At 56.0% G+C, this 57,671-nt stretch carries 41 protein-coding genes and 1 pseudogene (2 of these 42 cut by a window edge); 13 read left to right on the top strand and 29 right to left on the bottom strand.

What is annotated here, in order from left to right:
- On the bottom strand, positions 1-251 hold the beginning of the coding sequence (locus ROO76_16640; GenBank protein ID MDT8069791.1) for a hypothetical protein. 955 nt of this gene lie to the left of the window's left edge; the window shows 251 of its 1,206 coding nt (coding positions 1-251); its start codon is at positions 249-251; the stop codon falls past the left edge of the window.
- Positions 252-318: 67 nt separating this feature from the next.
- A complete protein-coding gene (locus ROO76_16635) occupies positions 319-1,989 on the bottom strand; it encodes a ribonuclease J (GenBank protein MDT8069790.1) in 1,671 nt (556 codons plus the stop codon).
- Positions 1,990-2,108: 119 nt separating this feature from the next.
- On the opposite strand from ROO76_16635, the gene ROO76_16630 reads away from it, so the two are divergent.
- Positions 2,109-2,771, top strand: coding sequence for a putative Ig domain-containing protein (locus tag ROO76_16630; protein MDT8069789.1), 663 nt, complete (start codon positions 2,109-2,111; stop codon positions 2,769-2,771).
- A 9-nt stretch (positions 2,772-2,780) separates the two neighbouring features.
- Here ROO76_16630 and ROO76_16625 read toward each other — a convergent pair whose 3' ends face one another.
- From ROO76_16625 to ROO76_16615, 3 genes are all read right to left on the bottom strand, one after another.
- Complete coding sequence (locus ROO76_16625; protein MDT8069788.1) at positions 2,781-3,194, bottom strand: secondary thiamine-phosphate synthase enzyme YjbQ; 414 nt, start codon at positions 3,192-3,194, stop codon at positions 2,781-2,783.
- A 90-nt stretch (positions 3,195-3,284) separates the two neighbouring features.
- Complete coding sequence (locus ROO76_16620) at positions 3,285-4,541, bottom strand: ABC transporter permease (protein ID MDT8069787.1); 1,257 nt, start codon at positions 4,539-4,541, stop codon at positions 3,285-3,287.
- A gap of 13 nt (positions 4,542-4,554) precedes the next feature.
- A complete protein-coding gene (locus ROO76_16615) occupies positions 4,555-5,814 on the bottom strand; it encodes an ABC transporter permease (protein ID MDT8069786.1) in 1,260 nt (419 codons plus the stop codon).
- A 100-nt stretch (positions 5,815-5,914) separates the two neighbouring features.
- Here ROO76_16615 and ROO76_16610 point away from each other — a divergent pair, with 100 nt between their 5' ends.
- A complete protein-coding gene (locus tag ROO76_16610) occupies positions 5,915-6,592 on the top strand; it encodes an EcsC family protein (protein ID MDT8069785.1) in 678 nt (225 codons plus the stop codon).
- On the opposite strand, the gene ROO76_16605 is transcribed toward ROO76_16610, so the two are convergent.
- Entirely contained in the window at positions 6,589-7,962 is a 1,374-nt protein-coding gene (locus ROO76_16605; protein ID MDT8069784.1) for a cation:dicarboxylase symporter family transporter, read from the bottom strand. The genes ROO76_16610 and ROO76_16605 overlap by 4 nt on opposite strands.
- Before the next feature lie 49 nt (positions 7,963-8,011).
- Positions 8,012-8,848: a 2,3,4,5-tetrahydropyridine-2,6-dicarboxylate N-succinyltransferase gene (locus ROO76_16600; protein ID MDT8069783.1), complete on the bottom strand. Its 837-nt coding sequence runs from the start codon at positions 8,846-8,848 to the stop codon at positions 8,012-8,014.
- A gap of 138 nt (positions 8,849-8,986) precedes the next feature.
- On the opposite strand from ROO76_16600, the gene ROO76_16595 reads away from it, so the two are divergent.
- The gene (locus ROO76_16595) at positions 8,987-9,781 is read left to right on the top strand and encodes a PIG-L family deacetylase (protein MDT8069782.1); all 795 of its coding nucleotides are present in this window, start codon (positions 8,987-8,989) and stop codon (positions 9,779-9,781) included.
- Positions 9,781-10,860, top strand: coding sequence for a glycosyltransferase (locus tag ROO76_16590; GenBank protein MDT8069781.1), 1,080 nt, complete (start codon positions 9,781-9,783; stop codon positions 10,858-10,860). Before ROO76_16595 ends, ROO76_16590 begins: the two co-directional genes overlap by 1 nt.
- Here ROO76_16590 and ROO76_16585 read toward each other — a convergent pair.
- The 3 genes from ROO76_16585 to ROO76_16575 all read right to left on the bottom strand — a co-directional run bounded on the left by ROO76_16585 (position 10,833) and on the right by ROO76_16575 (position 14,627).
- A complete protein-coding gene (locus tag ROO76_16585) occupies positions 10,833-11,453 on the bottom strand; it encodes a hypothetical protein (protein ID MDT8069780.1) in 621 nt (206 codons plus the stop codon). The genes ROO76_16590 and ROO76_16585 overlap by 28 nt on opposite strands.
- A 222-nt stretch (positions 11,454-11,675) precedes the next feature.
- Positions 11,676-12,215 (bottom strand): hypothetical protein, encoded by a 540-nt coding sequence (locus ROO76_16580; protein ID MDT8069779.1) that lies wholly within the window; start codon positions 12,213-12,215, stop codon positions 11,676-11,678.
- Positions 12,216-12,404: 189 nt separating this feature from the next.
- A complete protein-coding gene (locus ROO76_16575) occupies positions 12,405-14,627 on the bottom strand; it encodes a S9 family peptidase (protein MDT8069778.1) in 2,223 nt (740 codons plus the stop codon).
- A 234-nt stretch (positions 14,628-14,861) separates the two neighbouring features.
- Here ROO76_16575 and ROO76_16570 point away from each other — a divergent pair, with 234 nt between their 5' ends.
- Positions 14,862-15,737, top strand: a complete 876-nt coding sequence (locus tag ROO76_16570; GenBank protein MDT8069777.1) for a hypothetical protein — start codon at positions 14,862-14,864, stop codon at positions 15,735-15,737.
- A 65-nt stretch (positions 15,738-15,802) separates the two neighbouring features.
- On the opposite strand, the gene ROO76_16565 is transcribed toward ROO76_16570, so the two are convergent.
- Positions 15,803-16,603 carry a CAP domain-containing protein gene (locus ROO76_16565; protein ID MDT8069776.1) on the bottom strand — a complete coding sequence of 267 codons (801 nt, stop codon included), beginning with the start codon at positions 16,601-16,603 and terminating at the stop codon, positions 15,803-15,805.
- Positions 16,604-16,799: 196 nt separating this feature from the next.
- Here ROO76_16565 and rmuC point away from each other — a divergent pair, with 196 nt between their 5' ends.
- The gene (gene rmuC, locus ROO76_16560) at positions 16,800-18,149 is read left to right on the top strand and encodes a DNA recombination protein RmuC (GenBank protein ID MDT8069775.1); all 1,350 of its coding nucleotides are present in this window, start codon (positions 16,800-16,802) and stop codon (positions 18,147-18,149) included.
- Between the two features lie 290 nt (positions 18,150-18,439).
- Here rmuC and dcp read toward each other — a convergent pair whose 3' ends face one another.
- Positions 18,440-20,530 carry a peptidyl-dipeptidase Dcp gene (gene dcp, locus ROO76_16555; protein MDT8069774.1) on the bottom strand — a complete coding sequence of 697 codons (2,091 nt, stop codon included), beginning with the start codon at positions 20,528-20,530 and terminating at the stop codon, positions 18,440-18,442.
- A gap of 135 nt (positions 20,531-20,665) precedes the next feature.
- Positions 20,666-22,489: a sodium:solute symporter family protein gene (locus tag ROO76_16550; GenBank protein ID MDT8069773.1), complete on the bottom strand. Its 1,824-nt coding sequence runs from the start codon at positions 22,487-22,489 to the stop codon at positions 20,666-20,668.
- Positions 22,490-22,676: 187 nt separating this feature from the next.
- Between ROO76_16550 and ROO76_16545 the strand changes: the two genes are divergently transcribed.
- Positions 22,677-23,882, top strand: coding sequence for a uroporphyrinogen decarboxylase family protein (locus ROO76_16545; GenBank protein MDT8069772.1), 1,206 nt, complete (start codon positions 22,677-22,679; stop codon positions 23,880-23,882).
- 220 nt (positions 23,883-24,102) lie between these two features.
- Here the strand turns inward: ROO76_16545 and ROO76_16540 are convergent, their stop codons facing one another.
- The 6 genes and pseudogenes from ROO76_16540 to ROO76_16515 form a co-directional block, all read right to left on the bottom strand.
- The gene (locus ROO76_16540; GenBank protein MDT8069771.1) at positions 24,103-25,542 is read right to left on the bottom strand and encodes a trimethylamine methyltransferase family protein; all 1,440 of its coding nucleotides are present in this window, start codon (positions 25,540-25,542) and stop codon (positions 24,103-24,105) included.
- Entirely contained in the window at positions 25,539-26,192 is a 654-nt protein-coding gene (locus ROO76_16535) for a corrinoid protein (protein MDT8069770.1), read from the bottom strand. Before ROO76_16535 ends, ROO76_16540 begins: the two co-directional genes overlap by 4 nt.
- 778 nt (positions 26,193-26,970) lie before the next feature.
- A complete protein-coding gene (locus ROO76_16530) occupies positions 26,971-27,816 on the bottom strand; it encodes a methyltransferase domain-containing protein (GenBank protein MDT8069769.1) in 846 nt (281 codons plus the stop codon).
- 213 nt (positions 27,817-28,029) lie between these two features.
- Positions 28,030-29,634 carry a hypothetical protein gene (locus tag ROO76_16525; GenBank protein MDT8069768.1) on the bottom strand — a complete coding sequence of 535 codons (1,605 nt, stop codon included), beginning with the start codon at positions 29,632-29,634 and terminating at the stop codon, positions 28,030-28,032.
- A 30-nt stretch (positions 29,635-29,664) separates the two neighbouring features.
- A complete protein-coding gene (locus ROO76_16520; GenBank protein ID MDT8069767.1) occupies positions 29,665-31,158 on the bottom strand; it encodes an oligosaccharide flippase family protein in 1,494 nt (497 codons plus the stop codon).
- 474 nt (positions 31,159-31,632) lie between these two features.
- Positions 31,633-31,734 (bottom strand): annotated as a pseudogene (locus tag ROO76_16515) (N(G),N(G)-dimethylarginine dimethylaminohydrolase).
- A gap of 285 nt (positions 31,735-32,019) precedes the next feature.
- Between ROO76_16515 and ROO76_16510 the strand changes: the two are divergent.
- Complete coding sequence (locus tag ROO76_16510) at positions 32,020-32,640, top strand: PEP-CTERM sorting domain-containing protein (protein ID MDT8069766.1); 621 nt, start codon at positions 32,020-32,022, stop codon at positions 32,638-32,640.
- 44 nt (positions 32,641-32,684) lie between these two features.
- On the opposite strand, the gene ROO76_16505 is transcribed toward ROO76_16510, so the two are convergent.
- The 3 genes from ROO76_16505 to ROO76_16495 form a co-directional block, all read right to left on the bottom strand.
- Positions 32,685-33,410 (bottom strand): 4'-phosphopantetheinyl transferase superfamily protein, encoded by a 726-nt coding sequence (locus ROO76_16505; GenBank protein MDT8069765.1) that lies wholly within the window; start codon positions 33,408-33,410, stop codon positions 32,685-32,687.
- A complete protein-coding gene (locus tag ROO76_16500) occupies positions 33,407-40,576 on the bottom strand; it encodes an amino acid adenylation domain-containing protein (GenBank protein ID MDT8069764.1) in 7,170 nt (2,389 codons plus the stop codon). Before ROO76_16500 ends, ROO76_16505 begins: the two co-directional genes overlap by 4 nt.
- 178 nt (positions 40,577-40,754) lie before the next feature.
- Entirely contained in the window at positions 40,755-41,405 is a 651-nt protein-coding gene (locus ROO76_16495; GenBank protein ID MDT8069763.1) for a response regulator transcription factor, read from the bottom strand.
- A gap of 635 nt (positions 41,406-42,040) precedes the next feature.
- On the opposite strand from ROO76_16495, the gene ROO76_16490 reads away from it, so the two are divergent.
- The 4 genes from ROO76_16490 (at position 42,041) to ROO76_16475 (ending at position 49,076) form a co-directional block, all read left to right on the top strand.
- A complete protein-coding gene (locus ROO76_16490) occupies positions 42,041-45,241 on the top strand; it encodes a putative Ig domain-containing protein (GenBank protein ID MDT8069762.1) in 3,201 nt (1,066 codons plus the stop codon).
- Between the two features lie 536 nt (positions 45,242-45,777).
- A complete protein-coding gene (locus tag ROO76_16485) occupies positions 45,778-47,244 on the top strand; it encodes a hypothetical protein (protein MDT8069761.1) in 1,467 nt (488 codons plus the stop codon).
- A gap of 24 nt (positions 47,245-47,268) precedes the next feature.
- A complete protein-coding gene (locus ROO76_16480) occupies positions 47,269-48,447 on the top strand; it encodes a glycosyltransferase family 4 protein (GenBank protein MDT8069760.1) in 1,179 nt (392 codons plus the stop codon).
- Entirely contained in the window at positions 48,438-49,076 is a 639-nt protein-coding gene (locus ROO76_16475) for an FkbM family methyltransferase (protein ID MDT8069759.1), read from the top strand. Before ROO76_16480 ends, ROO76_16475 begins: the two co-directional genes overlap by 10 nt.
- Before the next feature lie 21 nt (positions 49,077-49,097).
- On the opposite strand, the gene ROO76_16470 is transcribed toward ROO76_16475, so the two are convergent.
- Positions 49,098-50,492 (bottom strand): glycosyltransferase family 4 protein, encoded by a 1,395-nt coding sequence (locus tag ROO76_16470; GenBank protein MDT8069758.1) that lies wholly within the window; start codon positions 50,490-50,492, stop codon positions 49,098-49,100.
- Positions 50,493-50,959: 467 nt separating this feature from the next.
- Between ROO76_16470 and ROO76_16465 the strand changes: the two genes are divergently transcribed.
- Positions 50,960-52,015, top strand: coding sequence for a FemAB family PEP-CTERM system-associated protein (locus tag ROO76_16465; GenBank protein ID MDT8069757.1), 1,056 nt, complete (start codon positions 50,960-50,962; stop codon positions 52,013-52,015).
- Here the strand turns inward: ROO76_16465 and ROO76_16460 are convergent.
- The 6 genes in view from ROO76_16460 to ROO76_16435 are tightly spaced (at most 7 nt apart) and all read right to left on the bottom strand, a layout consistent with a single transcriptional unit that may run on beyond the window.
- A complete protein-coding gene (locus ROO76_16460; GenBank protein MDT8069756.1) occupies positions 52,005-53,252 on the bottom strand; it encodes a glycosyltransferase family 4 protein in 1,248 nt (415 codons plus the stop codon). The two genes, ROO76_16465 and ROO76_16460, sit on opposite strands and share 11 nt — an antisense overlap.
- Positions 53,249-54,379 carry a glycosyltransferase family 4 protein gene (locus ROO76_16455; protein ID MDT8069755.1) on the bottom strand — a complete coding sequence of 377 codons (1,131 nt, stop codon included), beginning with the start codon at positions 54,377-54,379 and terminating at the stop codon, positions 53,249-53,251. Before ROO76_16455 ends, ROO76_16460 begins: the two co-directional genes overlap by 4 nt.
- Before the next feature lie 7 nt (positions 54,380-54,386).
- Entirely contained in the window at positions 54,387-55,544 is a 1,158-nt protein-coding gene (locus ROO76_16450; GenBank protein MDT8069754.1) for a glycosyltransferase, read from the bottom strand.
- On the bottom strand, positions 55,541-56,653 hold the full coding sequence (locus tag ROO76_16445; protein MDT8069753.1) for a glycosyltransferase: 1,113 nt from the start codon (positions 56,651-56,653) through the stop codon (positions 55,541-55,543). The genes ROO76_16450 and ROO76_16445 overlap by 4 nt, the downstream gene beginning before the upstream one ends.
- Positions 56,650-57,399 carry a hypothetical protein gene (locus ROO76_16440; protein ID MDT8069752.1) on the bottom strand — a complete coding sequence of 250 codons (750 nt, stop codon included), beginning with the start codon at positions 57,397-57,399 and terminating at the stop codon, positions 56,650-56,652. The genes ROO76_16445 and ROO76_16440 overlap by 4 nt, the downstream gene beginning before the upstream one ends.
- Positions 57,389-57,671: the end of an ATP-grasp domain-containing protein gene (locus ROO76_16435; GenBank protein ID MDT8069751.1), read on the bottom strand. The gene runs 842 nt beyond the window's last position; only the last 283 of its 1,125 coding nucleotides appear in the window; the start codon falls outside the window, past its right edge; it ends in the stop codon at positions 57,389-57,391. Before ROO76_16435 ends, ROO76_16440 begins: the two co-directional genes overlap by 11 nt.

Genomic DNA, 57,671 nt, shown 5'->3' with positions numbered 1-57,671 from the left:
GGATTCGGAATACCCTCTGGGATGTACAAGCGCCCGCGTACCGGGCCGGCGGGGGTCTGAACGCTCGTATCACGAATAGTAATTGGGTTCGTATCGTGGCGAGTCAGCCAGTCGTGCCGATTAGGATCGCTAACTCGAAGCAGGACGGATGCGGCATCAAGATAAGGATTGAGCCAAAGATGGCCGCCGCTCAGCAAAAGCAGGATGACCAAAGCCGCGAGCAGAAGCCGGCGCTTTCGGCCTGAGGACATGCAAGGTTTGTACAGGAACGCGCAGAACGGGTAAAGCGAAAACAGTGCTTGCGCGCGTCGGTCGGGATTAGACTTCGAGGATCACCGGCATAATCAGCGGTCGCCGCTGCGTGTTCTTGGCGATGTAGCGCTTGAGTTCCACCCGGATCTTCTCCTTGATCACGCCATAGTCGGCCTTCTCTTCTTTCGTCGAGAGTTCGAGCGTACGCATAACGGTCTCGCGGGCTTCGGAGACGAAACCGTTGTCGGCGGGCGCGCCCGCGAACCCGCGCATCACGATTTCCGGAACCGCCTCGACTTGCCCCGTCAATTTGTTAATGGCGATGATGGGCAGCACGAAGCCGTCTTCGCTGAGGTGACGCCGATCCTTGATGATGAGATCCTCGACGATATCGGCCGTCGAACCCGAGTCGATGCAAACGCGCCCGACGGGCACCGTACCGACCTTGCGCGCCCCGAGTTCGTCAAATTCCAGCACCTCGCCGCTTTCAATCATCATCACGTTCCCGACTGCCCCGCGCATTGAAGCGGCCAGTTCGGCATGCAACTTGAGCTGACGGTACTCGCCATGGATCGGGATGAAGTACCGCGGACGCACCAGATTGATCAGCAGCTTAAGTTCTTCCTGGCTGGCGTGTCCGCTGACGTGTACCGGAGGCTTGCTGCCGTCCTCATAGATGACGTGCGCGTCGCGACGGAACAGGTGATCGATGACCCTGTAAATGGCCTTTTCATTCCCTGGAATAATTCGAGACGAGAGCACAACCGTGTCGCCTGCCTCGATCTTCGCGTGCTTATGGTTATCGACGGCAGCCCGCGAGAGCGCCGACATCGGCTCACCCTGCGTGCCACTTATAAGCACACACACTTGTCCGGGCGCATAATCCCTGATCTGGCCGGGATTAATAAACAGGTGCTTTGGAAGGTCGAGATAGCCGAGATCTTGCGCGATCTCGGTGGACTCGACCATGGAGCGCCCGATGATCGCCACCTTGCGGTTGAAGTCGTGCGCGAGTTCAATCGCAAGCTTGATGCGATGGATCGATGACGAGAAGCACGAAATGAAAACGCGCCGCTGCGCGTGTTGGAAGATATCGGCGAATCGCGGATGCACTGCGCGCTCGCTCGGTGTATAACCCGGGCGCTCGACGTTCGTCGAATCCTGGAACAGCGCGAGCACGCCATTCTTGCCGTATTCGGCAAAAGCGTGCAGGTCGAAGAGCTTGTTGTCGGTTGGCGTCGGGTCGACCTTGAAATCTCCCGTGTGAATCAGCACTCCCAAGGGCGTATGAATCGCCAGAGAAACGCAATCCACGAGGCTGTGCGTGACGCGAATGGGATGAATCGTGAACGGGCCGATTTTGATGGCGTCACCAGGACGAATCTCATTCAGTTCCGCATCGTCCAGCAGCCCGTGCTCATCGAGTTTTCCCTCAACCAACGCCAGCGTAAACTCCGTACCGTAAACGGGAATGTTGAGTTCGCCGAGCAACCAGGCGATGCCGCCGATATGATCCTCGTGCCCGTGGGTAAGAATGAGCGCGCGAACCTTGTCGCGGTTCTGAATGAGATAAGTGATATCTGGAACAACGATGTCGACGCCGAGCAATTCACTTTCGGGAAACATCAACCCGACGTCGATGACAATAATGTCATCTCCCCAGCGAACGGCCATGCAGTTCATTCCGAACTCGCCCAGGCCGCCCAACGCCACTACTTGCAGTTTTCCTACTGGCATTTCTCTTGATGCTAGCACAGCGTAAGATGCGGAATCGGAATACCGGGAGGTCGGGCGAGCAGAACCACGAGCCTTCTGGCGCACATCTCACTACACCATTGCGTTCGGACGAAGGTGCTATGAAACTGAAGACAACATGGATCGTCACGACAGCCTTCCTGATGTCGAGCCTCGCAACCGCCCAAACCGCTCGCCTGACGATCAAGACCGAAACCCTGCCCGTGGGTCTCGCTGGAACGGCATATAAGACTCGGCTGGTCGCCGATGGTGGCCGCCAGCCTTACTTATGGAGTGTCCCCGAAGCCAACCTCCCGCCAGGACTTCGGCTGGACGAGAAATCCGGCACCTTATTCGGCGTGCCCACCGCTGCAGGCGAATTCCATCTCACCCTCGTGCTGGCGGACTCGAGCGTTCCGCGCAACCAGGTCGAGCGCAAATACACGCTGGCGATCAGGGCGGCCCTTACGATTCGGTGGATCGAACCACCGCGAGTTGCAGGAGACGCCATTCGCGGCCGCATGGAGGTCACGAACGGAACTGGGCAGTCGCTCGACCAGACCGTCATCGTGCTCGCGGTCAACAGCTACGGGAAGGCGTTTGCCCTGGGATATCAGCACTTCACTCTTGCTCCCCAAACCGAGAGCCCACCTATCCCATTCGAATCGACCCTGCCGTACGGGACCTACGTTGTAAACGCAGATGCGGTAGGCGAGGTGAAAGCCAGCGGCGCGATCTACAGGACGCGGATGGAAACGGGAGCGCTGGCGGTCCGGCGCCCTTAGAGTTAGCTCCTACTCACCCATTACTTTCACCAGGACGCGCTTGCTGCGTTGCCCGTCGAACTCGGCGTAGAACACGCGCTGCCATGTTCCCAGGTCCAACTTCCCCTTCGTGACGGGCAGAATCACCTGATGATGCACGAGAATCGCTTTCAGATGCGAGTCGCCGTTGTCTTCGCCCGTCTGGTGATGGTGATAGTCGCGTTTGAATGGCGCAAGCTTTTCCAGCCACTGATCGATGTCTTCGATCAGACCGTCTTCCAAATCGTTTACATAAACACCGGCGGTGATATGCATGGCCGAAACCAGCACAATGCCGTCCTTGATGCCGCTACGGCTGAGAATCGACTCGACTTGCGGGGTGATGTGAACGTACTCGCGGTGATTCGGGGTCTTGAAGGTCAGGTACTCGGTATGCGATTTCATGACGAATCCTATTCTCGCCGATACCGAGGCAGGCGGAAACGGCAATCGCGGATTTCGCGGATTCACGCGGAGAGAAACGCGCGAAAGAACCTATTCGAATCGCAGCGCTTCGATCGGTTCCAGTCGCGAAGCCTTCAGCGCCGGCCAGAAACCGCTCGTAATACCGACCAGGCCGAGGATCGCGAAAGAAATCACCATCACCTGGACCGAGGCGTGCAGGAAGATGTCGCCCTCGTGGTTCGCCGTGTGATAGAAGGCGCTGTAAAGCGGCATCGGCGGAATCACCACTGTCAGCAGCCACGAAAAGACCATCCCAAGAACACCGCCGACAAAACTGATCCCAAGCGCTTCGAGCAGGAACTGAACCAGTATTTGGCGCTGCCGCGCACCCAATGCCTTGCGCAGGCCAATTTCGCGCGTGCGTTCCGTCACGCTCACGAGCATGATGTTCATCACCCCGACACCACCGACGCCGAGCGTCAACGACCCGATAATCCCAAGCAGAGCTTCCAGACCGATGGTGAACGCGCGAAGCATCTGGCCGCTGTCGACCGTGTCCCAGTCAGGCGTGGCCTTGGTGTCAGCGGGATTGAAGTGATGTCTACGGGCAATCACCGTACGCGCCGCCTGCAAGGCCTGGAGGTGCAGTTCCGCGCTGATTGGCTGAATGACGATCATATCCGGATACTTCGCTTGCTTGAGTTCGTTGTACAGCAGATACGGGATGAATGCTTCTTCATTGTCCGGACCTTCATACATCGAGTCCTGGATTTTGATTCCCATGACGCCGATGATCTCGAACGAGCGGCCTTGAATAAGGACGTTCTGGCCAACTGCAGGCGCTCCCTGGAACAACCGCTTCGCCGCAGCATTGCCGAGGATTACGACCGGGCGGCGCTCCGTATATTCGGCTGGTTCGATCATGCGCCCTTCGGCAACCTTGATATTGCGCATGGCCGGATACGGAGCTTCGATGCCGCGCGTCCGGATGGAAACAACCCGCGTACCCACCTTGAAACCGAAATTGCCCGTCGATTCGGCGCTCACCGCACGAATGATCGGGACCTCCTGCCGGATCGCCTCCACGTCTTCGTACTCATAGCGAACCTTGCGTCCCGCGCGCTGACCACCGGCCTGCATGCTGGTTTGCCCGGGCCAGAGCACGATAACGTTGTTTCCCATGTTGCCGACCGCCCGGGTAATCCCACCACCGAGCCCCTCACCGAAAGCCAGCAGGAGCACAACCGAAACGACGCCCCAGGCGATTCCCAGCATCGTGAGCACCGAGCGCATGCGATTTCTCAGCAGCGCGATCCAGCTTTGCTCGATCAGTTGTCTCCAATACATGCTCCACCTCCGCTCACTCGTACCGCAGACACTCGGTCGGCTCCATGTCCGCGGCCCGCTGCGCCGGATACATACCCGCATTCACCGTGATGAGCGACAGCGTGACCAACGAGCCGACAATCGCGATAGGCGAGATGATCGGCTTCGGAACGAAATCCGGCAGAGGCGCGCTCTTCAGGAGCACGCACAATCCGACGCCAACCGCGTATCCCAGCACTCCACTGATCACGGTCAGCGCCGCCGACTCGCTGAAGAACTGGTTGAGGATGTCGCGCCGGGTCGCGCCCAGCGCCTTCAGAACGCCAATCTCCCGCGTACGCTCGGTAACAGCGACGAGCATGATATTCATTACGCCAATGCCGCCGAGCGCAAGTGTTGTGACTGCGACTATCCCGAAGAAGATGGTGATGGTGTCGAAGATTCGCGCCAGAACCTTGGCGAACTCCATGGTGTCCCAGATGAAGAGCGCGTCTTTGTCCGCCGGATCGAAATGATGCATGCGCCCGAGAACGCGGCGCACCTGCATTACCGCCTCGTCGTGCTCGTCGGGATCGGCCACCTCCATCACGATGTCCGAGAGCGTGCCTCTGTTGATGATCTGTCCCTTCTCAGGCGGCGGCGGAAAATCCCGCGCCATCGCCGAGTAAGGAACGTAGATCATGTCGTTGTCAGGCCCGCTATAGTTCGAGTTCTGCTTCTTCTCCGCCAGGACGCCAATCACGACGTAGGGATATCCCGCCATCGCGACCGTGGCCCCGATGGCGTTTTGCCCCGGAAACAGTTGTCTCGCGGCATTCCACCCGAGGATCGTCACGCGCCGCATCTCCTGCTCATCTTCCTCGGTCATGTAACGACCGTCCGCCAGAATAAGCGAACGAAAGTCCTGGTACGACGGCCACACACCGGAGACCTGCCGCGCCGAGGAATTAAACTGGCTCACCTGTGGTACCGTACGCTGCAATTCGGGGCTGATAGCCTTAATCCGGTAACACTCTTTGCGAATAAGGCGTGCGTCGTCGATCGTAATCTCGATCTCGCGCCCGGCGGCGAGACCTCCGGCCTGCGAACTCGTGCGCCCGGCCCAGATGATGACCAGGTCCTTGCCCAGCGTCTCCATCCGCTTCTTCTGATCCTGCTTGAATCCAAGCCCCAACCCCACCAGCAAAATGACGGAGGCGATGCCCCAGATAATTCCGAACATCGTGAGAAAGCTGCGCATCTTGTGCGCCCGCAGCGTCGCAAACGTTCGTTTTAGGATTTCGGATAAGTTCATGGAGCCCGGCTTTTGGGTGCTCTCGGCTGCCGCAGCAACCCTGTTTTGAAGTACGAGCAAACCGGAGTTGAAGTTCCGGTGTACCATCGAAGAAGAGATCATGAGTGAGCCGACGCAGAAACACGGACTAACCCGGCGCGCCGTAGAGGCCATCGCCAAGCGCGCTCTCAAGCACGCCTTCAAAACCATCGCCGTCAACCCGCAGGAATATCTATTCAAGCTACGCGCGGCTCATGACCTTCCTGTCCAGAGCTACCAGGGAATGTTCACCCTTCCGGTCGACGTGCTCGATGATCTCGCGCGCCAGACCATTCGTGCAGGAATGAAGATGGCCGCCGCCGAGGGCGCGGGGTTCGGATTGGGGGGGATTTTTACGCTGCTTCCCGATCTCAGCATCCTCTCGGCAATTACGATGCGGACGATCCAGAAGCTCAGCCTTGTCTATGGTTTCGAATTCAATACCGACGAAGAGCAGGCGGAGTTGTGGGTCGCAGCAGCGTCAGCCGCCGGGGTCGATATCAGCCGCGAGTTGCTGGAAAAACAAGTGGTGAACCGTTTCATCCCGCAGGTCGCTCAGAAGATCGCCACGCAGGCATCCGCCGATGTCGCGGAAAAATGGGCTGGACGTCTTATCCCTCTGGCGAGTTCGGCAATCGGCGCTGGTCTGAACTACTATTTCGTCCGGGGCTGGGGACGCCGCGCCATGGCCCACTTCCGCAGCCGTCACCTGGAGACACGGGCAAAGATGGCCGAACGTGTCCAGCAGACAGCAGGCTAGTTCGCCGCGTTGAGCGCAGCTGGCGACGGCTGTTCCTTTCCGAAATCCCCTTCCCACCGCGCCACCACCACCGTCGCAAGGCAATTCCCGAGAACATTGGTGGCCGTTCGAGCCATGTCCATCAGTTGATCGATGCCGAGCAGAATGAAGATCGGCTCGGTAGGTAAACCGAACGAGCCTGCCGTTCCGAGAAGGATCACGATAGCTGCACGAGAAACCCCGGCCACACCCTTGCTCGTGAGCATCAGCGTCAGCATGAGCAGCAATTGCCGACCGAGGCTGAGGTGCACACCGGCCGCCTGCGCAACAAAAATCGAGGCTAGCGAGAGATACAAGGTACTGCCGTCAAGATTGAAGCTGTAGCCTGTGGGCATTACAAAAGCGACTGTCTGCCGAGGCACGCCCATCGCTTCCATAGCTTCCATCGCCCGCGGAAGCGCTGCCTCGGAACTGGAAGTGCCGAACGCAATCGAAAACGGCTCGGCCACAGCGGAAACAAATCGGCGCAACGGCACTTTCACCAGTACAGCGATAGGAAGAAGAACACCGAAGATGAATACCAGCAGCGCGGCATAGAGCGTCGCCAGCAACTTCGCGAGATTTCCGAGAATCCCCAGCCCGGTCGTTCCGACCGTGTAAGCGATCGCCGCACCCACTCCGAACGGTGCAAACCACATGACGATGTTCGTGAATTTAAACATCACCTCGGTCAGGCTCTCCGTAAACGCCAGCATCGGTCGGCGCCGGTCCTCGCGCACCATCGCCAGCGCAATACCAAAAATGATGCTGAAAACGACGACCTGCAGGATCTGCCCTTCGGCGATTGACTTGGCGATGTTCTCCGGGAAGATGTGCAGGATGATGTCCGACCCGGCGACTTTCTGCGCGGTAAGCGTTTCTCCCGTCGGAGCCGGAATATGCGCTCCTACACCGGCCTTGCTGATGTTGATAGCGGCCAGCCCAATGAACAGCGCGATCGTGGTGACAGCTTCAAAATAAAGGATCGCCTTGATGCCCATGCGTCCGACCTTCTTCAGGTCGGAATGCGCGGCAATCCCGCTGACCAATGTCGCGAACAGCAGCGGCGCGATGATCGTCTTGATCAGGCGCAGGAAAATCGATGCGACTACCCGCAGGCTGACAGCGACGTGCGGCCAGTCGTAACCGATAGCCGCGCCAACCGCCATCGCCACCAGGATCCAGGCCGTGAGCTTCCGCTTGTAGAATCCGTAGACGACGAACAATCCCAGGGCGATCCAACGAACGCTGAACAGCAAATGCGCTGGCAGTGCCACAAACCGGCTAACGACGGCGAGCACGGCCCAGAGGGCGAAAGCAGCGAGAGTGAGGTAGAGAGACCTGGTTTTCATCGGCTGCGCGGCAATGACGAATGATGAATTTCGAAATGACGAATGAAGTTCACCGCAGAATATCCTCCAACTCCACTCCTTTATCTGTCTTCTCGTCGCGATACTTCACGATCACCGGAGTATAGAGCGATAGCCCCCACTCCTTGGCCATGCCCTTCGTTACGGCGCGGGAGCCAGGCACCACGACTGCGTTCTCTGGGACCGTGAGCGGCTGGTCAACGGTCGCGCGATAAACTTCGTCTTTCATGATGTCGAACAGCGGCGTCGATCTGGTCAGGATCGTCCCTGCACCGAGCACCGCCCGTCGCCGAACCAGCGTGCCTTCGTAAATCCCGCAATTTCCACCAATCATCACGTCGTCCTCAATGATGACCGGTGAGGCGTTGATCGGCTCCAGCACTCCGCCGATCTGCGCCGCCGCACTCAAATGCACGCGCTTGCCAACCTGCGCACACGACCCAACCAGCGCATGCGAATCGATCAAGCTGCCTTCATCTACGTATGCCCCAACGTTGATGTACATTGGCGGCATGCAGATAACGCCCGGTGCAACATATGCTCCCGCTCGGACGCTCGAACCTCCCGGAACAACCCTCACGCGATCCGCCGGCGAGAAACGCCGGGTCGGGTACGTTCCCTTGTCCACGAACGACAGCGCCGGTCCATCGTCCATCGACTCCAGTTCACCCAGCCGAAACCCGAGCAGGATTCCCTCTTTCACCCAGACGTTCGTCACCCAGCGGTCGCCGTCTTTCTGCGCCGAGCGGATTTCGCCGCGCGTGAGGGCATCGCGGAACTGGTGAAAGGTCTGGATTGCCGAGCGCTCGTTCTTTGCCTCGGCGCCGAGGGCGTACAGGCGCTCAATCTCCTGGCGAAGCGGATGCATGGGTGAGGGCAGTATAACGTCCAGCGCGCCTTCGCGCGACTTTGCGGAGCGACCATCCGGCAGTCGAAACTTTCGATCACAGATGTCACAAACATCCCTCGTTCTGAGCGCATCTTACTTCGGATGATGGCGGTTGACTTGGAAACCCTGTTGGGCCGGACGCTGGTGCTGGTCGCTCATCCCGACGACGAGTGCATCACCTGCGGCGGCCTGCTGCAGCGCATGCGCGACCCCGTCGTGGTTTACGCCACCGACGGCGCGCCCCAGGACCCTTACTTCTGGCAGAAGTATGGCAGCCGCGAAGCTTACTCGCGGATGCGCCAGGAGGAGTGTCGCCACGCGCTGGCGCAGGTCGGCGTGCGCGAGATCGTCTTCCTCGCCAACCTGGAGCCACGACTCGTTGACCAGGAGTTGTTCCAGAACCTTGCCGCAGCCTACGAACTGCTCGCGCACGAAGCGAGACAGCTGCAGCCGCAGGCGATACTGACCATGGCATACGAAGGCGGTCATCCGGATCACGACAGTTGCAGCCTGCTCGCCCACGAACTGGGGAAGCACCTGGCAATTCCGGTCTGGGAAGCGCCTCTCTATCGCCGTAATCGAACCCAGTTGTCTGTGCAGGAATTCCTGGAGCCGAACGGATCCGAGGCCGCACATTCGCCGAATCCGGAGGAGATCGAGCGCAAACGGGCGATGTGCGCCTCGTATCCGTCGCAGGGAGACTTCCTGCAGGTCTTCCGCATCGAGCCAGAGATCTTCCGCCCGCAGAAGCAGTACGACTACTGGCGTCCACCGCACGAAGGCAAGCTGAACTACGAGTTGTGGCAGTGGTCGATGACAGGAACGCAGGTATCGGCGAAGTTCGAGGAGTTCCAGAACGCGTTAAAGGCGAATGCTACCGCGGACGGACGCGGAGATTCGCGGATCGCTTAATGATTCAGCCGAGTGCTTCGATGAACATTCTTTTCGTTTCCTATCCCATGTTGCCGGTGAGCGACGCCAGTTGCGGCGGCGCTGAACAGATGCTGTGGACTCTGGAGCGCGAGATGGCGCGTCGCGGATATCGCACCGCGGTTGCCGCCTGCGAAGGTTCGCAGGTTTCCGGCGACTTGATCGCGACGGGAGAGGCGCCGACTGCTGTCGATGAATTTGACGCGCGAGCTAAACAGCATTCGCAGTCTGTGATTCGCGCCATCGAAGAGCAGGAATTCGATGTCGTGCACGACGAAAGCGGCTTCTTCTGGCAACACGCTGGAACGCTCGATCTGCCGGTGCTCGCGACTCTGCATCTGCCGCGAACCTTCTATGACCAGAAGTTGTTTCAATCTCTTCCGGAGAACGTCTCTTTTAATTGCGTCTCCCGTTCTCAGGCTCGAACATTCGACGACTTCCCGCAGATGTTCGGTGTCGTTCCCAACGGGATCGCCCTGGAGCGCTTTCGTTTTGAGCCGAACAAGAGCGATTACGTTTTCTGGCTTGGGAGAATTTGTCCGGAGAAAGCTCCGCATCTCGCAATCGATGCTGCGGAACGCGCCGGTGTTCGGCTCGTCATGGCTGGGCAGGTGTATCCGTTCTCCTGGCATCAGGAGTACTTCGAACGCGAGGTGCGGCCGCGACTGGAACGCGCCCAGGGCCGCATACGATGGATCGAGAAGCCCAGTTTCGCGGAGAAAATGGAGTTGCTCGCGGAGGCCCGTGCGTTGCTCCTGCCAACGCTCGCTCCGGAAACCAGTTCGCTCGTCGTCATGGAGGCGATGGCATGCGGGACTCCGGTGATCGCCTTCCCCAATGGCGCGCTGCTGGAGATTGTGCGCAACAACGTCAGCGGATATCTCGTCACAGACGTTTCTCAGATGGCCCATGCGATCGGCGACCTCGATCGCTTATGGCCGGAAGACGCGCGAGCGGTTGCTGAGGAGAACTTCTCGGCGCGAACAATGGCAAATGGATACGAAGCTCTCTACGAGCGGATCATGTTGGAATTTCACGAGCAACGTCGGCTAGCGGCATAGTTGGTCCCTCCTTCTTCGACAGCGGGGGGGTTGCGGGAACTAGCAAAGACCGCCTTCTCTTCCTCGACGATCCACACGTGGTCCGGTTCGACCGGGTCGTAGATTATCGAAACGCTGTCTCCCTTCTGCAGCAATTGGCTGAAGCCGGGGAAGTTCGACTCTACTGTCGCGACCACGGAGTGCGCAGGGCTCAGCCCCGGGAGCATGTCGCTATTCGACTTATACTGGATAGGACGATAGGACAGGATCACTCGATGCTTGTAGGTGTAGTCGGAAGAGGTCTCGATTTGTTTGACGACTGCGGCGGCAAGCGGCGCGGTTTCGACGAACTTCCTTTCGCGCAGTCCCCAGGCGTGGACGACCACCGCGATTAGGGCACCGGTGACGACGATCGGTCCAATGACTTGCCACACCGTTCCCACGGCTTCGTTGTGAAAGTGGTAAAACGCTATCACCACGCCCGCGATCAGCAGGCACGGAAGAAAAACAGCAGCAAGAGCGAGAAACTCGCGTCGGTACACGCTTCGCGCAAGGCGGGCTCGCATGGCGAGTGTGACCTGGTCGGGACGAATCCTATCGCCAAATCCGGGCATACGACGGCCTCCTTAAAAAGATGCCGCTATGAATAGAGATAAATAAGCCCGGAACGGATATGAGTGTGAGGTTTATGCCATGTCTGGCAAGTGGAACTCAGTGACGAATGACACGAACGAAAGTGACGAAGGCGACCGGACATGGTCGCTCAAATTCTCTTTCCCACCGAGCCCTCGTACAGTGCCCGCATCTGCCGCATTCAGCAGATGTGGGTCTTCTCTCTACTTCGCCCCAACCGGATGCTCGTGTTCCACTTCAACCACCTCGACATGCTCTGGATTCGACGGCTCATAAATGACGGACACGAGATCTCCGGTGTGTAACTGCTCGTTGAACGCCGGCGCATCAGTGTGCAACTCGGCGGTTACTTCTCCTTCGTGCGATGGTGTGCCGGGCGCCGACGCAGGGTCGAACTTCAGTTTCAGGTAGTGCTTGTGGTCAGCGGTAACGTCGATCTCCTCAACCTCGGCCGGTGCTGCGGGCGCATTTTTCAGAAAGCGGTTCTCCCAATGGAACCACATGCGGATCCCGATCATGACCAAGACTCCCACCATGACCGCGAATACGATGGGGCGCCATTCGCTCCCCCAAGGCTCCTGGTGCCAGCGATAAACGAGCGATAGCAGGAGCGATACGGCAACGACACCCAGAAACGCGGCAGTGTGAAGCAGTATCTCCGATAAACGGCAGTCGCCGATGAGCTGTTCGCGAAGCTCGGGAGTAATTTCTTCGGGGCGGATTCGGGTGCCGAAGTCATGCATAACGGCCTCCTGAAGGTTCTGTTATCCCACCCTTCATGACCCGAATGCAGTGATATCTGGACGATGGCCGGGTGATTTGTGAACGCCAAAAAGCGACCTCGGATTCGCGCGGATAATCGCGTATCTCATTGACACTAAAGCTCCTGAGTTCTTCGTTATCCGCGGAAATCCGCGGCTGCAGTTTTCCCCTTACTTCTTGGTCCACTGATCCACCCAGTCACCGACCGTCTTCCACCAGAGCTGGGAGTTTTGCGGCTTTAGCACCCAGTGACCCTCATCCGGGAAGTAGAGCATTTTCGACGGGACGCCGAGGCGCTGGAGCGTGGTGAAGAGTTGGAAGCCTTCGCTGACGTCAAGGCGGTAGTCGAGCTGGCTGTGGACGACCAGCGTCGGCGTCTTGAAATTAGCGGCAAAGAGGTGTGGCGACCACTTGCGATAGAGTTCGCGGTTCGTCCACGGCGTGCCCTTGAACTCCCACTCGTTGAACCATAACTCTTCGGTGGTGCCCCAAGCGGACTCGGAGTTGAACATGCCGTCGTGCGAGACGATGCACTTGAAGCGCGTGGTGTGTCCGAGGATCCAGTTGGCCATGTAGCCGCCGTAGCTGGCGCCCAGGGCGCACTCGCGATTCTTGTCGATGAACGGATACGTCTTCTCGGCGTAGTCGAGGCCGAGCATCAGGTCCTGGTAGGCGCGTCCGCCCCAATCGCCATTGATGTCGTCGATGAACTTCTGCCCGTAGCCGGTCGAGCCGCGCGGATTGATCATCACGATGACGTAGCCGTCGGCGGCGAACAGGTTCGGGTTCCAGCGGAAGGACCAGTCGTCTCCCCATGCGCCTTGCGGGCCACCGTGGATGAGGAACTTCACGGGATACTTCTTCGAGGCGTCGAAGTTCGGCGGCTTTACGATAAAGCCTTGGACTTTGGCTTTCTCGGAACCGGTGAACCAGAAGGACTCTACGGGCTGCATGGAGATCCCTGACAGAACTGCATCGTTCAGGTGCGTCAGCTGTTGAGCTTGCGGGATCTCCGGACAGGGAGCCTTACCGGTGGGGCAATCCCAAGCGGAAGCTGCACTCTCCCACCTTTTCAAATCGAGGACGAAAAGCTCTGTCGGAAACGCAACCGAGTTGCGAGCGAAAACAACAATGCCCTTGTTCGGATCTGTTGTGCTCGCAAGGGGCGCGTTTGATTGAATCCCCGAAACTGCCATAGGAGAGTCGTTGGTGCCGTGCGGAACTAATGCCTGCGGAACAAGTGTCTCCCCCGAAGCCAGCTTCCGATTTAGCGGAGCTGTAATCGAAACGACATAAATCGGAGCCTCGCCCTCGTTCCCAGCTGTTACCAGCAGTGCTTTCGAATCTGCGGCCCACCCCATCGAATCGACCCAGCGATCCCAATTCTCGGTCAGGTTCGTGATCTTCCCGGTCGCCCGATCGATCAGTCTCAACCGGAACCGGTCGCTCTCGTATCCCGCCCGGAACTGCGAGCGGATGGCGAGCCATTTGCCATCGGGCGAGTACATCGGGGTCGAGTCGGAGCCCTTGTTTTCGGCGGTCAGGTTTTTGGGCTTAGCGTTGGGGTCGGTCAGCGAGAGGGTGAAGACGTCGCTGTTGGTTGAGGTGGCTTCGACCTCATCGAGGTTGCTGGTGTAGGCGATCTCCTTGCCGTCGGGCGAGAACTGGTACTGGTCCTGCCCGCCGAGTGAGAACGGTGGCACGTCGTGGTCGCCAGGAGTGAGGTCGCGTCCGGCGCAGGCGGTATTGCCGCCTTCGGCGTCGCAGTCGGCTTCAACGAGAAACAAGTGCGAGCGCTTGCCGTTGCTGTAGGCGGTCCAGTGACGGTAGAGCAGGTGGGTGAATATCTTCGCTTTGACCTTGCTCTTTTCGGCGGCCTCGTCGCGCTGCTTATTACAGGCGTCGTCCCGGCAATCGGGATAGACGGCAGAGACGAACAGGATCGACTTGCCGTCGGGGGACCAGATCGCACCGTCGGCGTCAGTCGAAATGTTCGTTACTTCATGCGGCGCGCCGACCAGCGCTCCCTGCTCGGGATCAAAGTCCTGCGTCCAGATCTGCGAATGGCCGTCGCGAACGATGGTGTATAGCACGCGTTTTGCGTCAGGCGCAAAGCGCAGCCGATCTTCCGTCTGGCTGCTGCCCTCCGCCGTCAACCGGCGCGATTCGCCTCCGGCCACGGGAACGATCCAGAGATGGGACTTTCGGGTATTCGCATCGAGGTTGACATCGACGGCGCTGAAGGTGACCCACTTGCTGTCGGGCGAGACGGTGAAGTCGCCGATACGCTTCAGCTTCATCATGTCTTCGAAGGTGAAGGGGCGCTTCGTCTGGGCCAAAAGTGGAAGAGCTAAACAAAAAAGCGTAATCGCTAAGAATATGCGGCGAATCATGGGACCTCCATGGGCGGGAAAAGTTTATAAGGACAAGAGACTTAGGGCAAAAGGAAACGTCGGCACAAACCGTGGCTGGCCGCTGGTGGCTGATAGATAGTCAGAACCTCACTACGAACTGACGCAAATCACTAACCACCGGCCACCAACTACCGGCGACCGTTTTACAATAGTTAACAGCAACTCCGCTGCTCGGTTTGCATCCAAACAACGTAAGATCCCGGGAATCTTGAGATGAAAAGAAAGCACATGTTCCGCTTTGGAAATTGGGCTTGGGCTATTGTCTGCCTGCTCAGCCTGACGCCGCTGGCCGCAGTGGCACAAAGGGGCGAAGGCCCGCTCGTCAACGAGCCACCCAAGAACGGCCTAACGCCCGATGAGGTAATCCAGAAATTCGCCGCCAAAGAAAAGGTCTTCAAGGAAGCCCGCGAACACTACACCTGGACGCAGGACTTGACCGTCGAAGATGACGGGGCCAACGGCAGCGGCGAATTCCGACAGGTCAGCGACATTCTGTTCGACGATCAGGGCAATCGCATCGAGCACGTCACTTTCGCGCCGCAAAGCACTCTCAAGAACATCACGATGTCACGCGAAGATTTCGAAGACCTGCGCCATCGGCTGCCGTTCGTGCTCACCTCCGATGAAATTCCCGAATACGACATCCGCTACCTCGGGCAGCAGCGCGAGGACGAACTCAATACCTACGTCTTCGACGTCGCGCCAAAGAAGATCGAGCCCAAGCAACGCTACTTTCAGGGGCGCATCTGGGTGGACGATACCGACTTCCAGATCGTAAAAACCTACGGCAAGAACGTGCCGGACATTCGGAAGAAGAATAATGAAAACCTATTCCCGAACTTCACGACGTACCGTGAACTGATCGACGGCAAATACTGGTTCCCCACCTACACCAGCATCGACGACACACTGCACTTCTCGACTGGCGACGTGCATATTCGTGAAATAGTGAAGTACACGAACTACAAGCGTTTCGGCTCCAACACGAAGATCACGTACGAAGGGCAGGAGGTCCAGAAGAACAAGAACGGGCAGCCAGAGCAGAACCCACAACAGCAGAATCCGCCACCGCAGAAACCGCAGCAGTAGCGACTCAGCTACTCGGCAAAGCCCTCAGCAATTGAGGGCTTTGTTGTTCCTGCAAAATGGGACTTCTAGAAATATGTCACCGCGACCATCCACCACACCGGGTTCTGATAATGCTGGCTTGAGGCGAAGCAGGCTCCTACGGACCAACCGCTTGCGGTAGTTTTATTAAGCTTCAGCAGGTCGGCGGGGAGCTTCTGCGGATCGCTGGCCGTCCACACCACTACGCCTCTCACATTTGCGATATCCCGTGCGAGATCCGTCTCGAGCCGGTCATTGCGTGCCATATCGCAGGCCAACTGGCGCAGGTTGGGTTGCCGAACGCGCGGCAACAATGGCGCTCCCGATTGCCGCCGCAGTTGTTCGAACGCTTGCGACACCGCGTTTTCCGCCTGTGTCGGCGTAAATTCCTGCAGGCGCTGCGCAAAATCCTGCGTCACATAGATGCTGTCTCCAGCGTGAATCACGCCAATCCCGATAGCGTTGAACTGTCGCCGCAGGATGTTCGCCCGATGCGGCGGCGAGTTCATCAACGCACGCTCCGCGGAATCGGCGTCGCGACTGTTGGCGACGTTCTCGCCACTCATCTCAAACCGCACCCCGGAAGCAATCACACGATGACGAACGTCAGGCTCATCAGGAAACTGGTGCGCCAGGGTTTGCTTCCGCGCCATCTCTTCGGTGTGTTTCCGGGCAATTGCCGTTAGCCTCGCGTCCAGTTCTAGCGGCGGCAACCCGGCCTGCGCGCGATCTGCGTTCACCAGTCGAAATATCTCCTGCTCCGCGGCCGAGTCGAACTGCTGCGCAGCCGCAGCTATTACACCCGCGACGAACAGAAATCCCAAGATGAAAATGCTAGAACGTTTCACGAATTTGCCCAAATCTGAGATGTCCTCACGAAAACCACAGTTGGAACATCCTAACCTGATACGGTCCGAATTAAGGAGTAGCGCGGTTTTCCGCGCTCTTCGTCGTTATTATCCCATTCATCATTTCCCTTCGCGCCCTCTGCCTCCTCCGCGTTGATCCTTATCCACGTCGCGGTACAATCTCTACCAGATGATTATGCCCCTCTATATCCTGCTCGGCGCGGCGATTGGCGCTGCACTGTCCTGGCTCTTCTTGAAAGCCCGTTCCGCTGCACTCCAAGAACGGGCCCGACTGCAGGAGCAGGAACTGGCTTCCCTGCGGTCGCAACTTGACGGGCGTGCGAAAGAACTCCAGCAGGCACAAAACGAAACAGCCACGCTACGAGCCACGCTGGAACAAGAACGCAAGGCCGCTGCCGAAAAACTTGAACTGCTCACGAAGGCTGGCGCCGAATTGAAGAACGCATTCGATTCCCTCGCCGCCAAGGCCCTGCAGAGCAACAACGAATCGTTCCTCCAACTGGCGAAAGAATCCCTAGCGCAATTTCAAAACCAGGCTTCCGGCGACCTCGAACAGCGCAAGCAAGCGGTCGAAGCCCTCGTCAGGCCGATCTCGGAATCCCTCGGCAAAGTCGACCAGCAAATCCGACTCATCGAGAAGGACCGCGCCGAAGCCTACGGTAATCTCAGCGCCCAGGTGAAGTCGCTCATCGGCACGCAGAAAGAGTTGCAGACCGAAACCGGCCGCCTCGTTCAGGCCCTGCGTGCTCCGCAGGTTCGTGGCCGCTGGGGAGAAATCCAGTTGCGTCGTGTCGTCGAAATCGCCGGCATGCTTCCCTTCTGCGATTTCGTCGAGCAGCAGAGCGTTACCACTAACGATGGACGCGTCCGTCCCGACCTTATCGTCCGCCTGCCGGGCGGCAAGCAGATCATCGTCGACTCCAAGGCTCCGCTGCAGGCCTATCTTGAGGCCCTCGAGACACCCGATGAAGACACCCGTCGCGCCAAGCTTCTGGCGCACGCCGGACAGATCAAAGACCACATGAACAAGCTGGCGGCGAAGAGCTACTGGGAGCAGTTCGAATCGACGCCCGAATTCGTCGTCATGTTCCTGCCCGGTGAGGTGTTCTTCAGCTCGGCCCTCGAACAACTACCTGCGCTCATCGAACAGGGAGTGGAACAGCGAGTAATTCCCGCTTCCCCGACAACACTGATTGCGCTACTGCGGGCGGTAGCCTATGGCTGGCGACAGGAGAAGCTTGCCGAAAACGCGCAAACCATCTCCGACCTCGGCCGTGAATTGCACGAGCGCCTCCGAACCATGGCCGCACATCTAGAAAAGCTTGGCAAGGGTCTGGATTCCGCCGTGAAGTGCTACAACGATGCCGTCGGCTCGTTCGAGAGCCGCGTCCTGGTCTCCGCCCGCAAATTCAACGAACTTGGCGCGGCCACCAAGGAAGATATCCCCGAGCTCGAACCCGTGGAACGCTCCGCCCGCGCCGTCGCCGCCGCGAACGGACAGATGTGGCTGGAAGGCAAAGAGTAACTTCTCGTGACATCGCCTGCTGAACGCCACATGTCGAAAGGTGAATTGATTCTCCGATGAAGGCTATGACTGCCGACTTGTGCCCACCCACACTCTCTCAATAGGAATCATCGGCACCAACTATCTTGCCCAACATGCAAAGCCCGCTCGGATAGGCACCCGTTCCGTAGTTACCGACAGCGTTGATGCAGGGTGAATATGAAGGGAAACTCGACAAAGCGAAAAACACCCGGTGACTTCCCTTGGGCGGAAAGCACGCCGGGTGTGTTAAAGCTATTCGATACCGAAGCTTACTTCAAAGGCTTCTCGGCCACGAGCCCCCGGTACTTCAGCATGGGCTCGATACTCGGCTTCTTGCCCCGCCAGGTCTCGTACATTTTTTCGAGGTCCTCGGTATTGCCCCTCGAAAGAACCATCTTGCGGAACCGGTCCCCGTTCGCGCGCGTGAGGCCACCGTGCTCCTCGAACCACTGGTAGCCGTCGTCAGCCAGCATTTGCGTCCAAATGTAAGCGTAGTAGCCCGCAGCGTATCCGCTGCCCCAAATGTGCGCAAAGTAACTGGAGCGGTAACGAGGCGGAGTGTAGGTGATCCAGAGGTGACTCTGTTCGAGCGCGCTCTTTTCGAAGCTGTCCGGATCCTGCAAGGCGGCATCGGCGGGAAGAGCGTGCCATTTCATGTCGAGTTCGGCTGCGGCGAGCAGTTCGGTCGTGTCGTATCCCTCGTTGAAGGTCTTCGCCTTTGCGATCTTCTCGGCGAGTTCCTTGGGCATCGGGGCGCCGGTCTTGTAATGCTTCGCGTAATGGGCGAAGACGGACGGGTACGTCGCCCAGTGCTCGTTGAATTGCGATGGGAACTCGACGAAGTCCCGCGCGGTGGAGGTTCCGGAGAGACTCGGATACTCGGCGTCTGAAAACATGCCGTGTAACGCGTGCCCGAACTCGTGGAACATCGTCCGGACGTCGTCGGACGTGAGGAGCGCAGGCTCGCCCGGCGCTGGAGGAGCGAAATTGGCGACGTTTGTGACGACCGGTTTGGTGCCCAGCAACCACGACTGCTCGACCAGGTTGTTCATCCAGGCCCCGCCCCGCTTGTTGTCGCGCTTGAAGTAATCGCAATAGAAAAGTGCAAGCGGGGTCCCGTCCGCATTCGAAACCTCGAAAACGCGAACGCCGGGAGCATAGACCGGGAGGTCCGTGCGCTCCTTGAACGTCAGGCCATATAGCTGATTCGCTGCAAAGAAGACACCGTTCTGGAGGACGTTGTTGAGCTCAAAATACGGCTTAACTTCTTCCTCGTTGAGGTCGTACTTAGCCTTTCGAACCTTCTCGGAGTAGAACTCCCAGTCCCACGGCTGCAACTGGATGCCACCGGTCTGCTTGTCGATCAGGTCTTGGATATCTTTTGCTTCCGCCGCGTCTCGCGCGGTGGCCGCCGGGACGAGGTCGTCCATGAACTTAAGCGCAGCCGCGGGCGTCTTAGCCATCTGGTCGGTCAATTTCCAGGCGGCGAAATTCGGATACCCAAGTAACTTCGCCTTCTGAGCGCGCAACTGGGCGATCTTCGCAATCGTGTCGCGCGTATCGTTGGCATCGCCGCGTTCGGTGCGTCCCCACGACCTCTCAAAGATCGCCTGCCTGGTCGAACGGTCTGTCAACTCAGCGAGAACCGGCTGCTGCGTCGTGTTCTGGAGCGAGAGGACGTACCCCTCCACCTTGCGGCCTTTCGCCGCTTCGGCGGCGGCCGTGATTTCGGCATCGCTCAACCCCGCCAGGGCAGCCTTGTCGGTCGTGACGTACGCGCCTTCTTTCGTGGCTGCGAGAAGCTTGCTGGAGAAAGTCTCGGATAAAGTCGCCAGCTCTTCGTTAATCTTCTTCAGTTCCGCCTTGTCCGATTCGCTGAGATTGGCGCCCGCGCGTACGAACTCCTTGTACTCATACTCGATCAGCCGAAGTTGTTCCGGAGTGAGCTTCAGCGACTGGCGCTCTTTGTATATGGTGGCTACGCGTTTGAACAGCTTCGCGTCGAGGTATATCGCGTCCTGATGAGCCGCGAGTTTCGGCGCTTCGATTTGCCTGACCTTGAGAAGGTCCGGATTGCTGTTCGCGCCCACAACCGCGAAAAAAGTGGTGGTCGCCCGCTGCAACAGCTGACCACTCTTCTCCATGGCGACGATCGTGTTCTCGAAAGTCGGTGCGGCGGGGTTGTTCGCGATAGCCTCGATTTGCTTGCGGTGCTCCGCCATCCCTGCCTCGATGGCGGGCTGATAATCGGAATCCTTGATCTTGTCGAACGGAGGCGCCTGGAAAGGCAGTTTACTCGGCGCGTAGAACGGATTGTTGGGGCCAAACTCCTGAGCTTGAACAGTTGTGACAGTTGTCATACCTAGAATGATGGCGGCACTGATAGCAATGATGTTCATGCCGTACAGTTTACTCGCGGTCTGAAACGCAGGTGATAGTAATCGTCGTGGACAGCCGATCCGAAATCAACCCCACGCGTCGGCCAATTGAGTGAGCTATTTGTCGATTGCACCCCAATGATACCGAGATTGCTGGCGGTAAAGCGTAATGCCGGCCAGGGCGGAGGCTGCGAGTAGCACGATTCCGCGCACTGGATCCTTCATTAACAATTTTCCACTCCCAAAGAGCGCCATATAGACCATGGCGCACCCGAGTAGCCATGCCCACAGGTCGCGGCCGATATTGTGCGTCGCGGCCACCTCGGGCAAAAGCGCTGCAACCGGTTTCCATCCGCGCACATCCGGCCGAACCTTGCGATAGAACGGGACAAGAACTTCTTTTGGCTCAGGGCGCGTAGCGTAAGTAACTGTTAGCCAAACGAGGGTGGTGACTACGGTCGTTACGAGTGCAGATTCGGCAAAGACCACCGGCGCCGATCCAGAGAAGAGTTGCGGACGCCCGACGAGTCGCATCCAGAGCGCGCTCCAGTGCAGGAGTACAGTAACGCCCAATGAGGTTGCCATCGCAGAAATTTCGCTCCAGGCATTGATGCGCCACCAGTACCAGCGTAATAGGTACACAGCCCCTGTACCGGCACCGATCTCCAGCACGAGTGTCCATCCTCCTTTGATTGATGAAAGGTTCGCAGACACAACGGCGGCAATGATAACGAGCAGAATTGTGCATAGGCGTGACACCAGGACGTAATGGTGTTCACTGGCCGATTTCCGGACGAATCGGCGGTAGAAGTCGGCGACAAGATAAGAAGCCCCCCAATTCAACTGCGTCGCCACGGTAGACATGAATGCCGCCATGAACCCCGCAATGACAATGCCGCGGAGAGCGGCTGGGACGTGGTGCGTAACCACTAACATGTACCCATCTTCGGGGTGCTCAAGGCCGGGATACAAAACAATGGCCGCAAGTGCGGTCAAGATCCAGGGCCAGGGCCGCAGGGCGTAATGCGCCACATTGAACCACAATACTGAAAGCACGCCGTGCCGTTCGTCACGCGCGCTGAAGATGCGCTGCGCAATGTAGCCTCCACCTCCAGGTTCCGCCCCGGGATACCAGAACGCCCACCACTGCAATCCGAGATTGACGAGAAGGGTAATTACCGGGAGCGTCCAGAGGGATTCGTGGGTGAACCCTTGCGTGAAGTCGGGAAAAAACGCAACCGCGTTGCCCGAATTAGGATTCGAGTGTTGCAGGTTAGACAACCGGCGAAGCAGTGGCCCCATGCCACCGACGGCGTGAATAGCGTAATACGCAACGGCAATCACGATGGACATTTTGAGCACGAACTGGAACAGGTCTGTCCACAGCACACCCCACAGTCCGCCCAGGGCTACGTACAATCCGGTGAACGGTATGAGAAAAAAGACACAAATCGCCAGTGCGCTCCATTGGCTGACACCAAGCACGATCGCAATGATGCTGACCATCGCTTTGGTGACCCAGCCAAGGATGATGCAGTTCATCAAGAGGCCGAGATAGATGGCTCGAAATCCCCGAAGGAACGCGGCTGGTTTCCCGGAGTATCGCAACTCCGCGAATTGAACATCGGTGATGAGTTCGGAGCGACGCCACATTCGCGCGAAGAGAAAGACGGTCATCATTCCAGAAAGCAGGAAGCTCCACCACAACCAATTTCCCGCGATGCCCTGCGTGTACACCAATCCAGTAACAACCAGGGGTGTGTCGGCAGCGAAAGTTGTGGCCACCATCGAGGTTCCGGCGAGCCACCAACTGACGGAGCGGCCGGAGACGAAATATTCCTCGGTGCTCTTCCCGGACTTGCGCCGAAAGTAAAGACCGAGGGTCAGGGTGATGACGAGATATGAGACGATTGCGATCCAGTCGAGGCTAGTGAGTGCCATATGAATGATTGGAATGACGCCAGCAGCGTATCTCGGCAGTTCTTACCGGGCAATCAGAAGTTCGAACTCACTCGAAGTGCCCCGTGCGCCTCCTGTGAATGCCACACCGGTGATGGTGCTCACTCGCCAAGCGAAAACTTCCGAGTAAAATCACCGGCATAACAACCACGTGACCAAGAAGGCAGAGATGAACAGTCGTGAACGCATGAATGCCGCCATGCAGCTGCGAATCCCAGATCGCGTGCCAGTTATGTGCCAACTCGCGCTCGGACATTACTTCCTGCATTCAGGCCTGGATGAGATCGACATCTGGCATTCGACCGAGGCATTCGGCCAGGCGCTGATTACGTTGCAGCAGCGGTATGGATTCGACGGCATCCTCATCAACCTTCCGGGCCGCGATCCGAACTGGAGTAAGTACATCACGAAAATCGAACAGCACGAGGGTGAGCGCTGGATCCGCTGGAAAAACGGCTGGTACACGGTCGCGCCCGAAGATGACAATCCCCACGTCTACCAGTCGGACGGAACGCGCTACTTTCCGACCTTTGCCGAGGTCGACCCCGAAAAGCTCTTCTACATGGATCCGCACGATCTCTCAGGTATCACCTATCCCTACTCGTGGGGATTTGACGACGAGCCGGCGCCTCGAGGAGATGACTTTTTCCCTCCTTGGCACTACGACACTGTCAACTACGTAGTGGAGCGCGTCGGCAATGAAATCAGCGTCCACGGCGAAGTGTTTTCACCTTTCTCGCAGCTCATCGAAATGCTCGATTACACGAACGGGTTCCTGTCGCTGGTGTACGACGCAGGAAAAGCAAAGGCGTGCCTTGATGCGCTTTCTGAAGGTACGATCGGGCTCGGACGCGGACTAGTCGCTGCCGGCGTGCATGCGATTGTCGTTTCGTCCGCATTTGCGGGCGGTGGGTTGATCTCCCGTCAACACTATAAGGAGTTCGTACTGCCCTACGAACAAAAAGTAATTGCAGGTATTAAGAAAAGTTCGGATATTCCCATCTACACGCATACCTGCGGAGCCATTGGAGACCGTCTCGATCTCATGGCCGCCACTGGAACCGACGGTATCGACACTCTCGATCCCCCGCCGCTGGGAACCGTCGAATTGGCTGATGCGAAGCGCATCACGGCAGGCAAACAGTTCCTCAAAGGCAATCTCGATCCCGTCAACACCGTTCTACTTGGTACTCCCGAACAGACCTTTGCAGCAGCACGCGAACGAATCCTCACCGCAGGCCCGGGCGGAGGTTACATCCTCAGCACGGCATGTTCGGTCCCCCCCTCAGCGCCCCCGGCAAATATTCAAAAGCTGCGCGAGGCCGCCGAGGAGTTTGGTCGTTATCCCATCCCTTCTCGAGATGATCGACGTTAAACGATCAATGCTCTAGCTCCATCTCCTATTCACATCAGAGCAACCACCGGCATCTTTCCGGAAGGATACGTCAGCACTCGTACACCTCGGCCCGCCCGAAATCGGACCGTAGACACCGATGCGAAAGCGCATAAGAACATGGCAACTCCAGTTTCTTGCCTCGGTTCGCGCTGGCCTATGTAGTAACGGGAGATCAAAGCCTGATCATCCGTGTGTCTGTTTAAACGCCGGGCAGTTGCTCGAGACCAAACTCCCGGCCACGCTCCTCAACCACCGCACGCAGCCTCTCTTCGAGCTCGGTCGGTAGCTGTCGCCGTTGATACGACGCCAGCAATTCGGCAACACGAATGCGAGCGCGGCGGAAGGTATCGCCCGGTTCCTCTTGGGTACCGGAACTCCGATCGATGACACTCGACGGAAAATGCTGTTCACTGCGGAACAGCCGGCGCGTTTCTGGAAGGCTCAGGTAATCCCCGGATATAGCCGCAGCCGCTGCCATTGCAGTCGCGAGCGTTTCAGTGCGCACCGCGATGCCTTCCAGCAGGCGCTGCGCCGAGGCGATCGCCTCGGCATCAATCACCAGTTTTTCGACCGAATGGCACGCAAGGAAGTCCAGCATGCCCGCCCCAGAAATCATATTGACGCCGGCGAGTGCGCCGAGCATGGCCGAGATTCCGCTCTCCATGCCCGCTTGTGCGTCGACCAGCTTCGAATCGCTGGCGACCAGATACGTATGAGTTGGCAAACCGAGATGCTTGCCAACTTGCGCACAGGCGAGGTCGATCATGGCGGTCTCGATCGCGCCCATGGGAGTGGTCGCGGAGCACATGTCGAAGATGGCCGCGGCGCCACCCCACACGATCGGTGCACCCGCAGCCGCAAGCTGATGGATCACGATGCCGCTGATGCTCTCGGCCGCGTGCTGCACCACCGCTCCTGCCAGCGTGACCGGAGCGGCCACACCTGCCAGGGGCATGGAAACGACTTCTGTCGGAACGCCCGCTCGCGCCAGCTCCACAAGGTTCTCCGCCCCGAACTCCGACCAGTTCAGAGGCGGTGATGGACAGACGTCAAACACTGCCCTGGGCTTTGCCGCGAGCGCTGCTCGCCCTCCTGCATCGACCGCCAGAAGATCGATCATCGGCTGCACGCCTTTGGCGCTGAAGGCGCCGGTCACCACCGGCTTGTCCGAATACCAGAGCACCAGGAACAGGCGGTACAAGTCCCCGAGTTGTTGCGGCACATCGCCACAAACGACCGCGGTGGACTGCGCCGCGTACTGCGGCAGCATCTCCGTGATTTGCACGAGGCGAACGAGGTCTGCGGCTTGCGCGGGTCGTGCCTGTAACGTATCGGGGTCGAGGACATTGAGGCACGATGAGCCGGGATCGAAATGCACATCATCGCCGCCGTAATGAACGGCAGCGCGACCGCTTCGGTCATACAGATGAAATTCGCGCGGCGCCGACGCCAGCGCTTTCTGTGCCAGGCTGGTGGGGATGTGCGCGCGTCCCTCGGCGATGCGGGCTCCGGCAGAGCGCAGCATTTCTATCACTTCGGGCGTCTGCACTCTTACGCCAACCTCGTCGATCAGTTGAAATGCTTCTTCCAGGATGCGCCGGACGAGATCGCGATCGAGCAATTCCAGTTTCGGTCTCACGGTCGATCCTTTTTCATCAGGTTGCGCGCCAGTGCGACCGCGCTCATCGCGTCTTTGCCATAGCCATCAGCTCCGATCTCCGTCGCCCACTTCTGCGACACGGGTGCGCCACCGACGATCACCTTGACCGCCGGCCGCAGCCCCTCGCGATCGAAACGCTGCACAACGTCGCGCTGCAGATTCATCGTCGTGGTGAGCAGCGCCGAAACGCCGACGATATCGGCCTTCAGTTCGCGCGCTTTGGCCGCAAATACCTCTGGCGAAACGCCAACGCCAAGGTCGTGCACTTCAAAACCGCTGGCCCCCAGAAGGATGCCGACCAATCCTTTTCCAATCTCATGGATGTCGCCCCTTACAGTGCCCAAAATGACCCGGCCATGAACCTCGCGCCGATCGCCCCGTTTCCTCATCTCGGGCTCGAGCACGGCAACGGCGGCCTTCATCGCCTCACTAGATGCGAGCACGTCAGGCAGGAACATCTCCCGGCAGCCAAAACGTTCGCCGACGTAGTCCATCGCCGGCACACAGGCCGTGTTGAGCGCCAGCATCGGCTCCACGCCGTCCGCCAGCGCCCTCTGCGCCGCTACCTTCGCCATAGAAGGCATGCCGTCAATAATCGCTTGCCGCAATTGCTGGAAAATATCGTCCACCTGCAGGTCTCCTCATCTCGCGCCGACGCGGCGGAAATACTGAGAACAAATAAATGACTGTACTTGAAGACTACGAAGAACGCTGTGACAATGATCGCGTGGTTTCCCTGAACGAAAACGACCCACGATTGTGGCCAGCAACGAAGCCACTTCCTATCTGTCTGCGGAACCACGTTCTCCGCAAGCACCGAAAGTTACAAGCTGCCCTGTTCTAAAGCGCCGACCTCCGATCTCTCGGCTGGGGCCGCCGGAGCGATCAGGAGCACCGAGTCGAGGTGGCCGGCAGATGCCCGCTCAGCCACTCTACCGATTGCAAGGTCCCGGCGTGGCAAACTCGCCGAGGAAGAGCATTGCAAAAGACTAAACCGCGATAACGACTACCGGCTCCGTAGCAATAGTGTTGGGGGTGTAGAGAGCAGGGAGCAAGCAACGTGGCTTCGCGGGTCCCGGCTCGCAGCCCATTGCGGCCGATCGTGAACACCGTCGCGGCAATGATCCGTACGTGGACGGCGAGGGCCACCCCGTCATTGATCGGAAAAATATTACCGCCGAAGTGCGACTGCAATGGTTCGACCAGCACTGGCGGCATTCAAGCTGAATCCCTTACCAGGTTGTCGTTCTCTTCTCTGCGCATCGGAGTCGATAACGCACAACGGACCGCTAACGCTGTGACGCGAAAACGATCGGCACGCGGTCGCGCCTATCACACGCGCCAAAAGCTCAATCTGGTGCTTCTGAATGGCAAAACAGCTGGCGGATGGCGCCATAATCATCGGCGCTATTTTTGTGCAAACATTACATATGCTGGGCCGAAGTATTTGAGCTTGTCGAAGCGCAATGCCAAGCTCTTAAAAGCCTTCGATACCGGGTTGACGGTCGGCCACACTTCGTCAGACAATTCATTTCCATTCGCTCCAAGATCCACCATTCGCTGAGGATTCGCGTAGGACGGTAGCGCTGCGTATCCCTTCACGTTCTTGAAGCCTGTCTCCGAAAGCATTTTGCAGTATCCCCTATAGGAATAAATGTAGGTACGATAAGGCTGCCCGGTTTTTTTCATCGTCACTGCATTCGCCAGAGGCCTCGGCAAAACCGCTACCCACCTTAACAATATGTGAGGATCGGAGGATCCCAAGAGCAGGGAGTAGTTTGTCCGATTCTCAATTCCCAAATACAGGGTGCCTCCGGGTTTGAGCAGATCGTAAGCTTTCTTGAGGTAATGCAACTGTGCATCACGGGGATTATCCTGTGGTCTGCTGAACGGCATCCATTCCAGCACTCCATTGAGCACAATCAGATCAAAGATCGCGCCCCGAAATGGGAGCGAATCCGCGCCGGCACGAAGGAGGTGAACGTTCGAAAATCCCTTTTGCTGAAAACGAATGCGCATGAACTGTACGCGTTCTTCCACCTGCTCTGCGGAATACACTTGGGCACCGCGTCCAGCTAACGCTTCGGTGGCGGTGCCGAGCCCGGCCCCGAGATCAAGCACTTTATGCTCGGGCCCTAAATCCAGCTTTTCGTGCCAACGAGCGCGAGATGTATCAGCAATAAACTTGTACCTGTTTCGCACGGCAGCGTCTGGGTAGTTTAGAAGCACTTCGTGCCAATCGCGCGATTCCATCTGTTTCAGAATGTTGCGCATGACGTCCTGTGGCAACCCTGACTCGCCCCAATATGGTGCGTCTTCTACGAAATATGGAATCCCGTTGACCTTCCTCCATTTCGATCCACACTTATTGCAGGAAAGATCCGAATCGATGTCCAGCAGTTGAACTCCACATTGAGGGCAACTGTAATAGATCGATGCGTCAACTTGATTCATAGGCACCATGGTTCACCAAAGCTGAAATTGATTTCTATTGGTTACGGCAAATTCAGTGAGCCTCTCCCAATCTCTAAGTTGGTGAGGCCAGAACACTTCGTCCAGTCTTACTTTGTTACAGCGGAAGAGAAGGTACTGAAGAAAACAAGAATAGCGGTCAAGGTGAGATAATCCGCGTGCCGCAATGTATTCCGATACAATCGCTCGGCTCAGTTCACTGAACCAGTTTTCCCGAAAGAATGTGTCTTGGAGAGACAAGAAAGAGACATCTTTCCAGTGCGCTCCCTGGTTTCTCGGTTGCAAGAAACGTACCGAGCGCAAGAACGAAAAGACATCCATAAGAAAGGGATATCCTCTACCCAGCCATTCCCAATCCAGTACGGTCCAGCGATTCTTAGCCGGATCAAAGAAGACGTGTTCCACAGTAAAATCTCCATGTTGCACATCTTCGTCCACTTTCGGAGACATCAGTATTGGGAGCTGAAGGTAGTTTTCAAGATAGCGGTGATCACAGCGGAAGTCGATGCTAGCGGGATCCAGCGAAATCTCTTTCTGAATACGACGAAGCAGCCGAACGCCTTTCGCCAGCACCTGTCCTGCCAATTCAGAATTTCTGCTCATTTCTCGACTACTGCATAGCTGAGCAATGGACTGTCCGTCAGCCGCACTCAGAACGATTGCCGTTGATTCGCTGCTACATTCTGAAAACAGAACCGTTGGTGCGAACCTGGAATCCATTGGCATCCTGCTAGAAACAGAATCCGCCAAGGATAACGCACGATACTCTCTCTTCGACAAAGCGAAGCGCGGATATCTTCTATTCGCAAATTTAGCTACTGCCCGGAGTTTCGATTTCGCAGAAGAATCGTAAACAAACAAGAACTGACGACCATTGTAGTGCTGCGAAACAGAAACAACGGTGGCCTCCTTCGCCGAAAGATTCACCAATTCCGTGGCCAGCTGTGCCATGCTGCCCTGATTGACAGCGTTCACCTCTTTTTGGGCGATCAAAACCAACCCGAACCTTGGATTGAGGCAGCCCGCGACCCGGTAAAACATTGCTTTGAAAGCCCACTTAACACGCGCAAAGACGGAATCGGGTCGAGGACATAGTATGGAAAGAGCTGGCCCTGCTCCGGCGCAGAGCGAAATGATTCGCTCCGGCTTATCTACGTCGGGATCGCAATAATAAGCGGCGCTTGCAAAACCAAGATCGCGAACTTTGCTTCGAGCGTACCGCCGGAGCCGCAATTTACTCCATCCCGCAGCCAGGCATACCACCATTTTGCCGACATCTGATTGGAAAATAGGAATGACCTGGTCAATTGCTAAATCAAACTCCGAAACACCGGCGATCCCATCAATTACTGCAAAAGAAAACTTGTCGGAAACGGGAGGACGAACCGGCAGGGACATAAGCTCACAGCCAAGGACCGCATTTTCCTCACCAATGGAAGTTACCGGCATTCCGCTGCGGGCTCGAAGTGCCCGGATCACGTCCGCCGGGCATTTGCCAGCAACGAGCACCCTCTGTCCCTGAAGGTTCGGCAGGAAGTTCAACCACTGGGATTGGGCCGGATCCTCAACTGCAGCCTCGAGATGTACATCAGTTGCCATACTAGTGCGCGTTCGCAGGATGATCCCAGGTCACGGCTGAAGTACTCGTTCCCCACCAGCTTTCAATTTCCCCCGAACCCTATAAACTGCCGCCCGCATCAATTCGACTCCCATCTTTCGTTCTTTCGAATCCAGCACGCACATCGCCAAAATAACGAAGGCCCCCAACAAGAGACATTTGGCCACCACCGAAAATATCAGGGAGAACCGAATCAAAGTACTGAGATAGTAGGTGGCAAATGAAATGCCTAATAAGAGAAAATTCCGCTTGTATTCGTACGGAACATAGTAGAGCCTCTGCGCCACAATAAATGCCAAAAGCAAGCTGAATCCGTACGATCCGGCCGTAGCAATGGCAGCCCCCATCATTCCAAACCGGGGTATAAGCCACCAGTTAAGAGCTAGATTCGATGCTGCCGACAAACTGTAAATTAGCGCCATCTGTTCTGTGGTCCGCTGCACTAGAACACCGCTGGCTACCACAATTCGCATGTTCGCGAAAATATAGCTGAGCACAATAAGTGGCACAACAGTATCGGCCCCGAAATACGATTTCGGAGCAATTACTGAGAGAATGTCCTTAGCCAACACCGATACGCCCAATCCAACCAGCAGAGAAACCAGCAACTGGTATGTTTGTATGCGCGCCTGAATGCGCTTCCCGTCTTCTCTCTTTGCGATCTCAAACTGTTGCCACTGCCATGCGAAGCTGAACGGGCCTGTAACTAGAACGCTGACAATACCGGCAAGCTTATATCCAAGTGAATAAACACCAACCTCATTGAGATCTGTGTAGTGCCGAAGGAAGAAGCGGTCGGAGTAAACCAATACGAAAGAGCCAAGACTCTGCACAATCAAGGGTGCGCCATATTTCAACATTTCCTTCAATTTGGCCGGAACAACCCTTCTCGGCATCTTTGCCAAAGTCCAGCCAAACAACGGTATCCCAAAGATCGCCGCAGTCACCATGTTGGCGTACACGGCACCCCGCAGTCCCAATTTCAGGATTACTAGTGCTGTGATGAGGGAAAGAATGGAAACGAAAGTCTTCATCACCCCTAGACCGGCGAAAAGTACAGTCTTCTCTTGAACTCGCCAGTAAGCTTGCGGCACATCCGCCAAGCTCGAAAAGAACAAGGTAAACGCGGTAATCCGGATGAAAACCACATACTGCGCCCCACCGAAAACGAAATACGCTAAGGGCTTGGCCGCCAGAATCATGCAGACAGAAAGTGCTCCCGAAATCGCGCAGTAGTAGAGAAGAGCACTGGAAATTACCTCTCTCTTGTCCTGCTGACTTTCATACGCTGAATAAAACTTGAAAACGGCGGAATAGATGCCCATCGAGGCAAAAATGCCGGTGAGAAACATTAACAAGTCCAGGAGTTCGAGCACTCCGTAGTCGCTCGGCGCAAGGCAGCGGGTGTAGATGGGAATCATCAGGAATCCCACCATTTTCGATAGGACTACGCTGACGCCATAAATGCCCGAGTGCTTCAGTAATCGGCGTAACTCTTCAATCATGTATTTTTGCTCGAACCCGTAACCCGGATTTCCCACGATACATCAGAGGAGACGTATTGCCTGCATTACTTCGTCGTGAATCTGTTTTACTTTCCTTCGTCGATTACTACCACGTGCAAGATACCCAAGCAACCTATCGGTGTACTCTCTAACGATCAACTCTACCTCGATTTCTTCGTGCGCGGCTACAGGTGGGGGCACACGGGCGCAGTGACTTCCGTAACCCAATTCCCACCCAGCGGTAACGGTTCGCTTGTGACGCTTTATGCGATGAAATGACGCGACAGCCATCCGGTCGGCAATCTTGCCTCCGAACCGGAGGCACGTGACCGCATTCAAGTAAGCTGTACGAGGTTTGAATTCTTTGAACTACGCCGACTTGCAGCAATCCGAATTCAGCGAAATTGCGCCCGTTGAGCGGCAGATACTCGAGTTCGCGTTGCTCAAGGAGTTTGCCCAGTGCCGTTGCGAGATGGCTACTTCGCCCCGGCGGCTAGGTGCTCCCGGTTGACACAGAATTGCCGCGCGCGAAGCCACGATCGCGGTATCTTCCACGAATGTGGAATCAGGGTAGTCGGGGAACTGCGACTCTAGCAACTGGCCGTTCTAGCGATAGTCGCCGTCAGAATCTGTGGCTGCGGCCACCTTACCTTTACTGCCTCCATCAGCAGACCCGTACACCCCGACGGTACCATTCCCAGTGCAAGCTTTTGCACATCTCCCTTTGCAAGCCGGCGTTAAGCAGCTCAAACCCCATCTAAGTCATTGAAAAACAATGGTAATCATTCGTTTGCTTATGGCGAGCAACATGCACTAGCTCAGGGCGGCGGTTTCAACTGTCGAGGGGGAAGGATTTCGCGAATGAAGAAGCTCTTGGTGGTTTTGTTGTTAATATGTGCTGCAAGCTGGGCCTTTGCTGATACGGCTCAGATTACGACCGTTTCTGCACCTTATGGGCAGGCCGGTCCATACAAGTTCAACGTCCAGCAGTCTAATCCGGCGTATCCCTCAGGGAATCAGTGGCTCGTTTGCTGGTCTGACCAGAACGAGATCTCCATCGGCGAGAGTTGGACGGCGAACGTTTACACAATTGCCGATGTGCCAGTGGCTGGTCCCTTCAACCAGACTACGCAGTCGTACACCGAGATTGCTTGGCTGGCTTGGCAATTGGTGCAGCATCCGGGCGATATCGACTTGCAGGTAGCAATTTGGCAGGTCGCGGGACTGACCGGCACTACCTTCCAGGGTCAGTTCAATCAGGCGGATGTTGATCAGGACATTGCTGACGCACTCGCAGCGATTGAAGGTGGTTACAACGCCTCCAATGCCCTGTTCTATCTGCCGGTCAACTCAGATGGGCAGTTTATTACTGATGGACCTCAGCCTCTAGTTGGCTTCGTTCCTGAACCGGGTAGCCTGTTCCTTCTTGGAACTGGTATCCTCGGCGCAGCGGGCGCGATTCGCCGTCGCTTTCTGATCTGACGAAATGTTCCTACTAGCTCAGGCCGCCCTCGCGGGCGGCTTTTTCATGTCAAATTGATCAAGCGTTGCGGCGACATAGTCCAATAACTCACAGGCACAGACGGTCCCTCGATCGCGAGAGCCCCTGCGTATCCGTTTGGAAATCGGAACGAAAGCAAAGAAACACCGCCGAACACCGACTCAGCGTCGTGGCAACCTATAGTTAAGGCGGCCAAGTCGGACGAGAGTCCAGTTCCCTTGCACTTCGCGTAGGCTTCCTTTTTTGTCCATCCCCGAAAGAATGCCGCTGTTCGTTCTGTCTGCCCGCGCTGGTTGAGATAGTGCAGCTCTTCCTGTCCAAACACCTGTCTGGCAGTATCGTCATCGCACAGCTCGGGATCAGAGCGTTCCAGGTCAATTCCAACGGCTGTGCCGCGGGCAATAATGCAGGCTGCGCTCCGCTGCGAATGGCTCAGGTTGAATTGGAGATCAGTTGCGTGAATGAGCTGATCGAGGCACGGCTTTCCACCCGTCGAGACGGAAAACCGCACTGCCGAAGCTGGGATTGGCAGACACGATCCGAGCACCCGCCGCAGGAAGATGTGCGATCCAATATAGGTTAATTTTGAGTCTTCCGTCTTGAATCGATCAGCGCGGTTCTGTTCTGCTTCGGAAAGAACTTGGGAACCGTCCGCGAAATCACTTACCTCCGAGAAATTGCAGAACCAGACGTGAGCCTCGTCCTGCCGAACCTCGAGGTCCGCCGGCGCTGCCTGCCAAATGGGTTTCATGCGTAGGTCACGTCGGTCGTACGCCGTTTTCTTGACGTGGAATCCGAAGCAGCATCCAACGCCGTCTTGAGGTGCTCTGCAAGCAGATCGATATTCGGCGGCTTTAAGAGCGTAACGTGGTCCCCGGGAATCTCCCTGCAGTCGCAACGGCCCTCTGTCAGGTCTTTCCATTCCCACGCAAGATCCCAATACTTGCCGACTGGCCGTTCTGCTGCCTGGAAGAACAGCAACGGCCCATCATACGGCTTGAGAACGTGATCAACGATCGACAGGTGCAGAATTCGATTGCCCTCCTCGCCCCCTGACGATTCCGACCGCGCTTCATTTTCATATGCGCTCTGCCACTTGTTCCTGGTCAGCCGCTTCGAAAATTCCTGAAAACGTTCCCGCAGGTATGCCGGCCATTTCGATGGGCTTCTGCGCACCAATCGCGACAAGTGGAATGTCTCGCGCTGAATCCGTGCAACCACCTCTCCCACTTTCGAAAAGCTCTTCCTACTCGACGGGGTTGCGGCATCCACGAGCACGAGCAGTCCGACGTCGGCCCCCTGCGCTCGTAATTGCTGCGCGGTTTCGTAAGCGAGCAGTCCCTCGTAACACCAGCCTGCCAGATGATAGGGTCCGGTCGGGTGATTTTTCAGAATCCGTCCTGCCAGGACCGCCGCCACTGCTTCAAGTCGGAACGGTGGTTTCAACGCTGCCCATTCCTCCGGTTCAAGAGACACCGAAATGAGCGCACGATCGGGTTGCAGCCATTTCGCAATCGGCCGCAGGAAGGTCCCCCCACCGACCCACAATAGAGGTGGCTGTGAAGCACCGCCCGGTTTTGCGAGCGCCGACTGATTCCGAACAAGGGGCGCGAGTTCTTCAATGGTCGAATATTGGAAAATTGACGCGATCGGCAGCTTGACACCGAACATTCGCTCGATCCGAGCCAAAAGCTTGGTAGCCAAAAGTGAGTGACCGCCTAATTCGAAAAAGTCCTGGTCGACCCCTATGGGAGCAATCCCCAGCACATTCTCCCAAATTGGCTTAAGCTTCGCCTCGACGGCATCGTGCGGAGCAGCAATTGCGTCTTTGACGAGTTGTCCGCTCGGCTCCGGAAGAGCAGCTTTGTCGATTTTTCCATTCTTCGAAATCGGCAGTTCGGACAGAAAAACGTACTGCGCCGGGATCATGTAGTCCGGCAAACTCTCTCGCAGGTACTCGCGCAGCTTTGGACCGGTTACCTCACGCCCATTCTTTGCAACCACGTACGCAACCAGTCGCTTATTAGCACCTTCACCGATTACGACTACCGCGACGGAGTTGACACCTTCATTGCCGGCGATTGCCGTTTCGATCTCTCCCAACTCGATCCGGAATCCCCGGATTTTCACCTGGTCGTCGCTGCGTCCAAGGAATTCGATCGTACCGTCATTCAGCCATCGGCAAATGTCTCCGGTGCGGTAAAGCCTGCGCGTTCGCCCACCCAGGTTTACGGAAACGAACTTCTGTGCCGTCAGTTCAGGACGATTCACGTATCCGATCGCAAGGCCATCGCCCCCCAAATAGAGTTCTCCGGGAACTCCGATCGGGACCATCTCCATTCTCCCATTCAGAATGAGTGCGTCGGTGTTTGCGATAGGTTTCCCAATCGGAATACTGGATCGCGTCTTAAGGGTTTCCGCACTGATCCGGTGGCAGCAGGAGAAGGTCGTGTTTTCCGTTGGCCCATATCCGTTGATCAATTGCGTCTGTTTCAGCGTCTTGAAAGCCTTGCGGACATGCGGCACAGACAGGGCTTCTCCACCGGCAAGAAGTTGACGCACGGGAGCCAGAGCTTCCAGTGATTCATCGATGATGATGTTAAATAGTGACGAGGTAAGCCATAAAGTGGACACACCGTGCGCCTTGACGGTTGCTCCGACCTGCTCGGCATCTATGCGCGACCCCGAGAACAGAACGCAGGTGCCTCCGTGCAGTAACGCGGCCCATATCTCCAGCGTCGAAGCGTCAAATGAAAGCGGTGCCAGTTGCAGCGTCGTTTCCGACGGCCCGAATTGCGCATACTCCTGATCAAATACGAGTCGAACAATTCCCCGGTGTGGAACCTCCACCCCTTTCGGCTGCCCCGTCGATCCCGAAGTGTAGATGACGTATGCGGCTTCATCGGGACCAACCCGAATATCGAGCGCCTCCTTGGAATTGCTCTCCGTCTCGTCAGCGCGAACGATTCGTCGATCCGCTGGAACCCGATCGATCATGTCCGGCGTGGTGAGCACCGCCGCGAGTTCGCAATCGCGCGAAATAAACTCGATTCGCTGCCTTGGGTAGTCCTTGTCGAGGGGCACGTAGGCAGCACCCAACTTCAGGACTGACAGCATGGATGCGATTGTCTCGAACGATCGGCGCATCAGAAGTCCAACGCGCTTTCCCGGACCGATTCCCACGGCATGAAGCGCCCTGGCGAGTTGGTTGGCGCGTTCATCCAATTCCCTGTAACAGTACTGCCGGTCACCCGCGACGATAGCTATCGAATCAGGAGAGCGCTCCACGACCGCCTCGAAAATCTCGTGAACCGCCTTATCCGGATACGGACGAGAGTTCTGCCCCCAGCGCAGCAACTGCTCACGCTCTACCGTAGATATCATTTCGAGCTGCGAAACTCTCACGTCCGGAGAAGCCATTGCGGCACGTACGAAATTTTCAAAATGCTCCGCAAAGCGAACCACGGTTTCGTGCTCAAACAAGTCAGTATTGACGTTGTAGACAATCCGCAGCCGAGGCTTGAACTCAACGGAGATGCTCATATCGAATTTCGCCAGGCGCTCGTCGATGTCCTCCTGCACAACCGACAGTGCCCCGAAATCCGTGTTCTCATCCGGTGTGTTCTGAACTGCAAGAATCACCTGGAATACCGGCGTATGACTCAAACTGCGTTCTGGTTGCAGAGCCTGCACCAGCTTCTCAAATGGCAGATCCTGGTTCTGGTACGCCTCAAGCGTCTTTTCGCGAATCCGATTCAGAACCTCCCGAAAAGTGGGATCATCCGAGAAATCGCAGCGCAATGCCAGCGTATTCACAAAGAACCCAATCAGCGGCTCGAGATCTACCCTCGTCCGATTCGCGATTGGCGCGCCCACCACAATATCGGTTTGTCCCGTCCTGCGATGGAGCACTGTTTCGAGCCCAGCAAGCAAGGTCATGAACAGCGTGACACGCTCCTTGCGGTTGAAGCGGTTTAGTTCCGCTTCGAATTCCGCGCTCATCGGAACTATGTACCGTTCACCACCATACGTTTGCCGGGCGCCGCGCGGACGATCGGTAAGCATCAGCGGATTATTGGGTGCGCCTTTCAGCTGACGAGTCCAGAAGTCGAGCTGCTGTTCGAAGACTTTGCCACTCAGAAATTCCCGTTGCCATGCAGCGAAATCCGCATACTGAACCGGAAGTCGCGGAAGATTCGGCTCCAAGCCACGAACATAAGCGCGGTAGGCGGCACTAAGCTCCTGCTGAAGGATTGGCATCGACCACCCGTCAGCCGCAATGTGGTGCACAACAATCAGCATGTAGTGCGTGTCCGGACGCACCCGATAGAGTGCGGCACGAATCATCGCATCGTTCGCCAGGTCGAAAGGCCGGAGTATTTCTCGCCGGGCGGCATCGTGCAGTTCCGAGTGCGAGAGGTTTGCGGCATCGACGATTGGGAACTCATACCTTTCTACCGGCAGAACCATCTGAACCGGCGCGCCATCCCGCGACCGGAAGACCGTGCGCAGACTCTCATGCCTGTCCAGCACAAACTCAAAGGACTTCCGGAGAGCGTCTTCATCTATATCACCGGTTAGTTTCAGCCAGACGGGAATGTTATACGTCGCGTTATCCGGTTCAAGTTGGTGCAGGAACCAAAGCCGTTCCTGGGCAAACGACAACTTTGACGCTTCACCGGGCGACCGTTTCTGTCGTGGTATCCCCCGTTCCGCCGGACCGTTTTCTTCCACAGCCTGCGGAGTCGTCTTGACTGATGCCTGTCTTGCCCCAACCCCGACACACTCCAACTCCTCTATCTTCATCGCCGGATTCTTCACCGCACCGCTCAGAATCGTCCGGAAATCGCTCAGGATGCGTTCCGCTGATTCACGCCGGAAGAGGTCCTGGTTGTAGTGAAGCAAGAATCTCATTCCGCTCTTGCCTGGCCGGATATCGAAGTGCAAGTCGTATTGCGAATATCCGGATTCGAACTCGAACGGTTCCGCTGCGATCCCCTCAATCCTCAACTCCGCCGAAGGATGATTGCGGTATTCGAACATGATCTGAAACAGCGGGGAATGCGCAAGACTTCTTTCCGGAGCCATTCCTTCGACCAGTTTTTCGAATGGAAAATCCTGATGATCGAGCGCTCTCAGCGTGGTCGTACGGACATTCGTCACCAGTTCCTTGAAATTGCAACCGGTCTCGACCCCGGTACGAAGTACCACCAGATTAACGAAAAGCCCGACCATTTCTTCTGATTCGGCAGTGAGTCGTCCCGAGGTTGGCGTCCCCACAACGCATTCGTTGGAATCGCAATATCGTGACGTGAGGGCGCTGAATGCAGCCAGCAGCACCATGAATGGCGTGGCGCCAAGTTCGTTTGCTATGACCGACACCTTCGCCGAGGTCTCAGAATCCAGCACCAACCCGACATTTCCACCACGATAACTCTGTCGCGAAGGCCGATTGAAGTCCGTCGGAAAACGGTGAACCGACGGGATGCCCCGCAGTTCCTGTTTCCACCATTCCAGCATCTCGTCGAAGTGCTCGGAGCCACGCGTCACCTGCCAGGAGGCATAATCGGGGTAGTCAAGCCCCGGCAACTCTTTGGTGATTCCCCGGTAGGCTTCGGCAAGGTCGTTCAGGAATGGCGCTTGTGATGTCGCATCAAACGCGATGTGATGTGTGACGCACAGCAGAACGTGATCCTCGGGTCCAAGCTTCGATAATCCAGCCCGCAACATCAGGTCTGAAGCGAGAGCAAAGGGCTTGCGCACTTCTCCCCGAGCCCAATCGACTGCGGCCGCAATCCGATGCTCTTCACTGTGCCGCTGAAGGTCCACGATCGAAATCGCGACCGGGCGGAAGTTCCCGATCGTCTGCACCGGAACCCCATCGCGCAATTTGTAATTCGTTCGCAAGCTCTCATGACGATCCACTACCGCCGTTAGGCTTTGCTGTATCCGGAATACGTCCAGCGGCCCCCTGAGCCGAATTGCAAATGCACGGTTGTAGACAGGACTGTCACCCGCATATTGAGACGCAAACCACATCCGCCGTTGCGGGAACGAAAGTGGGATGTCTCCCGAACGGTCAACCCTCACCATGGTCGGAAGATGCGAATTCGACTGGTGCTCTCCAAGCCATTCCGACAACGCACAGATCGTCGGAAGCTCAAACAGGCGCGGCATGGAAACTTCGACTCCGAATCGCCGCCGAATTCGCCCGATTAACTGCGCGGCCAGAATCGAATCGCCACCGACCTCAAAGAAATTCTCATTAACGGAAGATTGCTTTCTTCCGAGCACATCACTCCACAACTCTGCTAATGCCGCCTCAGTCTCATTGCGGGGAGCAACGAATTCAGCCGATCCCCGATCCACCGCCTGATTATCCAGTCCTAGTACGCCCGCCAGCCCAATCCGCTGCGGTTTCCCTGTAGCGCCTGTCGGAAGCTTGTCCAGAAAAACAATACGCCGCGGCACCTTGAAATCTGCGGTCAGTCCAGCCAGGTATTCGCGTATCTCCAACTCCGTTACGCTCTCGCCCGGCTTCAAAACCACAGCCGCACCAACGTCCTCGCCGAGCTTTTCATCAGGAATAGCAAACGCGAGCGCCTGCGCAACCGCCGGATGAGATAACAGCAAATCATCGATCTCTCGGGGCGATATCTTCTCTCCGCCCCGATTGATCAGTTCCTTGATCCGGCCGGTCAGAAACAGATACCCATCCGAATCCATATAGCCCTGATCGCCCGTCCGAAACCATCCATCGACGAATGATTTCCGATTCGCCTCGGGATTGCCCTCGTACCCCAGAGTGACGCTCGGCCCTCGCACCACGATTTCGCCGGTTTGCATCGAGGGTAGCAAATGCCCTGCGCCATCCATGATCCCAAGTTCAGTGCCGGTCGCAACTCCCACCGAGCCCGGCTTTCGCACTCGCGGGGGCAGAGGATTGCTCGCCATCTGGTGCGACGCCTCCGTCATCCCATAGGCCTCAATGACCGGAACACCGAACGTCTTCTCCAACTCGGCCATAACGGACGGAGAAAGCGCCGACGAACACGAACGGATGAAGCGCAACCGGTTACCTCGGATGACCTCCTCGTTTTCCTCCGCTCTCGCAAGAATCGCTTGGTGCATCGTCGGCACTGATGAATACCAGGTTGGATGAAGGTCCTTCATCCACTCAAAGAATTGCCTGGCCTGAAAACCGGGCATGCAGATCACGCTTCCACCCGCGGACAACGAGGACAAGACCGCACCTACTAAACCGTGGATGTGGAAGAGCGGCATGGTGTTCAGGCAGCGATCGGCGGAAGTGAGTGCCAGAGAATGGCTTATGTTCGCTGCCGACGCCACGAGGTTCGAGTGCGAGATAGGCACCATCTTAGGGCGGGAGGTGGTGCCGGACGTGTGCAACACAAGCGCGATATCGTGGGCTTCGGCCAGCCTAATTTCCGCCGTGGAATCGGCGGATTCTAGATCAAAATAGCCAGCCTTGGCTCCCGAGATTCGACGCAACTCGACCATTCGAAGGCGAAGCGATTTTGCGATGTCGCGAGCCGGAGAATCCAAATCGGAGTCAACGACAACTAGTTTGGGCTTCAGATCAGAAAGATAGAACTCGAAATCGCTGGAGCGATAACGCGGATTCAAAGGAGCGCAGGTTGCGACGGAAGCGCAGCCGAGAAAGAGGGTCGCCATTTCTGGCGAGTCGGGCACAACGGTAGCAACCTTGTCGCCCACGTTAATTCCCAAAGACGTGAGCGATCCGGCGACTCTCCTAACTTGTTGCGAAACGTCCTCGTAGGTTGCGGGAAGATTTTCCGGGCCAAGCAAGGCAATGGCTTCCGGCGCGGACTGAGTCGCGTCGATGAGCCCGGTGTAAACAGTCCCGCCCGCACCGGCAGATTGAGAGTGGCCCATTGGTCCCGTAGATCCCCCTTAGCTTCGGGTGCACATACAAAGGCTTCTGGCGCCGAATGGAGTTTACCGCACCTTCGGGGGACAAAGAGAGAAAGCTCCGGTCAAACAAAGACTTCCGTAACACCCTGCAACGTTACTAGCTCTGCGGCCAGTTTATTGAAAGCAGATCAATAACTTATCACTGAATGCGACGGCTTGCGGCTGATGCAGCTACCGAACCAGGTGCTTGTGAGCCTTGTTGGTACCAGAGCAAGATCAGGTCCGCTCTGCGCTGGACTTTAAACTTGCTCAACAAGTTAGAGACGTGGAATTTTACGGTCCGCTCGGAAATATTCAGTTTGCTCGCAATCTCTTTGTTGGACATATTCGACAATAGGCAATCAACAATGTCCTTCTCTCGCCGGCTGACTTCCACTTGATTCAGTCGTCCCAGTTCCTTGCGCCGGGAGCGAGTGATCACAGAATCGACGAAGCTTGCGAGCAGCGTTCTTGGAACCCAGTAACCGCCGGCAGCGACCTTCTCGAGGGCAAGCCCGAGCTGCTGGTTGATGAGGTCATGTGTGATCAGGCCCTTCACGCCGATGCCGAGCATGGGAAACGCGGTTTTCTCCGTCCATTCGCCTGCCAAAACCAGAAACTTGGCATCCAAATTCGCCAGTAGCACCTGGTTTACGAGCTGCTCGGTACCACCCGTTACACTCTCCGCGTCAATCACATACACATCCGCAGCAGGGATACCCGGATTGCTTCCAGCCTCTAAGTCTGAAAGTTTTCTCACAGCAACTAAGAAAAGCGACTGTTGCAAGAGCCGATTCAGTTCCTGCAGCACGATCGCATGCCCCGACAGGAGACAAACCGAAATTTTTCGGGTTGGAGGAGAGTTCCGCACTGGCATTTAGAGTACCGAAAAAAGGTCCTCCATTCAATGTAAAGAGAGCCTCGCAAGGAAGCATTTGAATCCCTGATGGGACCGAATCCCCCTTTCGATTTGCGACGCAAGACCGCAGCCGACGTCACTCCTGTCCTTAAGTACAGGCAAACGCAAGGAGAACAGGTCGATTCACCTGTCCCTATTCAGTGCTTCAGGTCAGTAGTTATCGCGGTACGTAATCCTTACTCTGACCTCCAGACCGCATCGGCCCTGGAGGCTCCCCTATGGGATTGGGTAAACGGCTCCTCATAACCGGATCGCTCGTAACTCTCATTCTTTGTTTCGTCGCGTGTGGCGGAAATGTCTCGGCGGCAGGTCCCAGTGGCACTAATCCCCAAATTTTCGCAGTTTCACCCAATACAGCGCACGTGGCTACGAATATTACGTTAAGAATTCAAGGTCAGAACTTTATTCCCGAAAGCCAAGTTGTCTGGGACGGCGTTACAAAAGCAACGACCTTCGTCTCGCCGAACTTGTTGATAGCCAGAATCAGTTCTACTGATGTTGCCCACCCTACCACCGCGACTGTATACGTGAACGATCCGAGAAGCAGCATTAAGTCCAACACGAGTCATGTGAAGGTTGTCTCTCCTTTGTCGATTACGAGCACGGCGCTCGCCAACGCGGTCTTGGGGGCTGGATATAGCACCTCGTTGACTGCCACGGGTGGCAAACACCCCTACACGTGGGGTGCGGGAACAGCTCTTCCGCCGGGATTGACTCTATCGTCATCCGGGGCACTGAGTGGTACACCTACACAGGCCGGCAGTTACAGTTTTGTCGCGACGCTACGGGACAACAGCAATCCCAGTCTTACAACTTCCGCAACGGTTTCCCTCAATGTCGTTTCTGGCGCTTCGACACTCTCGGCAACTTCGCAGACTTTGCCTGGAGCGACAACTGGAACCCCGTATAGCGCGGCTTTGACACTATCCGGCGGACAATCGCCTTACACTTGGTCCGCCAGTACTTCGATGCCTGCGGGGCTGACATTAAGTTCAGCAGGCGTGGTAAGCGGCACACCAACAGCGGCCGGCACCTTCGGTTTCAATGCAGTTGTAAAGGACTCTTCCTCGCCGGCTCAAAGCAGCTCAGCCGCGTACAAACTCACGGTAACGACTGCGGCCGCGCCTCTCATAGTTGCAACGTCATCTCTGCCGAGCGGAACGAGCGGAACAAGTTATTCGACGACACTAAGCGCGAGCGGCGGTATGAGTCCGTACACGTGGTCAGCAACCACCGCGCTACCGGCAGGTTTGACACTAAACTCGAACGGCGTTCTGTCTGGGACCCCGAGCACATCCGGCACATTCAGCCTTGGGTTCAAGGTCACGGATACGGCATCACCAGCGCAGACGGCCAACGCTACGCTCTCGCTGAATATAGCCTCCGCCCCCTCTGCACCACTCTCAATCTCGACCACCTCGGTGCCGAACGCGACGAGCGGACAGGGGTACAACGTCACGTTGATGGCGACAGGCGGCAGCACTCCTTATACGTGGTCGCAAACCGGCTTGCCGGCAGGACTCTCTATGAGTTCCGGTGGCGTTATTTCCGGTACCCCCACCTCATCCGGAACCTTCAGCTTTACCGCAAAGGTGACTGACACCTCGAGCACGACACAGACGTCGAGCAAGGCTCTGTCTATTACTGTGGCAGCGGCTGCGCCCACGAACCCCTTAAGCATCACCACGTCGGCGTTGCCAGGCGGCACCGTCGGTTCGAACTACTCTGCAACGGTACAAGCCACGGGCGGAACCGGAGCCTATACCTGGAACGTTACGTCCGGCGCACTGCCCTCTGGCGTGACCCTGAGCGCGACAACCGGCCAACTCAGCGGAACCCCCGGCACCGCAGCCCAATATAACTTCACCCTGCAGGTAACCGACTCGGCCTCACCGGCAAATACCAGCAGCAAGAGTTATAGCGTTACGATCGCAAATAGTTCAGCCAGTTCTGGAACTAGCAATGGCATCTGGATGACGGCTGGTGTAGCACCGGCTCTGGCGGGTGAGATCCGCCACTTCATTGCTCACTCGGATGCCTACGGTGTCAAGTGGTCCGCCAGTGGAGATGGAGGCTGCGGAGTCTTCGCCCAAACGCCCACGCCTCCGACCACGACTGAGGCTTACTTCAATACCACAGGGTGCCCTGTCGGCACCGTAACTATCACAGCAACGTCGATTTCAAATACGACTAAATACGCAAGCTATCCCATCGAAATCGTTTCTAGTCTGCCCTACCCAGTTGGTAATCCGCTGAACGGCTCGCGGCTCTATCAGTCCAGCATTCTGTATAGTGCCCTCAACAGTTGGGCGAATGCCTCGACCACGAATTATGGATGGTGGGTGATCGATCACGTCGACGCGGGTGCAAACAACCAACAACTAGCCCCAGTCGTGAAAGCGCTCGCTCCTGACTTCGACTACGGCGCCTACATGCTTTGGGAAACTCAGATAACTGAGTTCTCGACGAGCCATCCGGACACTTTTGTTGCGTCGATGATCAACTACTGCAACAACACACTCCACACAGACCCTGAGAATGCCTTCTATCACTACTATTCGGACACCACCATTAAGCTCCCCAACCTTGGTGTACCAGAGTGCAGTGGTCAAAACCTCACGATTCCAGGTTGGGGCGGGGGAAGTGCTTCTCAGCGCAGCCAGTCAAGAGCGCAGCTATGCGTCTATGACTCTAGACGCTACGTGATGAATCATTCAGACAGCAGCTGCTACCAACCGTTCGTGAAATACAGGTATGACGCACTGAATTCGACCGGGCTGTACCGCGGAGTTTGGGTGGACGAAGCAGACACAACGCCGACAAGTTATTACGATGTACTTGTCGGAAAAAACCCATGTCCGACCTCGGGCTGCACTAAGTTCCAGCCGCCAATTGCGGGAACAGGCGCCATTGCGGAATTGGGCAATCAAACCTACTCGCAGTTACAGGGCTCAGTCAGCTACATCAACGGGCTTAACTCGCTGGCAAGCAGTATGCACAATGCCAATAACAGCGATTTCATGTCGTTTGGCAATGCCGCGCAAACATTGACCCTGGGAACTGAGAAGTGGATGAAATCGATCAAGGGTGTGTACTTCGAAAATGGGTACATGAATCCTGGCCATGTGGGCGATTACGCAGGTGTCTATTGGAACTACATCGACAAAATGATCGATGATGGTATCTTCGTCGCGACTTCACAGAATCGTGAGGGGGTTCCGACAACCAACAACTTCACGGTTGGCAACTATCGATCTGGCGTAGAACGAATGAACATGTGGTACCTGGGAGGGTACTGGATACTTTCCCGTAACGGTCTGCTAGCAATTGAACCGGCCAACACATTCGTTGGCGATAACTCCGGCGGCGACTTTACAAAACGGTACTGGGACGCAATCGGCTATGATATTGGCCGACCTATTGCTTCCCGAGACACAGTCGACTGTGGCACCTCCGATAAAAGATGTCTTGCGAACACGGGGACGGATAGCAATGGGAAGGGCTATCGTCTCTGGCGTCGAGACTACTCCAAAGGTATCGTTCTCATCGCTGTTCCGGCAAACGGATACGATTTCCTCTATGATGGAACAGCATACGTCAGCGTCGGCAAGAACTGCGGTGGGTCGGGAGATGGAACCTGCCACATCCTGTATCAAGACGGGACTAAGGGACCTGCGGTGGATGGCGTTAACATTCACAATGCAGAGGCACTTGTACTGGTCCCGTAACTTCACCCTGTTTTTGCAGTATTCGCAAGGCTGGCAAACCATTGTTTGCCGGCCTTTTTATGTGAAAGGCTCGGTCGTAAATGAGGAAAACGGAATTGAAGGCGTGTACGGACCAGTTACTTTCCCGAAGCAACTCGATATTGAGCGTACTCGTGGTCTGCATGCTCTTGATTGGCATGGGTTTCTGTAGTGATACGCGAACTGATCCCATTCGCGTATGGATGACCGCCGGAGTGGCACCCGCAATACCCGGCGAAGTCAGACATTTCTATGCTTACGTTCAAGGCGACTTGGGGAGGAAAGGAGTGCAATGGGCGCATTCCGGAAACAACGGTTGCGGCTCCTTCGCAAAGAGTCGCAGGATTCCTTTCTCTCCGACGCCATTGGAAGCATATTTCGACACAACCGGCTGCACCCCTGGAACGGTCATAATTACTGCAACTTCCGAAACGGATAACAGTCGATCTGTCTCTTACCCAATCACCATAGTCTTGTCGCTGCCGTACCCTTCCGGTAATCCGCTGAACGGGTCGCGATTGTATCAATCTACACTCGTGTATAGCGCCTTAAACAGCTGGTCCAATCCCTCTACGGAGAATTACGCTCGATGGATTGCCAATCACGTCGACGCCGGCGCCAATGATCCCAACTTCGCCCCATTGCTGAAGACGGTGGATCCGACATTCGATTACGGCGTGTACATGCTTTGGGAATCTCAAATAACAGACACCTCACGGAGTCATCCGGATCGTTTTATACGCAACATGACTAAGTACTGCACCGACAAGCTGCACGTCGACCCTGAAAACGCGTTCTATCACTACTATGACGACACGACGGTAAAGCTTCAGAATGTGGGGACTCCCGAATGCAACGGACAGAACCTGCAGATTCCTGGGTGGGGCGGCGGTTCTGCCAATAACCGGCAAGAATCGAGAGTGCAGTTATGCGTCTGGGATGCACGACGGTATGTAATGAATGCGGGAGACAAGACTTGCTATGCGCCATTTCTGAAGCACAGATACGACGAACTAAACGCTAAAGGCTTATACCGTGGTGCGTGGGTAGATGAGCTTGAACGCCCGCCGACCAGTTATTTCGATCTGCAAGCTCGAAGGGGGAATCCTTGCCCAACGGGAGGATGCACACGATTTGCTCCACCAGTAAAAGGTAAGGGCATGATTGCGGAACTAGGGAACAAGTCTTATTTGGAATTGCAGTCCTCGCTGGACTATTTCAAAAACCTGCAGGTACTAGCGGTATACATGCATGAGCAACTCGGCCCTGATTGGCTCACGTTGGGGAACATTAGCCAGTCCGCTTCTCTGGGGACGGCAAAATGGATGGAGTCAGTTCAAGGCGCCTATCAGGAGAATGGTTATTCGAACCCGGGCACATACGGGAACTTTGTCACCGCATTTTGGGACTATATCGATGATTTGCTAGACTCCAGAGTTTTCGTCGCCACCTCGCAAAATCGTGCCGGTGTTCCCACTGACCACAATTTCGTTCCAGGCAATTACCGCAACGGACTCGAACGAGTGAACATGTGGTACTTAGGCGGATACTGGATGCTTGCAAGGAAAGGACTCCTCGCACTCGAACCTGCTAATAATCTGAATGCGGGCCTAGCGCCCGGAGCCTCAGGCGACTTCACGAAGATTTATTGGGATGCGATCGGCTATGACATCGGGCAGCCCATCAAATCGCGCGATCCAGTTCATTGCGGAAACTCGACTAGGCGCTGCATGATCGCTAAGGGAGTGGACTCGAATGGCAAGGGCTATACGCTATGGCGTCGAGACTACTCGAAGGCGGTCATCCTAATCGCCGTACCCACAAATGGCTACGATTTTAGTTATGACGGCGTGATTAGCGGAGCTGGTACTGACATCTGCGAAAGAGATAGATTCTGTAGAATCCTGTATATGGATGGTTCTCTCAGTCCACCTGTTCATAATCAAGTCCTCAACAATGCGGAAGCAATAGTTCTAGTGAACTAAAGGTGACCCCCCTGAATTTTCGCCATGACCAAAGATCCTCAACGTTCCTTGTTATGCGTTGCCAATGTGAAGTCTGACCGCGGCTACGCATGGAATCTTATCGGGGGCTTTTACGCCAATATCGCCAACCACCTAGCCATGCACGGAATTCGAACGCTCGTTTCCTATCCGTCGATTCCATCTCCACCCAAAATGCTTGCCGGGAGCGCAGCCCGACCCGTTCTGCTGGACGGATCACTGCAATCCAGCGATTCCGTCAATGCGATGATCGACCTGATCAGGCGTGAGAATATCAGAGCAATTTACTTCACCGACCGTGAAGCGATGGATCCGACTTATTGGAGGTTACGCAGGGCCGGAATTAAATACATCGTCAACCACGATCACTCATCGGGAGAGCGAACGAAGCCCAGATTTCTGAAAAAGGCTACAAAATACGCCCTCGCCCGAATACCTCCCCTCGTTCCGGACGTTATCATTGCCGTCAGCGATTACGTCGCGCGGCGCCAAACTGAGGTCTCCATGATCCCCGCGGAAAGAGTAGTTCGCATTTGGAACGGGTTGCCACTGCCGGCGTTAGAGGAAACCACCAACATCCGGGGCGAACTCGGCATTAGCGAGGATACGCCCGTTATTGTATGTGCATGTCGGGCTACTCCGGAAAAGGGAGTACAACACTTATTCCGCGCATTTTCGTCAACTCTCCGGGAGTTAGATCCACATATATCACCCGTCCTGATCTACGCGGGCGACGGTCCCATGCTTCATGAGCTCAAGGCACTGCGGGACCATCTTCCTGCGAAACGAAACATTCTAATTCTTGGGTACCGAAATGATGTGCAGGAATTGATACGCGCAGGCGATCTCTGCGTTGTGCCTTCACTGTGGCAGGAGGCATTTGGGATGTCTGTCCTTGAGCCTATGGCATTCGCAAAACCGGTAGTCGCAACTAAAGTCGGCGGAATTCCGGAACTGGTTGAGGATGGCGTTACAGGTTGTCTCGTTTCCCCGGGCGATGAAAGTACACTGTCGAAGGCTATCTTGGAGTTACTGACTAATCCGACTAAAGCCACCAACATGGGGGTGGCAGCTCGGGAACGGGTCGCGAAACAGTTCGCACCGGAGAGGCAGATCTCTCAGCTAATTTCGGTTATCGAGCGCGGTTTCGGCTTCGATTGCTTTGGGAGTCGTGAATGTCCTTAATGCGCTGGATATTTGATCATATCTTGCCTGAACAATTCCAACGTCCAGTTGCCCGGGCATACTACAGAAGACAATTTCAAGGACAGACCTCTGAGGCGGATGCCTTGGCGTGCAGAAGTTACTTTAAGCCTGGAGACTTAGTCATTGATGTCGGAGCTAATGTTGGCGACTACACCAGGGTCTTCTCTGAAAATGGAGCGATCGTACACGCGCTAGAGCCGATCCCAGAAACTTTTGATTACCTTGTCTCAAACGTTTCTGGAAGCCGTTTAAAGAATGTGATCTTCTACAATATCGCGGCATCTTCCGAGAATGGAATGGCTAAAATGACCATTCCTAAATGGCATGGCGGTGGTAAGAATATATACGAGGCGCGCCTATGTGAGGATGGAGATATTCCCGTTTGTAAATGCCGTCTTGACGATGTTTTCTCGAATCTGAATCCAACTTTCATCAAGTGCGACGTGGAAGGACATGAGCTAGAGGTTATCAGGGGTGCTGTGCAGTTGATCGAGCGTTGTCATCCAAAATGGCTAATAGAGGTGTCCGGTGAAGAAACGGTACAACTAATGAAGCAACTCGGATACAGCACGAAACCTGCGACAGGATCTAACGTGTTCTTCGTTTAACCACTACGCTCTCCCAGACTCCTACCTACTACAATTCACATCGCTGACACGAAACACCATTTTGAGTAGATCTGATATCTTTACGCTCAGCCGATCATACCGGAACTGCTCCACGAATTCGGGATCAATAGGTTGAGTAGGCACTGGTTGGTGTCCTGCCGAAATTACCTCACGAAGGGCGCGCTTCATGAATTCGGTGTCTTCGGGAGCGGCCACCCAACCTGCGTGGGCTTTCTCGATGAGGTCCTTGGTGCCGCCTTCCGGCGCGATGGCGAGGATGGGGCGCCCGACCCTCAGGTACCAATAGATTTTCCCGAGTCCAGACAATCGACTCATGGCGTTGCTGCCGAGAAACAGAAGAAGACAGTCGCTGGCCTGCATTGCCTTGAGCGCATCTTTCTGCGGCATAAACGCATGGAACTTGATCATTTCTCCCAATTCGGGGGACTGGCTCCATTCCGCCAATTCTGGGTCGTCGGGAAAGCCAATAATGTTGATGCGAACCTGCTGACGACAGACCGGGTTTTCCTCAACTACTTCCTTGAGGGCATGGAAAAACTTGCCGCAGAGGCCTTTGTAAACTGTTCCGAAATGCGAGATGTTGAATTTTGTGCTGTCAAAGATCGCCACCGGCCCCGCATCTGGCGTGAATTCACTCTCGTCATAACCGTTCGGCACGACATTTAGTTTGGCCGCGGGGATACCGAAGGAACTTTGAAGTTCGGCCGCGAGTCCGTCTGAAATCAGGACGATGGCGTCGGCTTTGCGGAGAACGAACTTTTGGAGCATTCGCTCAAAACGCCGGCGAAGAGGGCGTTTTGGCGGATACCAGGGATCGCGGAATTCGGCCACCCACGGAATACCGAATAGGAGTTTCAGACCGAGCCCAATGAGCGGTGCCGAGCGTGGCGGGCTGCTGGTATACACGATATCGAAAGTGTTCTTGCGGTGGAGTTTGATCGCTTCGCGCAGGCCTGGAAGTGTCCAGCCCACGGTATCGTCCGGGAAATAAACGAGGGAGCGGATAAATGCTCCTACTCGGCGAATCATGCGATTGAGAAGAGACTCGTCGCCGTCTGATTTCGCCGGGGAGAGTCCACCGCTCGACTTAATCGTTTGCTCGGCTTTGCCCTCCCAACGGGTAATGTCGTTGCGAGAGGTGCGGACAATTTCTATTCGGGGATCGAGACCTTCCAGCAGCCCTTCGTCTTGAACATCGGTCGCCTCGGGCAGAATTGTCAGGATGGTCGGTTTCCAGCCGAGCATCGGCAGATATTTCATTATGCCGACGTGCCGGTAGACCGCACTCGTCCTTCTCGGCGGAAAATCATAGCAGATGAACAAAACCCTGTTCGGCGCCACCCCAGAACCCTGCTTCAATTCTTCGACGTCCTGTAGTTGCTCGGTACTCATCATTCCAGCGACCGAATGTATCTAATCACAAAATACGAGGTACTGATAACCTGATCGCAGTCGTATTCGGTTTCATACTCAAGGTAGAATATGAACACCGCTGAAGAAACACCTGGGGACATGAATATCCCTCACACATAACTCGTAAGGTCCAGCAAGCCCAATATGTCGTAGTCCGCTGCGGAGAAGTAATACGCGTAAACCGGGATCATCAAGAAACTGATGGCCCGGCTTAAAAGCTGACCGTAGACGGAGAGGTGTTTCCCGAGTCTTCTTAAGGACTTCCAGCATTGTGTCTCACACTACGATACATGCCTCCCAAAAAGCAATTCGCCCAAGCTGTTTGGGTGAACCAGAGTAACCAACGTTCTTTCTGCATAGATTGACTTCATTAAATCGCCCCCCTATCCTAGCTTTAAGTCTTCCCCCTGGTTTATTTCACGACAGAAGGGTTTGGGGTGGTTCGAGCTTTGAGTACTCGTTTTGCACCTGAAGCGACGAGGGTTACGGTCAGCGAGTGTTCGAACGCTCTCGCATGGGGCAACTACGTCAAGAGTAACTCGTCGGCCACGATCTACCACCAATACGGGTGGAAGGCTGTGATAGAGAAGTCTTTTGGTCATCGAGGCTACTATCTGGCCTGTGAAAGAGACGGGGCCGTCACAGGCGTGCTCCCGCTGGTTGAAATGAAAAGCTGGTTGTTCGGGAAGTTCCTCATCTCGGTTCCCTATTTCAATTACGGTGGGGTTCTCGCGGATGACGAGTTATCTCGTGAAGCGCTGATCCAAAGAGCCTCTGCGTTGGCACAGGAACTGGGATCCCGCCATATTGAACTTCGTCAGGGAACGCAGATACCTCTAAACCTAGCGGAGGTTTCAGCTAAAGTAGCGATGGTCGTCCCTCTTCCGTCGGATAAGGCGCAGTATTCCAAAATGCTGAGTTCACGCCTTCGTAACAAGATTCGTCATGCCGAAAAACACGGACTGGAGTGCCGTTGGGGCGGGCGCGAACTCCTCGATGACTTTTACTCGGTATTCGCAGTTAATATGCGAGACCTCGGAACTCCCGTGTATCCGAAAATTTGGTTCGAAAACGTCCTCGAAAGCATGGGGGACCAAGCGCAAATCCTTTCCATATGGGACGGCAAGACACCGGTCGCCGCCACCGTGATGTTCCGGTTTCGTGACACCGTGGAATTGCCATGGATCGCCTCTACTCCGGAGGCGCGAAAGCACTATTCGACCGCATTGCTCTACTGGACAGCGATTACTTGGGCAATCGAGCAGGGTTTCCGAAAGGTAGACCTGGGTCGCTGTACCAAGGACGGCGGAACGTATCAATTCAAGCAGCAGTGGGCTTGCGAAGAAATACCATTACACTGGTATTATTGGCTTGCCCCAGGCGTTCCCGTTCCACGCATTCGACCTGACAATCCGAAGTATCGACTTGCAATTAATGTCTGGAAGAAGCTACCTCTCTCAGTTGCCAATACGTTCGGGCCGAAAATCGTTAGATTCATCCCATAACTTGGCTCTTCGAATGGTCATTTTCAAAGTTTCTGATCGCCTTCTTGTACGCGTCCGTCAACTCTCTCCCGATACTGGTCCAGGAATACTCTGCTTCCACGAACTGACGACCAGCGCAACCAATCTTTTTCCGTATCGAACTGTCGGAAAGCAACTGAGCGGTGGCTTCTGCGAAGTCGGCCGCGCTATCCGCCACCAGTAGGTGCTCTCCCGGAACGACCCGCAGGCCTTCTGTAGCAAACGTGGTGCTGACTACAGCTTTGCCCATCGCCAAGGCATCGAGGATCTTGAGCTTTGTGCCCCCACCGTCCTGTATTGGACAGACAAACACGGCGGCACGGTGTATCCAAGGCCGTATGTCCTCTGGGCTGGCGATTACTTCTGTACTTCCATCTTTCGCCGCCCAATCGAATATCCAGCGCGCCGGTGACATTCCGGCTACGTACAACCGAATGCCAGGATGGCGTTTCTTGAGGATGGGCCAGACCTGCTCGCCGAAGAACCGCAGAGCGGTTTGATTCGGATACCAATTCAGAGAACCCGCAAAGACTATGGAGTTTGATGACTCTAACTCTTCCTGCGGCGAGAAATAGGAGCAGTCAGTACCATTCTCCACAATGTGGAAAAGGCCGTCGGGGCTGTGCTTCCGCAATTGCTCTGCATCGCTTTCGGACACGGTCAGATTGATATCGCATTGGCCACACAGCGTTGACTCCAGTGCCCGGAGTTTCTGAGCCTGATCTTTCAAAAAAAGCCGCTTCACAGCAGAGGGCTCGAGTTCCGCGCGACGGTACATCATTCGCGATTCGCAGTTGTGATGATTGAGAACTCTGGGAAAATGGGCCGACGAGGCAACGAAGTGTGCCAAGTCGGGCGAATCGAAATGAACCACCGACCAGTTTCGCTGCAAAATGGCTTGCCACTGACCCTGAGTTTCCTTCGACCAAAACGAGGAACATGCGTGTGGCATTGCTCTCAGTGGTGATGCAGCCATTTGAAGCCACCACCGCAGACCGCGCCAACGTACCGGCAATTGCCAGAAAGCCACCTCACGGCAAAACTTCCGCAGTTGCTCCTTGTAAGCGGCCAGGCGATCTGGTGGATGGTTTTCCATATTGAACGCGACAAGGGTCACCTCATGTTCTCTTGAGAGTTCTCGCAGAAGGTTGTAGCTCCTCTGGAGATTCCCTCCTTTAGGCGGGTACGGTACGAAATGGGACAGCCAGAGTATTTTCATTTGCCGTGACATAGGCCTTCGTAGAGCCGCGCAACAGACTCAGCATGCGACGACACATCGAATCTTGAGACTACCTCGTTCCGAGCGGCCCGCCCCAGTGCAGAGGCCAACTCTCGATCACCCAACATCGATAGGCAAGCTGCGACGAATCTTTCCTGGTCATTCGCGTCGACCAGTATGCCGTTCCTGCCGCTTTCGACGACTTCCGGAATGCCTCCGACGGCTGTACACACGACAGGTTTCTGCAGGCACATGGCCTGCAGGAGCGCCATCGGCAGGCCTTCATGATCCGAAGTCATCACAAAGAGATCAAACGCCTGTAGAACGTCAAGGATGTCATCTCGATGACCGCAAAAGAGCACTGACCGCGAGATTCCAAGGGATCGCGCAAGTTCCTCCAACTCACGACGCTGGCTGCCATTGCCGGCGATGACGAATTGTGCTTCCGGCACTTTGTCCTTGATGTGCACAGCCGCAGAGAGAAACCGATCTAGGCGCTTTACCCGTTCGAGTCTTCCCGCACACCCTACTACCGGAACCGTTTCCGCGATTCCCAGTTGCCGTTTTGCTGCTGCCACCGTAAGTTCCGTAGTCGTCCGACTGGTATCGATTGCGTTAAGCACCGTAACTATTTTCTTGGACTGGGCGAATCCCACGATCTTCTTCCGTAGATCTTCGCTGGGGCTGATTATCAGATCCGTGTATCGTTTCGCTGCCAACCTGTCGAGAACACGCACGGCGCCGTGCTTTAGTTTCCTGACTCCGAAGGTTGGTTCTGTCCACCCGTGCTCGGTCCTGACCAGGTATGGAATTCCACAACGGAAATGCAAGGCTACGGCGAGCAGGTTCTCCTTATACCGATGCGAATGCAGGATCTGAACGCCGCGTCCACTTAGGTATACAGCCGATCGAGAGACGATATTGCGAAACGAATTGCTGGATTCCGGGATGATCTCGACGCCGATTCCACACTGTCGGAGTTCCACCGCCAATCGACCTTCGTTCAGGAGAATGGCGGAGACCGCCAAATTGGGTCTTTGCGCGAGCGCCTTCAGAAGGATGGAGACCTGGATCTCAGCACCAGCCCAGAGATCGCCCGATGCGAGATGACAAACCGAGATCCGCATACCGGGTCTATCGCACGCCTGCTGTGCTCGTGTGTTCATTGCGCCGGGTTGGCTCCCAACGTTCAAACTTCTCTCCTCGTAGGAATCGAACCCACGCCATTAGCGTGGCCACGTTACCTAAGATGAAAAAGCTGGCGATTCGCGCCGGCCAAAACCCGGCCAAGCTTCTTATTAGCAGGCCCGTAGCACCGGTGACGTACACCAGCAGCTGTCCAAGAAGCGAAAACCGATAGAACCACCCAGCATTCCAAAGGAAGAGATTCGACAGAAGCAGTAAAAGAAATCCCACCGGTAATAGCCAGCGGAAAAGCTTATGACTCACCATCTGCCAGGAAAAGATTGGATATCGCAGCGGATTCAACAGCGCAGTATGAGTAAAGAACACTGTCAGCCCATTAACAATGGTCCGGACCTTACGCTGAAACTCCGCTTTTCCAGACCGCGCGGTGTCGTAATAGCCGATTGAGAGTGGATCGACCACCACTCTTAAGCCCATTTCGACCGCATGCAAGGGTACGAAGAAGTCACTGGTTTGATCGGGATGCCACTTGCGGCACACCTCCGCCCTCGCAGCGAAAAAGGACCCGCTGGCGCCAACGACAGAGTTCAGTAGTGACTCGCGACGGCGTAGCTTCATCTCAAAATCGATGTAAGCTCCCTCGCCGGTTCCAACACCTCGTCCAATGATCTGGTCCTCACTACTCACGACGCCCACCGTAGAGTCCGCGAAGTTCGCGACGATGGTCTCGATTGCATCGCAGGCCAGTTGAATCCCCGCATCGGTGAATACCAATATTTCGCCCATGCTAGCCTCTTTCGCTACCATGAGTGCGTGGTTCTTGCCTCGGCGCTCCGTCACACGAATGAGTTCGATACCAGCCCCCCCGTAAGAAGCGACGATATCGTCGGTGCCATCCGTCGAAGCATCCGAGCAAACAATTACTTGGAACTTGTCCCTTGGATAGGTGAGCGCAAGTGTGTTCTTAAGTTTTCCGGCGATTATCTCTCGTTCGTTGTAGACGCTCAAAATGAGTGTCACTCGGGGGACGATCGTGGCTCGACGAGCTGGCAAAGCACGAATTGCGGAAGCGACCCACACCAATAATGGATAGACGATGAAGGTGTAGCCGAGGAAAGCAGCGCAAATCCAGAAGAGCCATATCATAATGGCCCTCCGCCGATGCACTGCTCATAGAGCCGCTCATAACTTTCGACCATCGCTGCGATAGAAAAGCGTGAACGCGTCTCTGTAGCAGCGTTGCGCCCGAGCCTCTCGGCCAAATTGTCTGCCGCGAGAATTCTCCCAATGGCGTCGCCCATCGCCGCGGGATCGTTCGGAGGGACTAATAATCCTGTTTCTTCGTCTTTTACGAGTTCTTCGGGGCCGCCGCACCGTGTGACGACTACCGGCCTGCCGGATGCCATCGCCTCGATGGTCGCAATCGAAAACCCTTCGCTCGCTGATGAGAGCACAAAAGCGGAAAGGGACCCGAGTATTTCAGGAATGTCGCTTCGGAACCCTAAAGCATGAAATCGATCCGCGATGCCGAACTGATTCACCAATTCCAAGATGTGCTGGTTGATCGATGGCTCTGTCGCTCCGACCGAGACGAAATGAGCGACAGGATATTGCTCGCCGACCCGCGCTGCGGCGCGAACGAACGTATCGTAGGATTTGGCGGTTCGTTGGTTTGCAATCATTCCTACCAGCCTCGATTCGGCGGGCAGTGAGAGCTCTTTATGCAAGTAACCCCGATTAGCGGAACGAAACCGCTCGACGTCGATACCATTATGAATCCAGGAGAGCTTTCTTTTTGGAAACCCTGCTCCTTCGAGTGATTCGGCCAGATACTTCGAAACAGCCACAACCGCAGTCGCAAGCCGTGCCACAGCCCTGACCTTGATGCGCTCACGGGCCGTCCGCATGGAAAGAAATCCGTGATAGGTGGAGATGACTTTTCGGCGCGAAGCCAATCCGGCAAAGCAGCAGTAAAAATTCTCGTCAGGTAGATGAGAATGGATGAGATCGATTTTCTCCTGCCGGCATAAGCTGGCCAGACGCCAAATCATTGCTATATCAAATCCAGGCGACGAACTCATAACGACCGAGCGAACCCCACGCCGGTCCAGGATTTGCTTAAGCCATCCGTCATAGGGCACAACCGCGATGGATTCGAACCGCCCTGGATCGAGATTCGCGGCAATGTCGGCCATGACGGTTTCCGCCCCGCCGGGTCCTCCGGTTTCGATACAGTGCAGGATCCGTCGCTTCATGCTCCTGCTCTGCTCAACCAGCGCCGAAGACGACGCGCATACATTAAGTTCGGGCCGAACACTCCAAGATAAACGTGCTCACGCCGCCGAACCTGCCCCTTGGAGTCGCAACAAAACCATCGACTCGCAACGCGATACTGGCCAACACGGAGTCGCTCCAGGATCGCGTTGTGCGACAAGACCTCTACCTCCATTTCAATTGTCAGGTCATAGTACCCGCCAGGTTGATGCAAATCGTGAGAGCCAATCGCCATGAGATGGGGATGGCGCGTGCGAATCTCGTGGAAGCACGCCAATGCGTCCTTCCTGGGAAGATACTTCCCGTCGTAGCCGACGTTCCAGACTTCCACCGCATGCACTGTGTCCCATAATTCCGGAGAAAATGCCCATCCGAGTCGACTGGGATGCGCCAATACTCCAAAGCCATCATTGAGTCGGATGTGCTGCGCGACCCGAGCCGGGTCCACCTCCGGCGTCAACTGAACGACACCGACTCCCAATATATGGAGTGCCGTTGGCGTGCAGGTAAATTCAATTCCGGGAATCATGCAGAAATCGGCATCGGAGAACGATGCACATTGTGAAACCAGTCTCTCCACAGCGATTGCGTCAAGATCCTGTGAGTGCTCGCCAATCGCAACGAAGTGATAACCCCGGGTCCGATAAAATTCGGCGACTGCAGCCAAAGACATCTTCCCGTCGTGCGAGAGATCGGAGTGGACGTGCAATGCACCCTTAGCTCGCATGTTTTCTGCTCCAGCCGAGGTTCTCGTGTATATAAGATCTGGTCTCGAACCACCCCGGCCCTGGGTCACTGAGCCTGAAGACGTCGTACCGGGTGTTGAACTCCATCAGCTTCATGAAATCGAGTGTCGCGCGTACCTTGGAAGGCGCACCAGGAATTAACCCGCTCCGGGACTTCAGTCGAATGATAAGTTGATCGAAATCACCCCAAAACCAGCGGCTTCGGACCCCTAGTTTATAACCCGACTGAGGAGGGACTTTTTCGCCTGAGGCA

This window comes from Terriglobia bacterium (genome assembly GCA_032252755.1).
Classification (GTDB): domain Bacteria; phylum Acidobacteriota; class Terriglobia; order Terriglobales; family Acidobacteriaceae; genus JAVUPY01.
This window is presented reverse-complemented; position numbering and strand designations above follow the sequence as displayed.

Coding starts and splice junctions, on each gene's coding strand:
- ROO76_16590 (MDT8069781.1), top strand. CDS start 9,781: ATGATTCAGCCGAGTGCTTCGATGAACATTCTTTTCGTTTCCTATCCC.
- ROO76_16550 (MDT8069773.1), bottom strand. CDS start 22,489: ATGGCACTCACTAGCCTCGACTGGATCGCAATCGTCTCATATCTCGTC.
- ROO76_16600 (MDT8069783.1), bottom strand. CDS start 8,848: ATGCATCCGCTTCGCCAGGAGATTGAGCGCCTGTACGCCCTCGGCGCC.
- ROO76_16545 (MDT8069772.1), top strand. CDS start 22,677: ATGAACAGTCGTGAACGCATGAATGCCGCCATGCAGCTGCGAATCCCA.
- ROO76_16505 (MDT8069765.1), bottom strand. CDS start 33,410: ATGAAACCCATTTGGCAGGCAGCGCCGGCGGACCTCGAGGTTCGGCAG.
- ROO76_16475 (MDT8069759.1), top strand. CDS start 48,438: ATGTCCTTAATGCGCTGGATATTTGATCATATCTTGCCTGAACAATTC.
- ROO76_16510 (MDT8069766.1), top strand. CDS start 32,020: ATGAAGAAGCTCTTGGTGGTTTTGTTGTTAATATGTGCTGCAAGCTGG.
- ROO76_16580 (MDT8069779.1), bottom strand. CDS start 12,215: ATGCATGACTTCGGCACCCGAATCCGCCCCGAAGAAATTACTCCCGAG.
- ROO76_16615 (MDT8069786.1), bottom strand. CDS start 5,814: ATGAACTTATCCGAAATCCTAAAACGAACGTTTGCGACGCTGCGGGCG.
- ROO76_16520 (MDT8069767.1), bottom strand. CDS start 31,158: ATGATTGAAGAGTTACGCCGATTACTGAAGCACTCGGGCATTTATGGC.
- ROO76_16625 (MDT8069788.1), bottom strand. CDS start 3,194: ATGAAATCGCATACCGAGTACCTGACCTTCAAGACCCCGAATCACCGC.
- ROO76_16530 (MDT8069769.1), bottom strand. CDS start 27,816: ATGGAATCGCGCGATTGGCACGAAGTGCTTCTAAACTACCCAGACGCT.
- rmuC (MDT8069775.1), top strand. CDS start 16,800: ATGCCCCTCTATATCCTGCTCGGCGCGGCGATTGGCGCTGCACTGTCC.
- ROO76_16440 (MDT8069752.1), bottom strand. CDS start 57,399: ATGCGAGCTAAGGGTGCATTGCACGTCCACTCCGATCTCTCGCACGAC.
- ROO76_16585 (MDT8069780.1), bottom strand. CDS start 11,453: ATGCCCGGATTTGGCGATAGGATTCGTCCCGACCAGGTCACACTCGCC.
- ROO76_16575 (MDT8069778.1), bottom strand. CDS start 14,627: ATGATTCGCCGCATATTCTTAGCGATTACGCTTTTTTGTTTAGCTCTT.
- ROO76_16460 (MDT8069756.1), bottom strand. CDS start 53,252: ATGAAAATACTCTGGCTGTCCCATTTCGTACCGTACCCGCCTAAAGGA.
- ROO76_16635 (MDT8069790.1), bottom strand. CDS start 1,989: ATGCCAGTAGGAAAACTGCAAGTAGTGGCGTTGGGCGGCCTGGGCGAG.
- ROO76_16570 (MDT8069777.1), top strand. CDS start 14,862: ATGAAAAGAAAGCACATGTTCCGCTTTGGAAATTGGGCTTGGGCTATT.
- ROO76_16610 (MDT8069785.1), top strand. CDS start 5,915: ATGAGTGAGCCGACGCAGAAACACGGACTAACCCGGCGCGCCGTAGAG.
- ROO76_16445 (MDT8069753.1), bottom strand. CDS start 56,653: ATGAAGCGACGGATCCTGCACTGTATCGAAACCGGAGGACCCGGCGGG.
- ROO76_16480 (MDT8069760.1), top strand. CDS start 47,269: ATGACCAAAGATCCTCAACGTTCCTTGTTATGCGTTGCCAATGTGAAG.
- dcp (MDT8069774.1), bottom strand. CDS start 20,530: ATGACAACTGTCACAACTGTTCAAGCTCAGGAGTTTGGCCCCAACAAT.
- ROO76_16450 (MDT8069754.1), bottom strand. CDS start 55,544: ATGATATGGCTCTTCTGGATTTGCGCTGCTTTCCTCGGCTACACCTTC.
- ROO76_16525 (MDT8069768.1), bottom strand. CDS start 29,634: ATGGCAACTGATGTACATCTCGAGGCTGCAGTTGAGGATCCGGCCCAA.
- ROO76_16455 (MDT8069755.1), bottom strand. CDS start 54,379: ATGCGGATCTCGGTTTGTCATCTCGCATCGGGCGATCTCTGGGCTGGT.
- ROO76_16620 (MDT8069787.1), bottom strand. CDS start 4,541: ATGTATTGGAGACAACTGATCGAGCAAAGCTGGATCGCGCTGCTGAGA.
- ROO76_16605 (MDT8069784.1), bottom strand. CDS start 7,962: ATGAAAACCAGGTCTCTCTACCTCACTCTCGCTGCTTTCGCCCTCTGG.
- ROO76_16470 (MDT8069758.1), bottom strand. CDS start 50,492: ATGATGAGTACCGAGCAACTACAGGACGTCGAAGAATTGAAGCAGGGT.
- ROO76_16630 (MDT8069789.1), top strand. CDS start 2,109: ATGAAACTGAAGACAACATGGATCGTCACGACAGCCTTCCTGATGTCG.
- ROO76_16500 (MDT8069764.1), bottom strand. CDS start 40,576: ATGGGCCACTCTCAATCTGCCGGTGCGGGCGGGACTGTTTACACCGGG.